The following is a 57,671-nucleotide window of genomic DNA, read 5'->3' as shown; positions in this document are numbered from 1 at the left end:
TTCGTTAATAAACTGATGTTCTTTAGCAAGAGTTATGGCTCGGTCATAACACTCAATAGCAGCAATTTTGTCACCTAAAACTCGATAACGTTCTGCCTCCACGAGATACCATTTATGCAAATGGTTTATTGGGGCATTTTGCGCCCATTGGTGCAGAATCGTTTGATGGCTTGTGGCTTGGGCAAACAGTCGTTCTGGCGTTGATTCTGAGATCGAGTTCGACCGATCGCCTATAGTAAAAATTTCTTCGCGTCTGTCCCAAGTATGGGTATGCAAGTGGACGCGATCTGGCTGGGTGGGTAAAAGTGCTAGATGTGTTAGTGCAGCATAAAAATGAAATATAGGAATAAGAACTAATCCCGACAACACCATGAAATAGGGACTGGCTTGGGTAACGTAGTCGAGAGCAGCCAGATAGTTGCCAAAACAATAAGCAAGCAGCAGTTTGTAGATGTAGCAAACAGCAATTGCCATGAAATCATTATCCTGCTGATGTTTCAACAGCATCACTATTTCATCGTAGGCATTACCTATTAAGCAATCGGGCTGGCTCACCGTTTCTCTCAAATGCTGCACCGTTTGCCCTGCCATGCCCAAAAAAATCTGCGCCGAATCTTGTTTCACCTGAGTCAGGACAGCGCTGTAAACAACTGATTCGGTTTCTAACGTATCTAAGTCTACACCCGCAAAAATCCCATTACAGGTATAAGACACTATGTTGTAGCCAGCGTTGAGAAAATCGCCAGTTTCCATGCCAGTCATGTAACCCTCTTTCAGGGTCACTAGCGTTTTCCTCAGTAATTCCTGATGGTGTTGAATGTAAGACCCAAACAAGCTCAGAATAATAGGTTTCATTGCCCGCTCGTTCAACCGTTCCAGCAAGTTTAACGCTAAGGAGCCAAATTCATAGCCTGTTTTGACTTCACCTAAAAAGGCACATAGCACCATGCCATGAGTCACATATCCGACCGTCGAGGTGGGGGCATTACCAAACTTGAGGGACAAATTCATCATTCTATCGCTCAACGCGGGTAGTAACTTTGGCATTCTTAGCGATACTGGTGGAAATAACGCTCCTAACACTTGCATAGCGGCTTGAGCGGTGGCATCGTTCATCATCGGTAGGTCAATCAGCCCTGCAATCTCTCTGTCTTGGAGTTGCTGGTTCCGGTCTTGTAAAACCTTGCTAATTCCAACTTCATCTACTTCCAGAGGAAAGTCTACTCCCAATTGAGCCAACGCCTCTCTTCCTAATGCGATCGCCTCTAATACTTGGCTGCTAACTGTTCGTGCTGCGATTTGAATTTTATAGATTTTTACTTTGTCGAAAATTGTCTGTGCTTGCTGTAACACGAGGGTAGCGATCTGCTCCATTTCCTGAAAATCACCATTCAAATAACTGGCTTCAGCTGCTGCAACGTATAACTTCAAAGCTAATTCGTACTGGTTTTGCCAGCAGTCGGGTTGGAGCAGAGCTATCCCAGTTTGGAAATAAACTTTGGCGGCGGCATAAGCAGTCGCAGTTTTGGCTTTAGCACCAGCTTTGAGGTTCAATTGCGCTAGGGTTTCGCGATCGCCGGGTTGTACGATTAACGCCTGTCCTTGGTTCAGATGTCCGACCATATCAAACAGCTTTTCTTCAAGCTCACTCTCCGAAAAATTTTGCTGGAGTAATTGTCCGATTTGCAGGTGGGTTGCTCGTTTTTGGTCGTCGGGAATCAGAGAATAGGCAGCTTGTTGGACGCGATCGTGCAAAAATTTGTAAGAAACTGTCAATGGTCTATTGTCATTAGTCATTTGTTTACTGTTTCCAAATGACGAATGACTATTGACTAATGACTCTTGTTGATAAAATTTATAAACTTCACTAATAGGTAAAATCAACCCTTCTTGTAAAGCTTTCCATAAATTAGCCGCCGTTTCTACCTCTGACTGTTCTGCAACGATTGCTAAAGTTGCCAAATCAAATGAGTTACCAATGCAAGCAGCTAGCTGCAATATATATTGAGTTGATGGCAGTAGTTTTCGCAATTGAACTGCCATAAAAGCAACAACATCATCTGTTAGTGCAAGCTGAGTCACTTGTGCAATGTCACATTGCCACCCACTTGGAAAGGTGAATTGAATTAGTTTATCTTGATACAAAGCTTTGAGAAATTGCGTGACAAAAAACGGATTACCTTGAGTTTTTTGAAAGACTAATTGAGAAAGTAGTGAGGCTAATTTTTTTGTACATTTTAGCGTGTCAGCAACTAATTCATTGACTTGTAGTTGACTCAAGGGTGCTAAAGTCATCGTGTTAATCGCTGCTTGTGCTTGTTGAATTTCCCTCAAAGTCAATAATAATGGATGTCCGGAGTTGACTTCGTTATCGCGATAGGCACCAATTACGAAAAGATTTCCTGTATCACTTATAAGTAATTATATTAACTTTAGTGATGCTGAATCTGCCCATTGTAAATCATCTAAAAATATGACTAATGGATGCGCGTTATTAGCAAAGACTTTGATAAACTTCTGAAATAATAAATTAAATCGATTTTGTGCTGATGTTCCTGATAGTTCGGGAACTGGTGGTTGAAGACCAATAATTTTTTCTAATTCGGGAAGAACTTCTACGAGCGCCTGTCCGTTTTCCCCTAAAGCTTCTAAAATTTTATTTTTCCATTGCAGAATTTGAGCATCACTTTCAGCGAGCAATTGCTTTATTAAATCCTGAAAGGCTTGCACAAATGCACTCAAAGGAATGTTGCGTTGCAATTGGTCATATTTGCCCTTAATAAAATAACCCTGTTGTCTTACAATCGGTTTGTGAACTTCATTGACAACTACTGTTTTGCCAATTCCCGAAAAACCAGCAACTAGCATCATTTCAGTAGCGCCCAAGCAAACTCTTTCAAATGCTTGGAGTAGAGTTTTTACTTCGTTTTCTCGTCCATAAAGTTTGTCGGGAATAATAAAGCGATCGCACGTATCTTTTTGTGCTATTGGGAAACTCTCAATTTTGCCTTGCACTTTGATAGCGGTCTTCAGCATTTTTTGCCATCAATTTCATCACAATATCTGATAAAACTTGCGGAATTTCTTGTTTCCCCCTTATTTCCTGTCCCCTATTCCCTATGAGACATGGCATTTTGGCAAGATGACAATGTACCAACTCCATCGCGTCTTGGGACTCAAAGGGTAGCTTTCCTGTCAGTAACTCATAGAAAGTAACACCCAGTGAATAAAAATCAGTCCGGTAGTCAATTGAGCGATTCATTCTTCCTGTTTGTTCGGGAGAATTAATTTAACTTGTTTTGTTTCGGGATTAATTAAAATATTGCTAGGTTTGATGTCTTTATGAATAATCCGTTCGTGGTAAAGAGTATCTAAGGTATTGCACAAAGCGAGCGCAATAGATAAAAATTCCTCTAAAGATGCAATTCGCTTCTGGTCAGTGGTGAAATAATCTTTTAGAGAAATCCCTCCAAAGTCTTCCATCACCAAGGCATAGCCATTTTGATACAATTCCAGGCTATAGACTTGGACAATGAGGGGTGAGTTGAGATTTTTGGCAATGGTGTATTGATTGCGAAACTGCACTAGTTCGCTGAAACTGGGATAGGGATTTTTCAGCAGTTTAATAACTACAGATCTGGAGTCAGTCTCTCGAAAAGCACGATAAACCAGGGTTCTTGAACCATTATAGAGTTGTTCGCTCAGTTGATATCCAGGAAGACTGATTTGGCTACTAATCATACTGCGTGCATTTTTGAGACTACCAAATTATAGTATTCCCAAGGATGGACAATTGTTTACTACAAAGAACCGAAATTATACCATTATTTGAAGAAAATCCAGATGTTCACACTTATGTAGAGGAGGAAGAGGATGCACCAGACGAATGATGCGATAAAAATCATTGACAAAATGACTCGTAGCGACTCTGAGCTTGAGGCGATGGTAGCGGAAGCTTCTATTAATGCAGAGGTAGCACAGTTGATTTATGAAGCCAGAACTAAAGCAAGGTTAACGCAGAAACCCGCACATTATTTTTACCCCTCTTAATCTCCCTTTACATCGTAAGTCACTCGTAAACGCAGTATCGGTTTTTACCAGTGTGTTTGGCTTGGTACAAGGCGCGATCGGCAGTAGCAATCAAGGTATACCAAGATGAATTTGGCTGAAGAATGAGACTGCTCGAGATTCCTACACTCAAGGTAATATGGGACGAGACCTGCGATCTGGCGTGAGGAATTTGCAGATGATTGGTTTCCAAAACAATCCTTTCAGCAACTTTCTTTGCTCCCAATACATCAGTATCGGGCAAAATAATGGCAAATTCTTCACCTCCATAACGAGCAACTAAATCTCTGGGTCGTTTAGTTACTTGATTTAAGAGTTGAGCGATTTGTTTTAAACATTCATCCCCAGCTTGATGACCGTAGTAGTCGTTATAGCATTTGAAATAGTCGATATCGCATAAAAGTAGTCCCAAGGAATTGTTAGTTAAGAGAAACTGTTGCCATTGTTCCTGCAAGTAAAAATCGAACTGACGGCGATTAGCAACAAGTGTTAAACCATCTAAAGTCGCTATTCGATGAAGTTCTTCATTTGCTTTCTTTAATTCGGCTGTACGTTCTAGCACTTTAAGTTCTAAGGAATGAGAATAATGTTTTAATTGCTCGTAAAGTCGGGCATTTTCTAAAGAGATAGCAGCTTGACAGCATAAAAGGTTAAGAATTTCCACACGTTCTTTTGTAAATGCACCTGTTGTCTGTTGATTTTCTAAATATAAAACACCAATAAGTTTACGCTGATTTATGATGGGCATACATAATAAACTTTGAGGTGGCTTCTGGATAATGTAGGAATCTGTAAATAATAAAGCTTCTTTAGTTACCTCATCAATAATAACAGTTTGTAAAGTACGTTTAACAGTGTAAATTAGGCGGATGGGAACATCACTGCTATCATCCACAAGAACTGTTTGTAAAACTTTAGGTTCTTGCCCTAACTCAATCACAGATGCCACTTGTAAAGTATCGTCCCATTGCAGTATCAACACACCTTTACTGGCTCCGGCATTCGCGATCGTTGTATCCAACAAGGTTATAATTAAGTTCTCTAAATGAATTTCACTCGACAGTGCTTGAGAAGCTTTTAAAATAGTGGCAAAATCTAAAGTTGATTGAGGTATATTATCTGCCATAAACATTATTGGGTTTAGGAACTCTCCTTAACTGGAAGTGTAATAACAAATTTAGAACCTTTACCTAAATTGGACTCAACTTCAATCGCTCCGCCATGTTTTTCTAACACAATTTGACGTGCGATACGGCTTTAGCCGTTAAGCCTCCGGCTTATCGCTAGTCCCAACCCCATTCCTTTACTGACTTCTTTAGTCGTAAACAAATGGTCGAAAATTTTTTGCTTTACCTCTTCTGTCATTCCGAGCCCATTATCCTGAATCTGAACAACAACCCTGTCATGAATCATCCCCAGAATATGCTCGCTGCTTGTTAATTCGGTGCGAATTGTAATCGTGGGAATTTTTCCACTTGCAGATGACCAATAACTCTTGAGAAATGAATCTTCTATTGCATCAATGGCATTTGCCAGAATATTCATAAACACTTGATTGAGTTGTCCGGGGAAACATTTAATGTCTGGGAGGTTGCAAGTTTCCAGCAATGAAACCAACAGGATTATTGATTTCATGCGCCACACCAGTGACTGAATTACCCAATGCTGACATCTTTTCACTTTGCACAATCTGGAGTTGGGCGTGTTGGAGTTCTTGTAAAGCGATTTCTAATTGTTGAGCATAAGCCTGGGATTTCTGATACAATCGAGCGTTTTCCAAAGAAATGGCGGCTTGAGCACAAATCGTGTTGAGTAGTTCGACACGAGCGAGGGTAAATGCGCCAGTGACCAAATTGTTTTCCAGATACAAAATACCCAACAACTTGCCTTGATACAAAATCGGGCTGCACAAGATGCTCTTAGGCTGCTGTTGCTGAATGTAGGAGTCGTGGATAAACTCAGGAGCCATTGTCGCATCAAAAACTGCTACTGGTTGTAAACTCCGTTTGACAGTGTTGACAAGACTGACTGGTACATCCTCAGTTTCTTCGATAAAATGTGGGTCGAAGAGAATTGGGGAAAAATTAAATTTAGCAACAGCTTGAACCAACAAGCGACCTTCCTGTGAAAGGAGTAGTACGCATTTATCTGCTCCAGCATTGGCAATAACGACTTGCAACAAGGTTGAGAAAAGTTTGTCTAATTCAATCTCCCTTGAAAGGGCTTGTCCGGCTTTGAGAATAGCAGCGAAATCGAGTGCATCCGTAATAGTGCTACTAGAAGTCGTCGAACCATTACTGCTCGAACTAATGACGGTTGTGTTAACCGAGAAGGCAGAACGGGGTTGCTGAAGAATGGGTGCAAGCAGTTGAGGATAACGGGTTTCTAGATCTACGATCTTAGCTTTGGCTCCCCAACGAGCGTAGCAGTAATAAGCTTCTTGCAAATAGCTACCCGCGACTTTTTCTTTGCCCCAGTCTAAGTAAAACTTAGCAGCGAGTTCGTTGGCAAGAGCTTCTTCTTGAATGAATTCATGCTCTTTGGCTCCGGTGATAGCGCGATCGTAATATTCAATTGCTTCCACTCGCTGACCCAAAACCCGATAACGTTCCGCTTCCACCAGATCGTATTTATGTTGAAAATTCATAGATGCACGAGTTGCCCAATCCTTGAGTTTTTCCTGATTGGCAGCAATGCATTCCTCAATTTCCTGTTGTTCTGGGGTTGAGCGTTGCGGTAATAGTGCCAGGTACGCCAATGATTCGTAGAAATGAAAGATGGGTACGTGCATATAACCAAGGATAGTATCCAAATACCGTCTCGCTTGTTTTCCTTGGTCTACTGCTTGTTCCCACTCAGAAAACAGATAAGATAAGACTAGTTTGTGAATCCATAGAAAAGCTAGTCCATTGCGATCGCCCGTTGCTTCATAAAATGGTACTTGCTCCTGTTCGTGGTAGGCTATACCGCTTAAGATCGCCGCATTATCTGCACGTCCTGTTAGATTGAGCAGAATTTGTCGAAGCAACTGACAGTAGGTTAAAGCTACAGTTTGCTTCAAGCGATCGAGTGCTTGGCAGTATTCGGCGATTTCCAACTCCAGTTGGGTTAAGTTTTCCCCAGCAAAATAGGAGTAAAATCCGTAGATGTGAGTAGAGTAGCCAGCGAAAGCTAGATCGCCCACATCTAAACCGCTAGAATAAGCCATTTGTAAGGGTTGTAATGTCTCGCGCAAATGCACCTTCCAATGCTGTGTAAATGCATTGACTAGGCATAACGTTTTCGCCTTAAGTTCTGAATTTTGAGTGCGCGATAGCAGAGTGAGGGCTAACTGTCCGAATTCATAACCCAATTCAAAATTTTTCTTTGCACCACACATCAATATGCCATAGCTAACATAACCAAAGGTTGAGGTTGGATCGTTACCATATACAACTGATAAATAAACCTTTTTTAAAACCACAAGTGTGTATAACATTGGGTCGAACAGATAAGCAGTGGGTGCTACAGATGTTAAAATTCTGGCTACCGCAAGCAAATTTTTATCGATATTTTCTGGTAGTGTTAGTAACTCTGAAGGTAACTGTTCTCCCATTGCATTTAAGACAGATTGAAAAGCAACTGCAACGTTTTCTTCAGTGGCAGGAGGCAATTCTACTCCCAATTGGCTTAAAATAACAAGCGCCACTGCGATCGCATCTGCAAATTGTCCTTTAGCGGTGATTGCATCAATTTTGACCTCATAAACGCTGACTCGATCTAAAGGAGTCTTTGCATAACTTAAAACATCATTGGCAAAAGTTTCCATCTGCTCTAGCTCCCCACTGAGATAAGCAGCTTCCGTTGCAACTTGATACAATGCCAGGGTCAACTCATACTGACTTTGCCAGCATTTGTCATCTAGTAAACAGATCCCTGTACGAGCATACTCAAGGGCGGCGGTATAAGCGGTAGCAGCTTTTGCCTTACAGCTTGCCATCCAATTAAATTCCGCTAGGGTTTGACGTTCTGTGAATTGGGTAATTAACTCAACTGCTCTATTGAGTTGACCTACAATTTCAAAAATGCGTTCTTCTTGCTTAGCAATCGGTGTATTCTTCAGAAGTAACTGTCCAATTTTCAGGTGGATGGGTTGTTTCTCATGACTAGGAATTAGGGAATAGGCAGCTTGTTGGACGCGATCGTGCAGAAATTTGTAAATTGTTCTTTGTCCTTTGTCAATAGTCATTTGTTCGCTTTTTTCTAATGACAAATGACCATTGACCAATGACGAAGTTTGATAAAATTTATACACTTGGCTTTGCGGAATCACCAACCCTTCCTCTAGTGCATACCATAGCACGGTTGCGACTTCGAGTTGAGTTTGTTCGGAAACAATTGCCAGAGTCACCAAATCAAATTGATTGCCAATACAAGCCGCAAGTCTCAAAAGATTTTGAGTCGCAAGTGGCAACTTCTGCAACTGCATTGCCATGAATTCTACTACATCGTCACTTAGCGAGAGAGATCTCACCTTCGCCAGATCGCACTGCCAATGTCCCATTTGAGTATCAAACTCAATCCACCCATCTTCGTGCAATACTTTAAGAAACTGCGTGCTGAAAAAAGGATTTCCTTTTGTCTTTTGATACACCAACTCGCTCAGAGGTTGAGCCACTGTTTCTCGACATTGCAAAGTATCCGCAACCAACGCATTCAAACTCCTTTGATTTAAAGCAGTCAATGTCATTATATTGACTGTGACACGAGCTTTCTTAAGTTCTTCGAGAGTCAACATCAACGGATGAACGGGTGACACTTCATTATCGCGATACGCGCCAATTAACAGTAGATATCCCCCTTGACTTTGGCTCATCAACACCTGCATGAGATTTAACGAAGCTGAATCTGCCCATTGCAAATCGTCTAAAAAGATAACCAACGGATGTGTTTGTGTAGCGAATACCTGAATGAACTTTTGAAAAACTAAATTAAAGCGGTTTTGGGCTGTACTCCCTGAGAGTGTCGGAACCGGAGGTTGTTCGCCAATAATTTGCTCTAACTCAGGAATTACCTCAATAACGATTTGGGCATTTTCCCCCAAGACTATTTTGAGGTGAGTTTGCCACCGCGCTAGTTGCTCATCATCTTCACACAGCAACTGTCTCATTAAATCCCGCAAAGCTTGTACAAAGGCAGAGAGTGGAATGTTACGGTTGAATTGGTCGTATTTGCCTTTAATGAAGTAACCTTGTTGCCGGACAATTGGTTTATGCACTTCATTAACAACGGCAGTTTTGCCAATCCCGGAGAATCCAGCCACCAGCATCAGTTCTGATTTGCCTTCACTGACGCGATTAAAAGCACTCAGTAGCTCAATCACCTCAACTTCTCTACCGTAAAGACGCTCAGGAATATTGAAGCGATCGCTTCTATCGCGCTGTGCTAGAGTAAACCAAGCCCTGTTGCCGTTTTTCTGCCATTGCGTCTGACACAGTTCCAAGTCATATTTTAGTCCCAACGCGCTCTGATAGCGATCTTCCGCGTTCTTTGCCATTAATTTGGCAAGAATTTCCGAGAGAATGGGTGGAATATCAGCGTTGAGGTCATGAGCCACGGGTGCTTGCACTGCAATATGACAGTGAAGCAACTCCATGGGATCGTTAATGACAAAGGGGAGTTGTCCCGTTAGGAGTTCGTAGAACGTCACGCCAAGAGAATAAAAATCGCTACGGTAATCAATCCCCCTGTTCATCCGCCCGGTCTGTTCGGGGGAGAGATAGGCTAAAGTCCCTTCCAGAATTTTAGGATTTTGAATTTCCTGTGTTTCTCTCGGTAATAAAGATGAAATACTAAAGTCAATGAGTTTGACTTCTTTTGTTTGGGGCTGAATCAAAATATTAGCTGGTTTGAGGTCTTTATGAATGACCTGACAGCGATGTAATTCTGCTAATGTCTGTGCCAGTTGTATGCCAATGGTGAAAAATTCGTCAACTTTTAGGACACAAGGGGTGTGGGAAATAGAGTCGCACTGCTTTTTATGGGGGTGGAATTGGGGGGAGCAATCGCTAAGTGCCTGTTGTTTGAGATAATTTGACAGGGAAATACCGCCGATATCTTCCATAATTAAGGCATAGCCCTGACGATATGGCAAAAGCGCCAACGGTTTCACTGTACCAGCAAGGGGGACTTTTCGAGCGATCGCGTACTGATTGCGAAATGATAAGAGTTCGCTAAAATTGGGATAGGGATTCTTCAGCAGTTTAATAACTACGGGTAAGCAGTCAGTCTCTCGACAAGCTCGATAAACAATGGTTCTCGAACCATTATAAATTTGTTCGAGCGCTTGATATCCAGGAATACTGATTTGGTTACTAACCATACTGCTAAATCTTCAAGAGTACCAGATTTAGTGTTCCCAGATACTTGTAGTTTTTTACTAACGAGAACCAAAATTTATCTCGAAATTTTCCAGTAGTTTTCAGATCGATAGATCGCTCTCTTATCTAGTACGGGCGGGACGCCCGTACCACAAGAAGTTTTTTGGAGACTTTTTTGTTTGGAAGTCCCTTACTTCAGGGTGACTTTTTCATTTTCACCAACTTTGGGTTTCTCACCTGTGGTTACTGCTTTCACCAAACCAATTGTATGTGCGATAAAACCCGATGGTGCATCCCAGTACTCTGCTTTTTCAACATTCACTTTGAGTAAAGCAATGTCGGGTTCTTCTAATTCTTTAGGAAACCAGGCTTTAAGCTGAGGTTTCCACAACTCTTGTATTTTATTGCGATCGCGTACCAACTGAGCTATACCTGACATAGAAACATAGGTTTGCGCTTTAGGGTCAGAAAAGCTAACGTTAACCTGCTGGTGCTGTTCGATCTCCAAAACTTTGTGAGAACTGGCGTAAGTAAAGAACCAGAGGTCTCCATCAAATTCCACTTCAGAGTTGGTTGACATGGGGCGACTATGCAACGTTCCGTCTTCATCGATTGTAGTCAGCATTCCAATGTCCATATCCTTTATAAGTTCGCGCAGCTTCTGAATTGTTTGATTGCGCTCTTGTGAATCTGTCATCTAAAAACCTCCGGGAGTAGGGAAACCTTGCGTCTTTAGACCAAGGAGAAACTAAGACACGGCCCATTTTAATGGGCGTCATACTCCATTACCGCCTTGGGGTTGCTTAACTTGTTGAGCCACACCGCTAAATAGAATTTAGCGGATTCAGGCTAGAAGTAGGCGTCAACTTTTCGTCCGAACCTATTTGCATAGGATGACTATCTGGTCAACGTTTTCTAGCTATGGGTCAAACCGCTCTGCCGCTCTACCAGGGACACGGGCTTTCGGACTAGCCTACTCAACTCGCAGTTTAGGTCATTGCTTTCATGCCGACCACGGGAGCGGCTCCGCCCCACAATACATGAAAACTTTCCTGATTTCTTGTCCAAACAACAAGTCCGGTGTACTTTCAACCATGGACGTTGGACAAATACAACGTAGTGAGTCCACCCTTGTAGAAAGGTTTCCTTTCGTAGAGGAGTGGCGAACCCGTAAGGGCGTAAGCATTTGCGTACCTTCACTTAATTAAGCCTATGTACTCAAAAGCTACTAATAAAAATATACCACACTACGCCCATTAAAATGGGACGTGTCGCGTTTCCACCCCGATATAAATAACATATAAGTCTCAATTCATTTAATGTCTTGAGACTTATCTTTCGGGGCTACCACGCTCCCGTGTATTTTAGGTGTTAACGTCTTTACACATTGGATGCTTGAGTCTAGAGATGGAGTTTTAGCTTATTTATTACCAGTGACATATGCAGTACTAAAACACCATCATCTATTACCTTATTAACAAGTATGAAATACTTAATCGACTATCGCTGTTCACTGATTACTGGTCACTGTTCACTGGTCATAGTGCATAAATACAACAGGAATTCTGATGAGCTTTTTCCCTAATTGTGATATACCAAACTTACGTTTAAGAGATGGTGGTAAATTCTCAAAAGCGACTGGAGTAAAGCCAAAGCGGCTGTAAAACTGAGCTAATTGCTGACCTAAGCATTCTAAATAAAGTGGCAAAGTTGCTTGATGAATCAGATGTTGTGTTAAGATTCTTCCCAAACCGCGACCTCTCCATGCAGGTAACACGACTAAACTTCCAAGTTCTTGTACTCTAGAAAAGTTGCGGAGTTGTCCGCATGCTACTATCTGACCCTTGCATTCTATAACCCAAAATTGCTGCCATCTGATTTGAGTAGGATCGAGTGCTGCTCTCAATACCAGTAGCCGGATAGACCAAATATCTTCAGATGTTGCTTTGCGAAGAACACATTCTGCTGGTAAAGAAATCATAATTATGTACCGTGCAATGGATTTAATACCATTTCACCAAATGATTGCTACACACGATCCCCCCTAGCCCCCTCACAGGGGTAGGTTTTTTACAATTCCTGAAGGTAAGACAAGGAAGACGGGAGGTATTGTAGACAAGGAAGATTTTCTACGCGAAATGGTAAGCGTCAGGGTCTGTTCTCGTTGCCAACGCGATTGGCTCTCGCCACGCCAAAGGCGATCGCACGCCGTAGATAGGCGAGTGTATCGCATCTACCCCACCTTGGTCATGGGAGAAAGTGAAAACCTGCATTTAACCCCTGTTGGCGCGATCGCTCTCAACTGCCCTTTCTCCAATATTTGTTCGACTGCCGTAATTCATCAAAAAAGTCGAAAGTCGAAGTAGGAAAAGTAGGTTGATTTTAAAAAAGAATAGCTTTATTTTTAAAACCTGATAAGGTTTGATATATTATGTCCAAATCACAGGAAAAATGTTAAGCCAACTCTTGCAAAAGAAACTCCCAAAGAGTAGAGTTTCTTCTACAGTGTCCAGAACTTCGCCAACATTCATTAGGGTTTTGTATAAAAAATTACGTTAGGAAAAAACTATGTCTTTAAATGTTGAACTATTAGAGCAAAGTTTCGCTCAAATAAAACCTCGCGCTGAGGACTTTGTAGCTAGTTTCTACGAAAACCTGTTTACAGCTCACCCAGAAGCAAAGCCGTTATTTGCCAAGACTAATATGGTCGAGCAACGCAAACATCTGTTAGCGGCTCTAGTCTTGGTAGTACAAAATCTTCGGAAGTCAGAGGTTTTAGAAGAAGCTCTCAAAACTCTAGGAGCCAAGCACGTCAGATATGGAACCGCTCCCGAACATTACCCCCTAGTTGGGCAAGCACTGCTAACAACGTTTGAGCAGTATCTTCAGCAAGATTGGACTCCTGAAGTCAAGCAAGCCTGGACAGATGCCTTCGGAGCAATTGCTCATGTAATGTTAAAAGGTGCAGACGAAGTATATTCTTAGTTCTAAGGAGACTTATCGACCTTTTTGAAGACAAATTACTCAAGCATATCAAAGACATATACAGCATGTCCGAAATATTAACTTGGTGTCAAAAAAATGGTAGAATGGAATTTTGACCCGTCTACCAAAATGAAAAATACACTTCATTATATTCAAAAATACCCGCAGCTTACAAAACAAATATTGGGAATAAATAACACTCGACCAGTTCCAAGACTTATTGAGCATTGCTGAAATGCATCATCATCTTCAAGCAGAGATAGAACATAACAACATCCAGTAACTTACCGAGAATGTAGCCGCAGTAAACCAAAGAGTAGACGCACTAACTACCAATGTTGCTGAAGTAACCAATCGTGTTGATATTCTAGCCATACAAGCAGAGCAGGATTGAGCGCAAGCAGCCCAAGACAGACAGCAAGCAGCCCTTGACCGCCAAGAATTCCGAACTGAAATTCGGCGGATTTGGGAATATTTGCGCGACAGAAACGGTGGTAGCAAACGATAAATTCTCATTTTTTTGTTTATGCATGAATTAAAATTTTTGTCAAGACAAATTTAGATACGTTTGCCCTGGTTGCTCCCCCTTTTGCACCCAGACTTAGACCGGGCTGGCGAAAATAAGTGACCCGTTCAAATTGGAAGTTGCTAGAGATGCCTATTGGGGAGAGCGATCTGCTGAAAGCCGCAGCGCATTGCGGCACAAATGTCTATTCTCCTCCTTCACTTCGACATTAGTGAGCAGATAATCCCGCACCCAATCGCAACCCACTGCAACTACCTTATCCAACTCTACAGACTGCTCTAAATTCCACAAAATTACCGTTTTGTCCTCAGAAGCCGAAGCCAGAGTTTTGCCGTCAGGAGCGAACGCTAATCCCTTAACTCCAGCACTATGTCCAATTAGATGAGTCAGGAATGTGCCATTACTCTTCCAGACCTGAACTCGAGCAGTTAATGAAGCTCACTGGTGGCTTTCCGTATTTAATCCGACCTGAGTTCGACGTAAGCCCCTAACGGGTGCGATTTGCCCCCGTTAAGCATGAAAGAAACACACTCAGTCACAGAGGGCGGTGCTACAAGTTCAAAGCCAAGAGATTGAGCCTTTTTCTTGAGTTGGTTCACCATACGTTCGTGATATTTTTGTTCGTAGTAGTCCACTCCGGGATCGGCATACTCGCCGCCAGTTGTCCACAGGTAGTAGAAAATTCTTGCCAGTTTATGAGCTGTAGCTGTAATAGCTTTGGGAGTACCGCAACGCGCTCGTAACCGTCGATAGAAAGCGCCCAAGGCAGTGCGACTGTTGCGTAAAGATTGAGCCGCCATCCGGAATGCGCGAGCTGCTCGATTAATCACAGGGCGAGTTTGAGAACTTTTCACCTTACCGCCAGTAATCCGAGACCCAGGACACAGACCAAGCCAAGAAGTAAAATGCTTGACTGTTGGAAAGCGACTTGGATCTAACCCTACCTCAGATAAGATAGCTTGCACCGTTAATACTCCAAAACCATCAATGCGGGTAAAATCGACACCACTAATGCGATAGAGATGGGTACGCAAGTCAAAAGCAGGAGAATTGCCACGGGGCTTTATGCCTCGTTGCTTAGGTTTTGATAGGGGTTTTGCGGACACATCCACTTTAGAATCAAATGCAGCCAGACACTGCTCAATTTTTTCATCACAGCTAGCTATCTGAGACTGATAGACTTCCCACAGGTGCAACTCTTGTTGGAGAATGAACAGTTGTTCGGCACGATAGTCTCCAGTCAAGGCAGCAGCAATCTGCTCAGTACTGCTTTTGATACGACAGTCTTTAAGGCTTGCTAACTTTTGTGGATTATGCTCACCAGCAATAATAGCGCGGATAATTGTTAAACCTGTAGTGCCTGTAATGTCAGTGATGACTCGATGCAACTGTATATTCATTTCCGTCAAAGCTTTCTGCATACGAAGCACATGAGTTGTACTACTACGAATCAAGTTATCTCGTTGGCGGATATAGCTACGCAACACACAAATTTGGTCGTCAGGACGAAATGACCCAGATAATAGACCATAGGTATGCAACTGCTGTAGCCATTGACAATCAAGAACATCACTTTTGCGACCAGGTACAGTTTTGACGTAATGAGCATTTACCAGTTTGACTTCAAAACCTCGTGCCTCCAAAATTTGAAACACTGGTATCCAGTAAACTCCCGTTGATTCCATAGCCACGGTGTTCACGCCACATTTAGCCAGCCAATCAGCTAAAGCATAAAGTTCTGCAGTGAAACATCCAAAACGACGCACACACTGTGTATCACGGTCAGCCGGAACGCTCACCCAGTGATTATCGGCACCTATATCGATTCCTGCTGCATTCAGGTTGATTTGCTTTAAGCTTTGCAAACTTTCCGTCTGGAGTTGGGGCTTAGTTGGTAGCATCTCTTTTCCCCCTTACACTCGCATTTAATAATTAAGAAAAATATGTGCCCCGATCTAGGTGGATACAATCATTCAATCTCCGCGCACGGGATAGCGACTCACGCCACTTCACCAATGTCTTAATCGCAGCACCTAGAACCAGGCTTACGTTCGGGCGCTTTTAGCACCACTGAAAATTACGGTTTTCTTTTCGGGACACAATATATAGTATAACCCTACTACTTCCACCTCTGTGGCTCTCGTGTGTTTCTTTCATGCTTAACGGGGGCAAATCGCACCCGTTAGGGGCTTACATCGTACTCAGGTCCATAAGCAATTTCCCAATCAAAATCCTACCTCTTTCTCCAGCACAAGCAATGGCTCAAGAAGATGTGAGTGAGTTCTATCAAAAGTTGGAGGTTGAGCCTGTGGAAGATAGATTGTCCGAGCGCAAACTGTGCTCAACAATTAAGAAAAATAATTGTGGAAGTACTCTCGATATAGCTCACAGCTAACAGTTGCTTGATTTTCGATTATATGCACTAACCCTAAACTTTTTAACTTAAACGCCACCTCAATCTCTTAGGAATAAGGAGCAATGGGGATTAACGGGTTTTGGATTGGAGATTAACTCTCTTTTGTCACTTTGGGAGAATCCAAATCGCCCAAACGGTTACGGGGCTTTATTTTCCACTTTTTGTATAGAAATTTTAGTTTCTATTAGAAAATAAAGCCTTAAACCTGGATTAAATCAAAGTCTCAGAATTTGGCTTCGATTATTATTTTCCGATAATGACAGCAGTAAAAAGTATATCTGTCTGTGCTTAAGACAATTAACTCCGAGATGACAACACTAAGAATTGCGAGAAGTTCTGAATAAATTCCTCCATCGACAGGGTACTATCTTTGTTAACATCACTCATGTTCCAGAACATCTTGATGTCTTCATCTTCATAGCCCAAGGCTTTAAATTTCGCCTCAATTTCAGAGACTTCATCATCAACAATTAACATTCGATAATGTGGTTGATTGGGCGCTAAACCAATAATGCGAACGGTTTGAGATTGATTTTCAACTTGAGCGCTATCAATAACTTTGGGTCTAATGTCAAATATGAATGTCGTGTTAAAGGTAGGTAAAGCGGTTCTCTCATAATTGAATTGCTCTTGGGAAGCGATCGCCAATTTTTCTAAATCTGGTGTAAAAGATTTACTACCACTGATTACAGTTATTTTACCACCCATTAAATTAATGAACTGATGGCTGATAGTTAATCCCAATCCTGTTCCTTCTTGGACTTGTTGGCTTGAGGAAGTTTGTCCAAAAGGTTTGAATAATTTTGCTAGTTCGTGAGGAGCAATACCAAGACCTGTATCTGAAACTTCAAAGAGAATTTGGCACTGGGAACCTGGAGATGTTGTAGACCCTATCTCTAACGCATTCAATTTTACATTGACAGATACAGTTCCTTTCTGAGTAAATTTAATGGCATTATTCAGTAAATTAATTAGCACTTGCCTCAATTTCAGTTGATCTGTACAAATATATTGAGGAACATCTTCAGCATACTTAAATAATAGCTGTAACCCTTGCTTTTTAGCTTTAAAATCAAAGATATTTTCTACATCAGATAGTAAGTAGTAAAGGTCAAAATTACTTTCATTAAGCGTCATTTTTCCCGATTCAATTTTGGAGAGATCGAGCACTTGGTTAATTAGATTCAACAAATGTTCTCCATTGCGATTAATAATACTAAGATTGTCTTGTTCTTCTGCCGATAAGCTGGTATTACTTCTCATTAAGTTAGAAAACCCTAAGATTACGTTCAGAGGCGTTCTTAATTCGTGGCTCATGTTAGCAATAAAAGAGCTTTTCGCATGGTTAGCTGCTTCAGATTCTTGTTTAGCTATCTCTAATTCGGCAGTACGTTCTTTAACTTTTTGCTCTAATTTATTGTAAATTCGGGCATTTTCAATCGAAATTGCAACTTGAGATGATAGTAAATTTAATATTTCCACTCTGTTGGGCATAAAAGCTTTTACTGTTAGATTATTTTCTAGATAAAGGATGCCAATGAGTTTGCCTTGATTCAGGATAGGAATACATAAAACTGATTTTGGCTGCTGTTGAATGATATACGCATCATTAGTAAAATTTGTTTCAGTTGTCAGATCGTCAACTAATAGAATTTCTTGGGTATGTGCTACATAGTTAATGATGCTAGTGGGTATTTCTTCTGGGGTAATCGCTACTGATGGCAGCAAATTTACTATAATTTTTTGTGTCTGCTTCCCTGGTTCTAAAAGAGCGATCGCCTCTAAAGTTAAATGACCCTGCTCGTACAAGACAAGTGCGCCTTTAGAAGCTCCGGCATTTTCGATAGCGACTTGCATTAAAGTAGAAAGCAAGTTTTCTAAATTGATTTCTTTTGAGATAGCTTGAGAAGCTGTAATCACCGCTGCTAAGTCTAAAGCTTCTGAACCTTCTGTTGAATTAGAAATAGCATTACCTGTATTTATTTTACTAACTTTGCCATTGGCATCAGATTTAGTCTGTTCACCAAGTTGAATGTGAGCCAGTAAATCTGGATAACGACTTTCTAAATCTTTTACTTTGGCTAATGCACTCCAGTGAAAGTAAGCATAATAAGCTTCAGTCAGGTAAACTTTGGCAATTTTTTCTTTTCCCCATGCTAGATAAAATTTAGCAGCTAGTTCGTTAGCAAGAGCTTCTTCATTTAAGAACTCCCGATCTTTAGCTTCGGCAATAGCTTTGTCATAATATTCCATCGCCAGAACATTTTCACCAATAACTCGATAGTACTCTGCTTGCACTAGATTAAATTTATGCAAATAATTCATAGGAGCATGATGTGCCCACGTCTGCATTTTTTTCAGATTAGCTTCTACCTTTTCCAGATGACTTTTTTGTTCGTCTTCTGAACTATCAAAATACACCGCCAGCCTAGTTAGAGAATCGTAAAAATAAAAAATCGGAACAATTATTGTAGATGTTACACCAGCTAAATATTTTTCAGCATTTTCCGCCTTTTCAAGGGCTTTAGCATAATTATTAAACAAATAATTTAACATAAGCTGACTGCAATAGACTTGGCAAGATGCAGTTTTATGATTAATTTAGATTTGGCGATCGCCCGTCAATTTTTTTCGCTCGTCTTGTTCATTTATCTCAGTTAATGCGATCGCAGTATACTCATATATTTGCAGCTTCTCTAAAGTTGCTTTTTGTTTCATCTGAGTGAGAACTTCACTGTATTTAGCTATCTCCCGCCGAACTTGTGATAGTTCCTTACCACTAAAAAACAAGGTGTTGCAGTATAAGTAAGCAGAAAGAGCAGTAAATTGTAAATCTCCAGTTTCTAACCCATGAGTGTAAGCATCTAAAAAATTATTTAAGGTCTCTTTAAGATGCTCTTTCCAATGTTTTATCCACGCATTTGCATAAAAAATAACTTTTGTTTTGAGTGTTTGATTTTTTAACCTATCTAACAGATTTAAAGCAAGTTGACCAAATCGATAACCAGTATCAATTTCTTCTAAGCTGCCGCAGAGTATTAATCCATAATTAATATAGGCGATCGCAGACTCTAAACCATTCCCATATTGAATTGATAAATGGACTTGTTTGAAGACAATCAGTGATAATAGTTCAATATTGGTACTAAACAGAGAAGAGGTAATAATTGAAAATATCCGCATAGCAGCTAGCTTTTCAATATCTGTCATTTCGGGTAAATCAATTAATTCCTCAACTTTCTGAAGAGCCAAGTTTGACCTCATTTCCTCCAATCCATACTGAATATCTAACTGACTTGGTTGTTCGGGAAGATTTATTCCCAAAAGTTCTAATGCACTTAAGGCAATTTTAATCGCTACTAGTGGTTTATTCTGACTTTGATAATTTTTAATCTTAACTTCATAGACTTTCATTTTGTCCAGCACCGTCTTAGCGTTTTCCAGCACTATCTCTACCAAATCAGATGTTTCTGCAAAGTCACCAGAGAGGTATGCTGCTTCTGCTGCTGACTCATACAATGCCAAAGTTAAGTCATATAAATGAAGCCAACTGTCTGCTGCCAAAAGTTTCTTGCCAATCTGAAAATATTTCAAAGCAGCAGTATAAGCAGTAGAAGCTAAAGCTTTACGTCCAGCAATTAAATTTAATTGAGCTAGTTCATCTCGAGCGGTTTGATTTTTCAGGAATTCCCACCCATAATTTAACTGATTGACAACATCAAAAATTCTTTTTTCTCGTTCCTCTTGTGGAATGTTAGTTAAAAGTAATTGACCAATTTTTAAGTGCATTGACTGCTTTTGAGCTTCTGGAATTAAAAGATATGCAGCTTGTTGCACTCGGTCGTGACCAAATTTATAATGTATTTGTTGTAATTTTTTACTTTTTAAGTGTAAGATTTCATCATCCTTGAAAAAGTAATTTTTGCTTTGAGAAATGACCAAGCTTTCTTGTAATGCACTCATCAATGCAGCAGCTATTTCATCTGGCGATCGCTCAGAGGCAATTGCTAAAGTATTCAAATCAAAAGAGTTACCAATGCAAGCTGCTATTTTTAAAATTTCCAGGGTATTCACTGGTAGCTTCTGCAACTGAGTTGCCATAAACTCGAGAACATTATCACTGGTATAAAGCGTTTTAATTTCGGTAAGATTATATTGCCAGATTCCCTTATTTCTTTTATAGATCAAGTAAATTAAGGCTTGTTCGTGAAGAGATTTGAGTAATTGAGTTGTAAAGTAAGGATTACCATGAGTTTTATTAAATACCACTGTTGTTAAAGGCTCTACTACTTTCTTGGAACAATTTAACGTATCAGCGATTAAAGAATTCAAAGAGGATTTCTTTAGAGGATTCAGGCTAATTTTGTTAACTCTAGCATTATTTTTTTTAAGTTCATCCATAGTCAGCATTAAAGGATGGGTTGCAGAAACTTCGTTATCCCGATATGCACAAATTAGTAATAAATAGCTGGTATTTTTTTCACTCATTAACAATTCCATTAACTTCAGAGAAGCTGTATCTGCCCACTGCAAGTCATCTAAAAAAATCACTAAGGGATGCTCTTTTGTAGCAAACACCTGAAGAAATTTGTGAAAGAGCAAATAGAAGCGATTTTGTCCCACGTTTTCTGGCAATTCTGATGCATCAGGTTGCCGACCAATTAAAAGTTCTAATTCAGGAATAACATCAATCAAAACTTTAGCTTGTGTACCCAAAGCTGTTAATATTTTGGCTTTCCAAGTCTCGACTTGAAGAGAGTCTTCAGCAAATAATTGACGCATTAAATTCTGTAATGCTTGTAACCAAGCTGAAAAGGGGAGAACGCGCTGAAATTGGTCAAATTTTCCTTTAATGAAATAACCCCTTTGACGAACTATTGCTTTGTGGATTTCATTAACGACTGCAGTTTTTCCAATGCCTGAAAATCCTGCCACTAACATCAACTTGATTTGAGATTTGGGATTTTGAAGAGTGCTACAAGTCACTAAGCTAGAAGATTGATGAGTTGCTTCTATCTCCGCGTCTTCTCTCGCTGATACTCGAGCAAAAGCAGCTAACAGGGTGGCTACTTCAGTTTCTCTACCGTAAAGTTTTTCTGGAATGATAAAGCGCGAGTTAATATCATTTTGAGCTAATTTGAAGTGAGCGATCTTACCTTTCTCTAAAAGCTTTTCTCGACATTTTTCTAAATCTATCCGCAGTACAAAATCAGTTTGATAGCGTTCTTCAGGTGTTTTTGCCATCAATTTCATGACGATATCATTTAAAACATTTCCTATGGCTGGATTAATGACTATTGGAGAAATTGGCATTCTAGCAATGTGACAATGAACTAACTCCATTGCCTCATGACTTTGGAAGGGTAGTTGTCCGGTTAGTAATTCGTAAAAAGTAACACCTAGAGAATAAAAATCAGTACGATAGTCAATTAAGCGATTCATGCGTCCTGTTGGTTCTGGGGACATATAAGGAGTAGTTCCTTGAAACACATTAGGGTTGATAATTTCTGGTTTTTCTCTAGGTAAAAGGGATGAAATACAAAAATCAGTAATTTTTATTTCTTGAGTTTCTGGGTTAATTAAAATATTCTGGGGTTTAATATCTTTATGAATAACGCCATTTTGGTGTATGGCTTCTAGAACCCGAACAATCTGAATGGCAATGTGTAGAAATTCATTTAAGTTGAAAGTGTAGGGAATAGAAGCGTTTTCTATCCGATTGTTAGTCCGGATATAATCGGATAGGGAAATACCTCCAAAATCTTCTAAAACTAATAGATAAATATTCCGGTAATTTTCCCAGCTTAGATGTTTGATTATTCCAGAGAAGTTGAGATTTTTAGCAATAGTATACTGATGACGAAATTGTGCCAGATGCTCTAGGGTGGGATACTCAGAACAGGGGAGTTTAAGAATTACGCTTTGTTCGTTGGACGCAGATATAGCTCGATACACCTGGCTGCGGGAACCAGCGTAAAGTTGTTGAATAATTCGATAATTGGGGATTGTAAGCATAATGGTAAATTTAGCAATTAAACCATCTAAAATAATTTTAGAACCCCAAACCAAACTCGATCCTCCGCCATGCTAGAGTCCAAATTGCCGCAATATATACCTTCGGCAGAAGAACTGCCCGACTCGGACGAAACACCTATGAAGGCTGAGTTGAATTGGCTAATTCAAGTTTTATTCCCCTGTGCAAGCTCCATAAAATCATGAGTAAATACTCGCTAGTTTCAAGAGCAACCCTATGACACGCTCCAGTCCCATGATACCTCTGTTGAGCATTTTGCCCCTCGAAAGCGGTGACAAAGTGACCCGCGCTGAATTTGAGCAACGCTATGAGGCAATGCCCCAGGTTAAAAAAGCCGAGTTGATTGAAGGAATCGTTTACATGGCATCCCCTGTACGAATCGTGCAACATGGAGACCCCCATGCTCGCATCATGACATGGTTAGGAGCTTATTGGGCAGCAACCCCAGGCGTACAGCTGGGGGATAACCCAACCGTCCGCTTAGATGCTGACAACGAACCCCAACCCGATGCCTTGCTGCGAATCGCCGTGGCCGGACAGTCAACTATTAGTGTAGACGGTTATGTGGAAGGAGCACCGGAATTAATTGTGGAAATCGCTGCCAGTAGTGCCTCTATTGATGTACATGAAAAACTCAAAGTCTATCGCCGCAACCAAGTACGGGAATATTTGATTTGGCGAGTGTATGATGCCGCCTTCGACTGGTTTTGCCTGCACGAAGGTAAATATATTCCTTTAGACGCTAACTCTGAGGGAATTTTCTGTTCCGAAATTTTTCCGGGCTTGTGGCTAGCGAAAGATGCTCTGCTATCTGGGGACTTAGCACGGGTGTTGACAGTGTTGCAGCAGGGACTAGCTACGGTGGAGCATCAAAATTTTGTTGGGCAATTGTTGAAGATAGAACCTAAATCAACTCATTAATATATCCCAGTAAAGCTATGCAGTTAACAATAACAAACAAAGAAAAAACTCTTATGGACAAGAAAAACTTGATGCCCTAAACAACTGAATAATACAGAAAGATTGTGCCTGAAGCGTCGGCGAAGTATGTTGCTAGGTTTGGCGATCGCACATCGCTTTAGTTGACCAATTAATTATTACAGAAATTCACAGGGAATTTTCAGGAGACACTTTTTTCCCAGAAATCGATAAAGCTCACTGGCAAGAAGTAAGCCGCATCACTCATACAAAAGATACCCTCAATCCTTATGATTATTCCTTTGTGGTTTATGAACCAGCGACAGGTAGGCAACGCTCTAAGTACTTAGCGTAACTTGTCTGCTAAATTTCCCCTTCCAATTGTTTTTGATAGAATAACCCTAAACTTTTTGAATTAGTCTAGGATAAGAATTGCTAATGATAATCAATCAATGTTATAGGCATAAATTTTACAAAATTTTGGCAACTTCTTGTTTCGTATTATTTGCTGTTATCACCATCTTTGTGGGAAATATAAGTTGGGCAATAGCCCAGGAACTTTCTCCGGCGAGCAGTATAACGGGAAAAATTAACCAAAAATTATCCGAAGACCGTAGCCAAGCAGTCGAAGAAAAACAATTTACATTTGAGCCGAAAAGTGGGGTATTGGCAGAGGTCAACCAAAAATTTCACCAAGACCATGACAGACTAGTTGCTGAAATCACCTCTACATTCGGAAAACCAGGAGGTTCAACGGTACTAGTCTTTACAATGAAAAAGCTAATCCTATACCACAACGGTAAGAGGGAAGAACAACAATTTATCCCTACTATTTATCACCAACTCAAGGCTATTGAGCATCACCCCCTGACTCTTTATGGGACTTTACAATCCTTTGAAGGTCAGAAAATCACAGATTCTCTTAGGGATTTTTTGGTGGAACGCTCCAACTTATTACAAGAAACATTAAGAAGTCTGAATGAAGAAAATTGGTCTCAAAATATCGTTGAAAATCAGAAAGTACTTCTTACAGATTCAATAAAATACATCAATCAAGTTTTAGCCGAAAAATATATCAATAGCGATCGGCTAAACAACTATGTCCGCTTGGTGAGTCCCAAAATTATAGGATGGGTGAATTCAGCAGCAGTAGCAGAACTAGAACTGATAAATGAGAAGATAAAAAAATTACTATCTCAGGAGAAATGGCAATCTCCCTATGTAGTGATTTGTAGCGCTCATCAAGCACGACACGGTGAGGTTGTCACTCAATATTTTGAGCATGTGTTCAACGAATTTCAGGGCGATGCAGCAGAACGAGAAGATCGGATCGTCTATGCTGAGTCGATTTTTGACGACGAACCCCAAGCACTCAGATTACTGGCAACCCACATTTTAGATCAAAAACTTGGTTCGGCTTTCTTCAGAGATTCAAGGCGAGCGCAAAGCGATGTTATGATTGACCCCGCTAGCTTCTGGCTGTAGGAGCATACAATGGACATACCCAAATGGCCATAATATAACTAGACAACGTGAGATGAATTCATGACTTTTAAAACATTCTCTGAAGACCAGTTTTGTAAATTGGCAAAGAATTATGAACTTTCACCAGGAGGCGGACAATAAAGCTAGATGCGGGCAAATCTTGGGGAAATGAGAGAGTTAATATGGAATGGCAATTAAACCATCTAAAATAATTTTAGAACCTCAAACCAAACTTGCTCCTCCGCCATGCTAGATTACAAATTGCCGCGATACCTACCTTCGGCAGAAGAACTGCCCGACTCGGACGAAACACCTGTGGATAACGAACTGCAAGAATTATTACCAGGACTGTTAAAAGCCACCCTGCTGATGCTTTGGTCAGAGCGGATGGACTGGTTTTTCGGCATTGACATGGGGATTTACAGTCACCCAGATGAACCGCCAATCGTACCAGATGGATTTCTCAGTTTGGGTGTCGAAAGATTTTATGATGAAGAATTACGTCCGAGTTATGCACTTTGGGATGAAAATGTCGTCCCAATTCTAGCTTTAGAAGTCGTATCCCAAACTTACCGTAAAGAATACAGTGCCAAAAAAGATGAGTATGCAACCCTAGGCGTACTCTACTATGTCATTTACTCATCGCGCCGCCGTCGCAAACCTCGCTTAGAAGTACATAAACTAGTCAACGGTGAGTACGTATTACAGCAGGGAAACCCAGTTTGGATGCCAGAAATAGGGTTAGGAATTGGCTGTGCTCGTGGAAGTTATGGCGGAATTACCCGTGAGTGGCTCTATTGGTACGACGAACACCAACAGCGCTATCCAACACCTCATGAACAGGTCAAAATAGCTCAACAGCAAGCACAAGCCGAAGCACAACGGGCTGAAAAACTAGCTGCCAAATTACGCGAGTTGAATATTGACCCCGATCGGATTTAGTTTTCGAGCAACAATTGAACCAATAAGTCAGTCGGCGCGAAAAAACCCAACTATGTAAAGATCGCTAAATATATAATTATATCAGCTATAACTTTACAACTAAAAATAATTGCGGAAACACTCTCGATATAGCTCACAGCTAACAATTGCTTGATTTTCGATGACATCCACTAAACCTAAACTTTTTAGTTTAAACGCTACCTCAATCTCTAACTGAGTTGGAGCCGTTAACACCTGTTGAAAGGCATCAGTTAATTTAGGATGCTGTTGAAGGTTCCACAACTGCGACTGAAGATGTTGTTGATAGATTCCACTATTCCTCGTAGCATCTTGTAGTAGCGTTTGCACGGAAAATTTTAATTGAGTCATTTGATATAGGGAAAGCCGAATTAAATACGGAAATCCACCAGTCAGCTTCATTAACTGCTCGAGTTCAGACGTCGTGAGTTGAAGTCCGTGACGAAGGGCTAAATCTTGCACCTGTTCTTGGTTAAAAGTCGGTAGGGAGATCGCCAATCCCACATTAAACGGAGAGCGATGGGTGGGTAAGGGAATGTAAACTTCAACGGTATGAGCCATTACAAGTCGTAACTTCTGCCATACTGAAATGTCTTTTGTTTCCTCATACCAAGAACGCAACAGGACAAAAAAATCACTAGCGACTTCTGGGTACTCAAATAATTGGTCGATACCATCTACTGCTAAAATAATAGGGTAAGAAAGTTCTTTGAGGAGATAGCCCTGAAAATAAATCGTGCTGTTAATCAAAGCTCCCATATCCTCGTCCCAGTAGTCATTTAATCTCGATTCCAAACCCAATTGCCCAGTAACATTTGTACAGAACCAGCGCAAGAAGCGATCGCTTGAAGCAAACACCTGTGTTCCGGCATGATATAAGCTGAGTCTGACAATGTGGTAATTCTGAGTGCTGCCATAATCGAGAATTCGTGCGATGAGGGAAGTCTTCCCCATCTTCCGAGGTGCTTTGATGCGAATGAAGGCACGAGGTTGGAGAATTTCTTGATAACAGGTTTGTTCGATAGGCGAGCGCTCAATGTACAAAGAGGAAGCAAGGGGAACCTGTCCTTCTGGAGATTCTAAAACGTAGCGCGAGCAATTCTTGCCTGCTGTCGGTATTGCTGTTGTCTGTGCCGTTTGAAAATTATCCCCCAAGGCGTTGTTTTCTAAGCGCTGTTCTAGCAGTGTCGGGAGATTCGTCTTATTAACTTTTTCACCGAGCGCAACTGAAAGCAACTGCCATAGTCTGGGCGCAACTGTAAACTTAATATAGCTTTCTGAGTACTTATTTTCTTCAGCAAGTTTAGCATAAGTTTTCTTGTTCTCAAGTAGAGATTCTCGCAGGATTACCTTTTGAATATAGCTAAGCGAAAACCCTGTTTCTGTAGCAACTAGTTGGAGTGCAAATTCAACAAGTTTTTCAATGTTTTTCATTCAAGCAGCAACTTGCTAGATAGATTCTCTTGTCGTTAATAATACCATGAACAGACAAAAGAATCAATATTTTTTACCAAATTACTTCTCAACTCCTGCTGCTAAATGTTCAAAGACAAGGCGGCAGTATTCATTGTACGCTGAGGACATCCGAAACCCTTCATTACGGGGATACGGTGCATCAATCTTGACATCAGCGACTATACGTCCCGGGCTTGTCCCCATCACAAGTACTCGATTGGATAAGTACACTGCTTCGTAAATGTTATGTGTGACAAAAACTACTGTCCAACGGTGCTGGTACCACAAATCTAGTAAATCGCTGTTAAGTTTGCTGCGAGTGATTTCATCTAATGCCCCAAATGGCTCATCCATTAATAAAATATTAGGCTGAGTAACTAATGCCCTAGCAATTGATACCCGCATTTTCATTCCACCCGATAATTCGCGAGGATAGCTTGTTTCACAACCCTCTAAATCCACCAACGCCAGTGCTTGTTGCGCCAGTATCATTGCATGTTTCTTAGGCATTCGGGCCAACTTCAGCGGTAAACTTACATTTTCTCTAACATTCGCCCAAGGCATAAGTGCTGAGTCTTGAAAGACAAATGCAAGTTTTCGTCCTGGCTGGCTAGTACTCCAGTCAATACTTCCAGAACTCACCCGTCCCAGTCCGGCAATCAGACGCAACACTGTGCTTTTCCCACACCCAGACGGGCCAACTATACTCACAAACTGAGACTTTGATATCTTGAGATTTAAATCTTGTAAGGCAACGGTACCGTTGACATAGACCTTGCTCACATGATTCAGTGTAATTATATTAGAGCTACTTGTATTCGTCATATATCTTAGGATTTTCAGCAATAGCTCAATAGCTGCATACAACAACGCGTGCTTTATATGCAACTATTAGTAATAGTTGGAAAGGAAATCAAATGAAAGACGTCACCATTTATTTCTGAACTTGTGAACCGTTACCAATAAATTTTAGAGTATATGCTTTTTGATAGGGGGTACCGTTCTTAACTAAGCCGTCCTTCACCATACTATCAAAAAACTTTTTCCAACTTTTATCGGTCATGACACCAATGCCTTTTGTTTCAGCATCACCAGATATGATAATGCCATACTCCTTGAGCTTTTTCAAGCCATAAGCAAGTAGCTCGTCAGTCATATCTGGATTATCTTTTTTAATCAATTCGTTGGCAGGAGTAGGATTTTTCAGATAGTCATACCAACCTTTAATTGAAGCATCTACAAACCGTTGAACCAAGCTAGGGTTTGTTTCTACAAGTTTTTGGGTTGTTTCGATGGTAGTGTCATAAGGAGAATAACCAGCGTCAGCTAGTAAGAAGATCGTAGGCTTAAATCCGCCTTTAGTCTCAATCGTGTACGGTTCAGAGGTTAAGTAACCCTGTTGAGCCGAATTTTGGTCAACTAAAAACGGTGCTGGATTGAAGTTATAGGGACGCTTTTGCTCATCAGTAAAGCCATAGTTTGTTTTCAGGAAATTCCAGTATGTTGTGTTAGCAGCAGCAGAAACAAAGATAGGTTTTCCCTTCAACTTCTCCAGTGAGTCATTTCCAACATTTGGGTGAGCAATCAAGACTACGGGAGATTTTTGAAAGATGGCGGCTACGGCGACTGCGGGAATTTCCTGTTCAACGGCTTTAATAGCCTCCATTGAGTTACTCATTAAAAAATCGATCGCACCTCCCACCAACAATTGAGTTCCGTTGACTTGCGGTCCTCCCATTTTGATGGTGACATCCAACCCATAGCTATTGTATATGCCAGTCGCTACTGCCTGGTAAAACCCACCATGCTCAGCTTGAGCATACCAGTTTGTACCAAAAGTCACTTTATCGAGCTTACGGTTAGGCTCCAAAACAGCTTTTGAGTTGGGACTACTCTTTGGAGAAGAGTTGTCCAAAAAAGCAGTTGTATCTTTATTAGAGCAAGTCGCAAGAATACCTGTACTCGTAAGTATAATGCTGTATTTGAGCAATCTGCGCCGATTAATAGTCATAAGTAAAGATTCTCTGGTTCATTCATCAAAGTTTAAAGCTTTAAATTTGTGCGATGTTTCTCTCATTTGTACCAAATAAATTCAATTATGGAGTAAACTTGCACTTAATGCTTGTTCTTTTACTCTTGGCGTTCTTAGCGACGCCAGTCGCCTCAAATCGGTTGGGCAAACTCAAGAGTAAACACGAACAAGTGTTAGCTTTGATTAAAAGTCCACCATCTTATCATACGGTGCATTGCAAGTCAACGAAGTACCATGCTGAAGTCTAAAAACCACACCTAATGCACCAGAACAAAATTCTGAAGATGTTTGGTTACAAACCAAGAGCTTTGTGCGATCGTTTGGAATATTTACTTTGTGAAGGGTCTTTTAGAATGCCGTCTATCCGTCGCCTCCAACTACAAAAAATTCCCCAGAAATTAATTAATGCTGAGGTTTTAGCACCAGTCGTAGTTGGTATTTTAGCCATCGTTCTATGGGAAATTTTAGTGCAGGTAACGCATTTACCTCCTTATATACTTCCCAGTCCAATATTAGTGTTCAAAACCTTAATAACTGACGGTCATGAGCTTTTTGCTTCACTATTGATTACACTGCAAATCACAGTTGTGGCGTTTATAGCGTCTATCATTTCTGGATTACTCATTGCAATTTTGTTTACCCAAAGCAAATGGATTGAGAAAAGTTTATTTCCTTATGCAGTCATTTTACAGACGACTCCAATAGTAGCGATCGCACCCCTAATCATCCTCTGGTTCAAAAATAACACCTTTGTTGCCTTAATCGTCTGTGCTTGGATAGTCGCTTTTTTCCCCATAGTCTCCAACACTACCTTAGGACTGAACAGTATTGACAGTAACTTGCTCAATCTATTTCAACTGTACAAAGCTTCCCGTTGGCAAACACTGCTGTATCTTCGCTTACCCAGTGCCATGCCCTACTTCTTAGGAGGTTTAAAAATCAGCGGTGGTTTAGCACTCATTGGAGCAGTTGTTGCCGAATTTGTCGCTGGTACTGGTGGAGCCAAGTCTGGGATAGCTTACCGCATTCTCATATCCAGCTACAACTTACAGATTCCCCGGATGTTTGCCGCATTATTTTTGACGACTGGGTTGGGTGTACTCATTTTTGTCAGCTTGAGTGCCATATCTGACGTTATATTAAGTAAGTGGCATGAAAGCGCCGTTAAAGATGAGAACTGAAATTTTTTCAGACACACATAATTCTGTTTTTGTCAATTGTGCTATGCATGTGATTTCATGGGTGTCACTTTGCCTACTTCTCTTATTGCTGAACCAAATTTTCAACAGAGTCTTCTAGCTCAGCCTGTATATCAAAGTCGTGGATAGACTCCATACTCTCGGAAGAAGCTCGAATATAGCTTTGCTGAAAATCATCTTTAATGACCTGACTAACTCTAAAGGCAACTTCCCTGACAACATCCTCAATAAATTGAGGTTTTTTGTGAGCTTGATATACCATCAGCAACTCATATTCTCTAAGGAGGGTGTTTTGTACTCTGACAATGCTCAGATCTAGAGCTTCAAGTAAAGACTTAATTGGAAGTGTCTTACCAACAGGTAAATTAAGAATATTAATAGTAGTTCGACACCGTTGAGAATGAGTGATTAACGGTGAGAATACGCTGTCAACAGAGAGTTTGTCTGCTGCTTGTAGCGTATGCTTATAGGTGCTTTGGTGCGGATAAAGCATCCTGGTTGACTAATTTGAGTGTAGGTGAGTTTTTCAATCGGGGGGCGGTTGGTGTAGGCTAGATTCTCTAGCGGCGGGCGAGCGCTAGGAATTGTGAGTTGGCTCTGTGTGGCTGAGGCTTTTAAATTATTTTCTGCTTTTACATTATTACAAGAAGTTTGGTACTCCTGCAGCGCTCTCTCTGACCAATCATCTTCTTCAGTAACTAGCTCTACTCGATGGCTCTTGCGTTGTAATTGCTCGCTATCTTCTGAGTCTCTTGGCTCTACTAAATCAGTAGCAACTGGTAAGCGATCGGTGGTAGGTGTGAGTGGTGCATCTATGACTTCTACTAACTCTAAGGTTACTGATAACTGCACCCAACCGAGAAGCGCTATAGGTTCGTTATTTTATGAGTTTCCAATCGGAGGCAAACGTGGGAAAGTAGCGATCGCATCTGTTGCTGACTTTCCCACTCGCATTTTTCCTGCCCTTAATCCTGTTTCTTCTATTTCCAATTTTGGTGCTGAAAGTCCTATCTACTCATTTGCTTTTGGCACGGGTGCAGTAATTTACTATAACTTCACCGATAAAATTGCCACTGGTGTTAGTTATTTAACCACGAGTGGTAGCAATCCACTTGAAGGACTCTTTGGTGGTCAATATACTGCCTTAGCTCAGGTCACTTATACTCCATCTGATAAGTTAGCGATCGCTTTTACTTATGGTCACTACTACGCTGACGACCCGGATGTTAATGTAACTGGAAGTAAAGGTAGCAGATTTGCTCGGTATTTAAACACCCAACGTTTGTTTGAGCCATTCTGTTGCCTTACTTGCTGCTTTTTCCACAACCTCTGGTCGATCGTAAAATGCAATGTGATTTTCTGTAGTCATCCAGTGTAGATTTTTCTGCTTGGTTGGGATGCTATTAAAGAAGCGACGCGCACCATCTGGAACTAAAGCTGTATCTGAGTGAATGACTAAAGTAGGAGCTTTAATATCTCGACCTGCGTTAATGGCATTAAATTGTAAGAAAGGCTCAAAGAACATCACTGCTGAACGATTGACCCAACCAGACTGAGAACCACGCGATGTGCCGTAATAATCATAAGCTTCCTGACCGGGCATTGCCACGTTTTGGTTTTTTGGGTCAACATTTGTCATGTAATCAACTTGACCAGTTTTTTCATACTTAATACGTGCTTCTCTTCCCATTTTGACACGTGCTTCATAGTTGTCGCCGAGCCATTGACGCATCACTTGGGGATCGTGATAAAAACCTGCCACAGTCACAAGGGCATTAATCGATTTATCCATTGCAGCTGCTTTGGCGGAGTATCCACCACCCGAACAAACACCCAGTAAACCCACGGAGTTTTGCTTAACTTCAGGTAATGTTCGCAAAAATGTGACTGCGTTGAGAATGTCCTGAACTTTCATTTCTGGGTTTTCAAACTGGCGCGGTACACCTGAACTTTCACCAAAGGTACGATGGTCGAAAGTTAAGGCAATAAATCCTTCCGAGGCTAATCGAAGAGCATAGACTGCAGGCACTTGTTCTTTTACGCTTGACTGAGGACCAACCACAACAACGGCAGGCTTTGCTCCTTGAGTAATAGTTGTAGGAAGATAGAGATTACCTACCACTTTTGTACCCTGGCTGAGAAACTGGACTTTCCGGACAGTAATATTATTTGTTGTAGCAGTTTCGGTAACAGTGGGCATGAGAGATTCTCCAATTTTTTGCCGTGAGGCATTGCTAATTTGGGGCAGAGTCAACAAACTAACAGAAGCCAGTGTGAGTGTTGTTAAGGCAAATTTTTTAACTGAAAGCATGGCTGTTTTTCCTAAGATTTTCTGGTTTTTGATTTTTGGATTTATGGCTCAAGTCGGCTTTGTTGTTTGCCGATAGCTAAATAATTGCAGGAGGGAGCCGAGAAAAAATTGGAAAATCTTGCTCAGTTTTTAAAGCCCTTTAGCAAAAGCTCGTGGAGTCATGCCGAAAGCACGTTTAAAGACATTTGTAAAGTGTGCTTGGTCGAAAAATCCGACGGCAACCGCAACTTCTGACAGGGGTATTTGACCCGTTTTGATGAGTGCTTGTGCTCGTTCGAGTCGCAGGCGCAGGACAAACTGATGGGGTGCCATGCCTGTGGTTTTCTTGAACAAGCGGGAAAAATGAAATTCAGAAACTTGGGCTGCATCTGCTAGTGTATTTAGGGTTAGCTCTGCACCTAGTTGGGTTCGGGCTATTGCGATCGCATCACATAGTTGTGTTGCAGACAATTTACCTTTCGGGCTTAAGGGTTTTTTGGCTTTGCGGCTATGACTGTTTAATAAATGTAGCGTAAAAGCCAGTGATAGTGTTTCTGCGTAGAGAGGTTCTCCTGGTGTGGCAAGTTCGGAAGCTAGCGCTCTAGCATAGTTGTAAGCCAGTTCATCTCCGATACACCGTCGTTCTGCAAAGGTATCAATAGCATCCGGCGTCCGATCTTCAAGGATAGTTTCAATAAACGCAGGCTTGATAGCAATTGCAGCTACCGTCATTTCATCCTGCCAAAAGGGAGCATTCGTTTCACCATTAGATTGCAAGCAAAATCCTCCAGGAGGGAGGATAGCTTCATGGGTTTGTCCACCTGTTCGCCAGCCAAAACGCACCGAGTTTCCCAAATTAATAATCAATCGATGACCTTCGATATAATGTTCTGGTAGTTCCATAGGATTCAATCGCTGGACTTCGAGAGTCAAATGAGTGCGCCATCCTGCTTGAACGCTTGACAGAACCACAGATTGGTCTGGTGCAGATGGAAAACGTTGACCAGTTTTTGGATCGATTAAATTAATATTGCTATGCAACTGCATAGTGCAGGTTTTATTTTAGGTGATTTTTATATTTTTATATCGTACATATAAGTAGATCGATTTTGTATTAGGTAGTATTAATATGTAAGCAACAATAGGTTTGCAAATACCGAATACAATACTTCTATAGTACCTATGTACTTGTTTAGAAGAGTTATCTGCAAAGGCTTTACTTAAGTATTTTGCTGTATAGTCTGGACTTTTCATTTATGGTTGACAAATCTGAAGTAATATCTATTAAGCTTACGCATAGGTCATCTAATGCTGCAACTTACCATGAATGAAAGCTAGCATCCCGATTTTTAATATGTTTATAGAGTCGAGTTGACTGTGCTTTAGTTAGTATAATTTTTTTTATATATAATATTGGTGTAAACTACACAATAAAGTTAATAGAGGCGTAACTTATATGAAAATGGAACCTGCATACACCTCTGTGGGAAAAATTTTTGAATACAGGCCGATGTTTTTTATTCCTAAGTATCAAAGAGCTTATGCATGGGAAGCTGAATCTGTTGATGATTTTATTAAAGATTTAAAAAACTGCTTTGAAAGAAGAAAGTCACATATACCTATTAATCATTTTTTTGGAGGAGTTCTCTGTGTTAGGTATCCTGTTGCAGGAGCCGTTAACCAACACGAATATGAAATTATTGATGGACAACAAAGGATGTCAACTTTCACATTATTAATGTCTTGTTTAATTAAGATATATAAGGAGTTGTTGGAAGAAGCTAAGAATTTAAGAGATTCAAATAATGAATTTATTCTGGAGGGACGGATTAAAGAGCTTTCTGAAAGATTTATAGAGTTTCGACAAGAAGTTCAACGAAAGGTAAACTCTGTCGAAGTTATGACACTATCAAGAGTAGATCATTCCTTTTATAGGGAACTTATTCGTGGAATAAATCCATCTCCTTCACGAGATTCTCATCAAAAGATTAATTACGCATATCTAACTTTGCTAAAAGCAGTAAGAAATATAATTAGTCCATCAAAGTTAGAAGAAAAAATGGACGATATTGAAATCATTCAAAATAAAGTTACTCTAAACTCTTTCAATAAAAACGGTTTCAATCTATCGATCGCATTCACGTATTCTGAAAAACATCATGTTGCTCTTTAAAAGTTCTCTGTGTAATGTTCAAGCTTACATCACTCGCTAAAAAGTCGATGCCATCAATAAGTTTTGGTATTTGAGAGTCATCAATACGCAAACCTGAAAAACATTTTTCTCTATAATCTGTCCTGTCTTGAAAACGCTGCACTGCTGCTTTCAAAGGACGCATGACCTCATATGCTTTTTCTGCTTTCTCAATAGCTGCTTTTGGAAGTGGAGATTGCAGCCGGAGAACAGCTAAATCTATTAGGTCTCTCGATTGAACGCTATCATCCATAAAGCGATCGCTATTTGCAAGTAATTTGGCAGTAAAGCAATCATTTAAGCTTAAACAAGCAACTGGTGACCAATCTGGATATCTAGGTAAATCCAGTTCAAAACGAGCTTCTGCAATAATCTCAGTTTTGATAGGCATACCTTCTACATTAATTACCATTCGGATACCGTATTGATCTGTTGTACTACGTCCGAGTTGAATTCGATTGAGGTCGCGAAATAAAGCACTGTAACCAGCTTCAAATATTATTGTACGAAGGTATCTATAGCCAGAAGAAGAAATCGAACAGATAAAATCAATATCTTTACTCCAACGATACTCTTCATTATCCAAAGTAATAACGGTTCCGCCACCAAAGTAAGCAAAACTTTTCTGAAGTACTTCAGCATTCAAGCTCTCAAGAATCGTTAAAATTTTGTTATGGTAATCGTACTTAAATTTCATAGCTCAACTAGTAGCCAAGAGTGATAACGTTCTGCAAGTTCCCTAAGAAAATTCAGTTCTTCACCCTCAAGGTTATTAAATATCTCTCGATATCTCCATCCGCGTTCGTAGCGGCTCAGCATTTCCTCTGGAGTGAACTGATAAACATTCTCTGTTTGCCAGCAAATTGCTTCCAAAAAAGGTAATTTTTTAGAAATAAATTTATCAGCGTCCATCAGCGTTCATCGGCGGTTAATTTTCTTTTCCTGTTCCTCACGAAAGTGGGAATTGCTATAATCAGTTTACATAATTTGGCAAAATTACTAACCCTCTCAAACTAGAAGATGGTTGAATGAGTTCAGTGGGAGGTAAAAAGCGTCCCCCTTCAATCGTTTGTAGACCAAAAGCATCTTTTACTTTGCCAATGGTTGTAAATTGACTGTACGGTATAGGAGTTAATCATCCTCCTTAGCGAACAGTTCTAACAATCCCACTGTACCAACGAAAAAAGTGTAAGTGCCATATTGTATTGGCAATTTTTTTCTGGAAGGTGCGTAAAAAGCTGCAATAACCCCTTCAACAAAATGGATCGTAACGGCAAAACGCTCAATCCAAAAAACAGGATTTAGCATATTTGGTAGCCGAGCGTTTGTGAGTCTTGCATAAAGATTCCACAATTCCAATCCCATTGCACTTCGGCAACGCGAAATTGGCTACAGTACCAACAATCAAAATGCAGAGATTCCCGTTATTTATACTATTGGCAGCTGGTGTGATATTGAGACGAGAGTTGAGTATGGTTCGTGTTGTCCATTAACTTGCCCGGTTCTTAAACACGGTGTTGTACCTGAAAACTTGAACTTAGCTTTGAAGACGACAAAAGATGTTGTCAAGTGGGACAGTGCCTCTGGTATTCAGATGAAAGTAACCACACAGCTACGCCATGAACTTGAGAATTTTGGTAATATCAACTCTGACGTTTTGCAACGCAATATAGCCAAACTTGACAGTGCTTTCAGTAACTTTTGGAAGAATGGACGTGGCTTCCCGAGTTATCTTCGGGTTTTGGACTGCTTTGAGTACAAACCAGGGCAAGTTAAATTAGTTTCAATTAGGTCTACCTACGCTGTTATTTATCTGCCAGGTATTGGCAACATCAAAATGCATAACAGCAGGGACTTAACTCTTATTAAACAAGTGAGAACTTGCACTGTCAAACGCTCTGGTGGTTATTGGTTTATCTCAATGTTGGTAGATATACCAGGTGAATTACCGAAGTTTATTTGTACTAATTGTCAGTACACCGAGCACGCAGACACCAAAGCGTCTCGGACGATCGCTCTTCGAGTGGGACTGGTCTTTCCCAAAAACGTTATTGTTGACCCTACCTACGGACTGTGGGGAAGTCATGCCTGTGAAGATATCGCTGCCGTTGGGCGGGGAGTCCAGGAACCATGCCTACGGGGTTATAGGTACTCAGTTGAGCCTTTTTGACTTAGCTGGGTATACTAAGCCTGACAATCGGAAATCTAAGAGATATGGCTGAAACTCTTAGAGAATCTCTGTCACTTTAGTGCAGAGAGCGTCAAAATATTATAGCAGTCAGAATTTTCACGGTATTCAAGATGGCTACCTGAATTGTATAGCAGCTATAACTTACGATCTTGTCACGGCATTTGCTTCACCACCTAATGAAATTTGGATTCGCAAGCAGTTAATAGCTGCAATTCAGTGTCAGCCAAAAAGAATTCTCGATCTCGGATGCGGTACGGGTTCTAGTACGTTGATGTTAAAGCAAAATTTTCCGCAAGCAGAAGTCATCCGATTGGATTTGTCACCATATATGCTAGTTGTAGCAGATTACAAAGCACGGCAAGCGGGATTAAACATACAATGGCTGCATGGACTAGCGGAAACTACCGATCTAGAAGAAGCTTCTTTTGATTTAGTGACAGCATCCTTTTTATTGCACGAAGCACCAACGCAAATTTCACAGTTAATTTTGCAAGAATGTTTCCGCTTAATTAAACCGGGCGGACAATTGATTATTCTGGATGGAAATCAAAAAAAGCTACGTCATGCAGATTGGTTAATCAAACTTTTCCAAGAACCTTATTCAAAAGTTTATGCAGCAGAGAGTGTGGATGATTGGATGAAGACAGCTAGATTTGAAAATGTACAAACAAAATATGTAGGTTGGATTAACCAGGTGACATATGGTATTAAGATTTCACCAAAATTGGAGATGCCAAGCTTCTAGGCAGCTTAGTTGTTCAAAAATCAAATAGGAGTCCTATAGTTCTTCTTGCTTTCCGGCGAGCATTCCAATTATTTGACTAATATAAAAAAACATAACACAGATCTGTACTGACCCATGCTTATCTCTACCGAAACATACATTCCCTTTCCACGTCCGCTGGTTTATGCCACATATCGCGACAAGCTTGTCGAACTTGTACCCTACTTGCCAAATGTGCGACACGTTGAAGTCAAATCGCGTACTGAGAAGGGCGATCGCATTTACTTTGTGAACGAGTGGCATGGCGGTGGTGAGATTCCAGCTGTAGCGCGTGCCGTACTTAGTGAAACAATGCTCTCGTGGACTGATATCGCTACCTGGAACGAGTCGGAGTTCACTGCTGAATGGCGTATCAAGACACACGCTTTCACAGAGGCAGTCCGATGTGCTGGCGTTCACCGCTTTAAAGAAGCCGATCGCGGCACTCTAATTGAAACCCGTGGCGAGATTGTTATCGACACCAAGCAGATTAAGGGAGTACCCCAGATGCTTACAGGCATAGTAGGGCATACAGTTGAAGATTTCCTCAGCAAGAATATCAGACCGAACATACTACAGATAAGCAAAGGTGTTCATCACTACCTAGAGCAAAGTCAAAAAGTTGATAATTAGTCTGACATCTTATCATCATTCAAAAGTCTATGCAGCAGAGAGTGTGGATGATTGGATGAAGGCAGCTAGATTTGAAAATGTACAAACAAAATATGTGGGTTGGATTAACCAGGTGACATATGGTGTTAAGAGATGTTCAGTGATTTTACCATAAGGAATTTTGTCAACAACGCAAAAAAAGAAAGAAAAATGCTCAACAAGTGGAAGCGATCGCGGCATAGATTTTCCCATGCCCAATGCCTTAAAACATAATTGTTCTACCTTGTTCTTGAGCATCTTTCTTTGTGTAAGAAACACCATCAACTTTAATTCCTTGTGAATTCAAAAGCGTGATAATGCCACCTTCATTGCCTAACTGAATATCTGTGCCTGAAAGCTTGACTATTATTGTGTTTCCAGGCTCAAGAACACCATCAAGTAGCAACTTTCGTTTTAAGCGATCCGCAATTGACCAGCCGTTCAAGTTGACTCTGCTAGAAGTTGTATTGAGTAAAGTCACAGTTTCTCTGCCAGAGTCAGCACCTAGGGGGTTTACCAATGCACCAACAATCCGAACCTCTGCTCTGGTGACTGGCTCTGTTGGTAGTGTAGGTTCAGTTCCAACTCTAACGTCTATTGGATTACCAGTGCGATCGTCTGTATGGAAGGACTGAGACTGAAATGCAAAAAATGCTGCTAACCACTGGTTCCTATCTTGAAAATGAATGAACAGCCCACCATCTTGAAAAACACCGTTATCTTGGCTGAACTGTCCACCGCTACCCTGATTCATATGAATGTTATGAACGCCTCGACCTGGTTTGAAACCAAAAATTTTGTCTGCTTTGTCTTCAGGTCCCCAAGGTTCTCCAAAAACGTACAAATCGGCATTTTGATTGTTTAGCGATCGCTTAATAAATAAGTCGATAATGTCGTGTAAATCATCTTCTTGTCCCGGAGCATCAGCTGGTAGAGCTTTCAGTTGATTGGCAGAGAAAAAGTTACCGCGAATGTAATCTAATGCAATACCTCCTGCTTTCCGCTCTGATTCCTTGATTTCGGTAAAGCCGAGTTCTAAGTTAAGCAGTTGGTTAGTAATTGGATGCTCAAAATTATCATTTACGAGATAGAGCAAATCGACGGGAGCCTGAACCGATTTCACATTAATGGCAAGACGGTATTCATCTCTACTGTCTTTGGCAAGAACTTGATAGTGCGGGCTTTTGTCATCTTCCCTTTCCAGTTTGCTGTCTACAGCCTTACATTTAAGAACTCCGTAGCGTTTTAGCGACATATACTCTCCATTGGTCAATTTCAATGAATACTCTCAAAAATTGGTACTTTGAGTCGTCAGGCGTTCTCAATTCAAAATTGTACTAAATCGGTAGATACACGGTTTCCGCTTCTCAGTAGACTCATGTTACTCTAAATACGAGTATGTTGAATCTAGTGCATTTATCTCTTAAACAGTCTGTTTCTGAGGGAACCCTTTTCTGTATTAATGTAACAGTAAATTTCAAAAAATGATAATTATTGTAAAAAATAACGTGCCACTAATCTAGGACGGGCGGAGACGCTCCGCAGTCGCCTCAACGGGGGGCTTTGGGGCCCCCTCTGGGGAACTCGGGGCCCCCACGGAGTGGGGATAAGGGGCAAGGGGGGAGACCCCCGCACGGTGAGCCAGCGCTGCAGGAGGGTTTCCCTCCGAAGGCGACTGGCGAACCCCGAAGGGGCGCTGCTCTCCGTCCCACAAAATAGCTAATTTATTGCTTGGATAACCCTAGACACATTTGTATAGTTATTTACTCCCTTCCCGCCAGAAAACTACCATTACAGGTAGGTAGGGCTATGCCCACCAACGGCGAATGGTGGGCACTGCCCACCCTACAAAGTTCGTTAATTTTAGAGCGGAAAGGGAGTAGTCCATCTCCTTGGGAGTCATTTTGGGTGCTCTGCCATGACGTTACCCTTACCCAAAAATGATTCATGGCTACTACTTCTTTGAATGTAACGGTTGATTGGAATGCTGTTGAAGGACAGACAAAAGATGCGCATTTTGGCATCAATGTCTATAGGGCTGTTGCAGATGCTGGTAACTCAAAATATCGCAACAACATGAACCACATGAGTCCGGGAATAATCCGCTTTCATAATATGGATTATATGAAGGACTCTAGCAAAGATCATGGCTTAATTGATACTAAAAATCAAACATGGGACGTTGAAAAAGTCGTTAATACTATTCAAGCTTCCATTGATATGTTTGGTACAGACCAGCAGCCCCAACGTATGTTCAATATTCCTTCATGGCCAAGTTGGATGGATACCAACAATGATGGTTATTTAGATAGCGATCGCTTTGACGACTATGCAAAATTATGTGCGGATTTAGTCAAGATTGTTAACAAAGATAATAACTTAGGAGTTCAATATTGGGAAATTACTAACGAAAAAGACATTGAGTACTTTAGTATTTTCCATACCAAAAGCGGTTGGGGTAAGCTAATCGATCCGAATCAACCAGATCGCTTGGATGAACTAATAACTATTTATAACAAAGTTGCCGAAGCAATGAAGGCAGTCGATCCAAGCATCAAGGTAGGTGGACCTAGTATTGCTCGTCCCGACTTAGTACCTTTTTATGAGCCATTTGTCAAAGGAACATTAGAGAATCTAGATTTCTTTACCTATCACTATTACCCTACGGGTAGCGCTTCGACTCCAGACGCTGAAGTCTTTAACGCTACTAATTCTATTGGAAAATACACAAAAACTATTGTTGATACGCTCAAGAAAATCAGCCCCAATCGAGATATTCCTGCCATGCTAGGCGAATATAACATCAGCTGGACTTGGGAAACTCACGATCCACGGATGACCAATAATAAAGGGGCAGTTTTTGATGCACTATCAATGATAGAAGCGATCGAGAATGGTGCAGCAGCAGCGCTTTCTTGGAATGAAAAAGACGGTAGTTACGGTAAAACAAGTTATAACGATACTTTACGTCCTGGTGGGGAACTCCTACACTTGTTTAATGAATATTTAGTTGGTAATCGTATCTCTACAACTAGCAATAACAGTAATATCACAACTTTTGCAATAGATCGTCCTAGTTCTCATAAAGCCTATGTTTTAATTAATTCATCCAATAGCCCTCAAGAAGTTGCTGTCACATTCAATAATTGGAACTCAACATCATCTAATGTCAGCAAACATATTATTTCTGACTCTGGTTATAGTCAAGAATTGACTGCTTGGGATACGGTCAATAACAGTACTATCTTGCTACCTGCAAACTCTGTTCTTCTCTTTGAAGATGGTAGTCCAGAGGTAAGTTTGCCTTCGACTCCCGAACCGATTCCCACGATTCCTGACGACACTCAAGGAAACACAAATGGTTCTGATGTCGGTTTGCCTTCGACTCCCGAACCGATTCCTACGATTCCTGACGACACTCAAGGAAACACAGGTGGTTCTGATGTCGGTTTGCCTTCGACTCCCGAACCGATTCCCACGATTCCCGACAATACTCAAGGAAACACAGGCGGTTCTGATGTCGGTTTGCCTTCGACTCCCGAACCGATTCCCACGATTCCCGACAATACTCAAGGAAACACAAATGGTTCTGATGTCGGTTTGCCTTCGACTCCCGAACCGATTCCCACAATTCCCGACAATACTCAAGGAAACACAGGCGCTTCTGATGTCGGTTTGCCTTCGACTCCCGAACCGATTCCCACAATTCCCGACAATACTCAAGGAAACACAGGCGGTTCTGATGTCGGTTTGCCTTCGACTCCCGAACCGATTCCTACGATTCCAAGCGACACTCAAGGAAACACAGGCGCTTCTGATGTCGGTTTGCCTTCGACTCCCGAACCGATTCCCACGATTCCTGACGATACTCAAGGGAATAGTGGCTTGAGTCAGGACATTTCTTCGCAAATAAATTCTGGCAGTCCTATATCTACCCCTGAAAATATTAGTGCAATTAGCACAGCCTCTAGTCCTACTTTAACAACTCTCCAACAGTCTTCTACTCCAGCTAATTTAAGCTCGTACAACCAGCCAGATCGCTTGGATAATATCGAGTTTTCATCAAAAACTAAAGATTCAAGCACAAACATTGCTTCTTTATTACTTAGTAGTGGTAAGAACGTGAGTCAGAGTCTTAAGTCAGCGATCGATACTCCGCGTAATAATATTTTCGGAAACCAAGTCACAAATAAGACTACTATCGGCGAGCCAGAGATTGCAGCTGTATTAAATCCTTCAAAAGACTCTCAAGCTCCACTACTTGACTTGCGTCAGACCGACCTTAATAAAGATGGTCAGGTTGATAATAAAGTTTTTGTCAATTTTTATGACGTTAAGAGTCATGCAGTCTATAACAATACTGTAGGATTCTACAAAATTGCCAATATAGATGGAGCAGTTTTTGACTCTTTAACAGGCAAATTAATTCCTCCAGGTGAAAAAGGTTACGTTCAACTAGCGCTAGAACAACGGGTCATGGAGGTAGAGCTAAATCGAAATACAGGTCAACTCATAACTCAACTTGAGGGTGGAGCATTATATGCTCCTTACCTAATTGCAAGTGGTACTGTTCAAGAGTACCTCGGTAACATATCTGGCAATCCAACTAGCAACCAAACACCTCAAGCATTCTTTGGTTATGGAGTAGGGAATCCTGACAACATCAATCACGTTAAGTTACTTGGGAAAAATCAATTGGGATTTGAGGATACACTTGGTGGGGGAGACAAAGACTTTAACGATCTCATGTTCAAAGTAAAAGTGCAAAGCAGTTAATTCTGCTAATGAAGACCCATACGGCAATTCCTACGGGCAATGTTGATAATTCTTGACTCTAAACAACCGCATCCCGTTAGCGGTTACGAGTAAGGACGTTCCCATATCTGCCAAAACAGCAACTGCTAACCCCACAAAACCAAAAGTACCTAACAGCAAAAACAGTCCCTTAGTCACGAGCGAAAAGACAAGATTCTGCTGAATCACTAACACGGTGTGACGGCTCAAATCTACTGCATAAGCAAGTTTTCTCAGGTCACTGCCTACCAGCACGACATCTGCTGTTTCCAGAGCAATATCGATTCCACCTACGGCAAAGCTAACATCCGCAGCAGCTAAGGCAGGTGCATCGTTGATGCCATCGCCAACCATGCCGACCACTCCAGAACGGCGGAGCTGATAAATCTCTTGAAGCTTATCTTCCGGTAGTAACTCCGCTTGATACTCGGAAACGCCAATCTCTTTGGCAATCTGCTGAGCAACCGCAGTGCGATCGCCCGTCAACATGACAAAGTGTTTCAGTCCAACTTGTTTGAGGAGCCGCACAGCTTCAGAAGCTTCTAACCGTACCCCGTCTGCTAAAGCGATCGCTCCTTGCACTCCTGAGCGCGTTCCTACAAGAACAGGGGTTTGTCCTTGAGCCTCAATAGCAGCCAACAACTCTTCTACTTTCTCTGACAGTGAAATCTCAAGTTCTGTAAACAGACGGCGATTGCCGACAAAGTATACTTGTTCCTTTAATTGCCCCCAAATCCCTCTTCCTGGTAGAGCATTAAAGTTGTGAGGCGACTGTAACTCTAATCCTTGAGCCAATGCCTCAGTCACAATCGCTTGTGCTAAAGGGTGTTCGGACTGCTGCTCTAAGCTAGCAGCAATCATCAGTAAGTGTTTTGCCACTCTGTTGTCCAAGTCATAAACCTCTTGAACGACTGGCTTTCCTTGGGTGAGGGTTCCTGTTTTATCAAAGGCGAGGGTATTCATGCGCCCCGCTGTCTCTAAAGCATTTCCTCCTTTGAACAGAATTTTAGAACGGGTTGCAGCACCAATAGCGCTGACAATGGAAACCGGGGTAGAAATAACCAAAGCACAAGGGCAAGCGATCGTCAGCATCACCAGCGCTCGATAAATCCAAACGTTGAACTCTTGAGCGAAAACTAATGGGGGAATGAGAGCAATGCCAACAGCTACTAGAAGTACAACAGGTGTGTAGATAGCAGCAAAGCGATCTACCCATTGCTGCGTGGGTGCGCGGCTTCCTTGTGCTGTCTCAACTAGGTGAATAATGCGTGCAACGGTAGTGTCGCTTGACCGATGAGTGACTTGGACTTCTAGAAAACCTGTTTGATTTAGGGTTCCGGCAAAGACACGCTCTCCAGGGGCTTTGTCTTCTGGAATAGATTCTCCGGTGATGGGGGATTGGTCAATTGCTGAATTACCAGAAATAACAATTCCATCTAATGCCACGCGCTGCCCTGGTCGAATGGTCAACACCTCACCAATCTCAATTTCCTCCACTCGAACAGATAGCTCTTGGTTGCCTCGTTTGACAGTGGCAGTGGGTGGGGTCAAATTCATTAATTTACGAATGGCATTGCGGGTACGACCAAAAGTGAAACTCTGTAGCGTTGTGCCTAGTGCAAACAGAAAAACGACTAGCGCCCCTTCAAACCAGTCCCCTAAGATTACTGCCCCAATTGCTGAAATGGTCATTAGCAAGTTCATATCAGCTTGACGTGATAATAACGCAAACCAACCCGCCCGTGCTATTGGATAGCCAGCTACTACCATCCCTATGCCATAAAAAGCCCGTGCTAGCCAGATGGGTAGCGCTAACTGCTGCGCGATCGCCCCCAACAACAACCCTACCCCGGAGAAGATAATGCTTTGTCCTTGACGACTAGATATCCAAAACCGCCACTCGATCAAATCTTGTTTCTGCGTTTTTTCCTTTGCACGTGAAGCACTGGTTGTTACAGGTGTGCTTTCTTCAATGGCTTCAACGGTATATCCCAACTCTTGTATACGCGCTTTTATCAACTTTTCCTCAACTTGTCCTGGGTCATAGGAGACAATGAGCTTGCTACTAGCGAAGTTGACAGACGCATCAGCAATCCCAGGCATTTGCATGAGATTCGCTTGAATAGTCTTGGCGCAACTTGGACAATCCATCCCGCTTAAGAGCGCTTGTAGGGTTTTGAATTGAGGTGGTTCAGCCACATCAACGGTGTAACCCAAAGCAGTAACACGCTCGGCAATTGCCGTTTCGTTTAAGAGTTTCGGGTCATAGTACACACTCAAACGTCCTGTTGCAAACTTCACTTCGGCTTCAGTAACACCTGGTAACTGCTTTAAGCTAGCTTCAATGGTTTTGGCACAACCACCGCAGTCCATACCACCAACTAGTGCCTGTAGGGTTTTGACAGAGGGAGCCTCATTCATTGGGAAAACCTGCTAATACTAGATTGCTCTCAATCCAGGCAACATCCTGGACTATCATGCAGTTAGAGATATCCGGGTAAAATTACACGGTTCTCTATCCCGAACAACATATCAGTGAGAACTGATATTTATTAATAATAGCGCCCTCTGGACACTAATGCTTTCTAAAACTCAAATTGCTAAAGATAAAATAACCGATCTGAAGGTCAAACTATTTCGGGGGTTTTCTGACCACTCGCGTATGTCTATCCTCAATGCCTTGCGTTCAAGACCGTTAACTGTCAATGAGATTGTAGAAGCGACAGGACTCAACCAGTCTAATGTTTCTAACCATCTTGGGTGTTTGCGTTGTTGTGATTTGGTTGTCCGTCAACAGCAGGGGCGTTTTGTGTACTATCAACTCAGTGATGAACGAATAGCCCAACTTCTCGATCTAGCAGATGAATTATTGGCTAATGTGGCTAAGGGTGTAAACTCTTGCGATCGCTATGATTAAAGACGGTTGGTAGGTGAGTAGCAAACATCAAACTACTTAAAAAGTATGCGACAACTTTGGTGTCTTGTAGTAACTACCCAAAAAAGTAAACGGATAAATGCTCAGTGTTAACGCCTTTTATCCTTTTCGGCAGTAGCAGTAGATGAACTTCTGCTCCGTTCCAAATGGCGTTTGGTGAGACTCCCTTGTGCTGTCCACCAATTCAAAATCATCCCCAAACTCGTCATGTAGGTTGTCTGGATTATATCTCACAACTTCCAAACCACTGCAACGTTTGGGACCATCTTGAGTAAAAGTAGCGACAATAACATGACCGCCTGGTTTGACCGAGTATTGGACGGTCTCCACATAACGCTGGCGGTCTTTGAGATGAGTCAGAAAGTGGAACACAGCACGGTCATGCCAAATATCGTAGAAATGATGAGGCAACTGTGCTCGTGTGATGTCAGCTTTCAACCAAGTGACAGAACCCGCACGTGAGCCTAGCCGTTTTTGTGCCACCTGGAGCGCCGCCGCCGAGATGTCCAAAACCGTAATGTGCAGAAAACCATCGGTCATCAAGTCATCTACTAAAGTTGAGGCTCCGCCACCCACATCAATGATATGTCGTGCTTTATCTACTCCAGTGAGCTTGATGAACTCAACTGACAACTCTGAGTGTTCTTGATACCAACTGACCTGAGTGACGTCCTTTGTCTCGTAAACTTCTTCCCAATGTATTTTGGTTTCCATATTTAAATTACTTATTTTGGTTTGTAACTCTGTAACGTTTGGAAAAAGTATTAAATTTTCATTATTACATAATGCTGATATTTACGATACAGTTGCTTTCAAATTTAATTCATGTGGATATAGCGCAAAGTTGTTTAAGTACTTAACTCCCAGTTTATCGCACGTCCACCGCATCCACATAACTAAGATTCTCCAGTATACTTCTCCACGAAACTTAAACATTTTAACCAATTACTAACTGAGGTATTGCTTTACTACTTATTACGATATTACGATAATGCAATAGCCAATAGCAGGCGATCGCAACTGGTATGTTGGTAAGTGAGTAGCAAACAGCAAACTACCGAAAAAGTATGCACTTTGATGTATTGTAAAAATCCCGGTTGGAAACCACTATCAATAGTTCTCAATCCGGTCAAAATTATCGGGTTAGAAATTATGTTATATCAAGTGTCTGCTGAATACTAAATTGAAGGAACTTCAAAAAACCCTCAATCTCCTGATTTATCTTATCATTTCCATTTTTTCCCAACTTAGTTGTTACCAATTTTACTCTAGTTTTACTAATTAAGTAGGTAAAGTATGTTTCAATTTTAAAAGACTTGATAAACAGCAAAAATACTTTCAAGATAGTTATTGATAGTAATAAATGTCTCCTATCTTATGAGTGTTTCATCAATAATTATTCTAGCGGTAATTTTTTTGGGAGCTAGCATTATTAGCGTGATTGCTGGAAGCACTTCCCTGATTACCGTTCCAGTCATGCTTGAGTTTGGAGTAGAGCCGCGCATCGCCATTGCTACTAATATGCTGGCATTAACATTAATGAGCGTTGGTGGTACACTACCTTTTTTTGGGAAAAAGGTGATTAATACTAGAAGGTTACCATTACTAGTATTCTTAACACTTATGGGTTCAATTTTGGGTGCATTACTTGTTCTCGTTGTCCCATCGAAATCAATGCCACTTATTATTTCTATCTCTATGATTGCCGTCGCTATATTTTCAATTATCAACCGCAATGCAGGACTAGTTCCAGTAGAAGGAATACCTTCACCAATAGCTGAAATTGCTGGCTATCTAGCCACTTTTCTACTTGGTATTTATGGTGGTTTTTTCAGTGGTGGTTATGTAACTTTACTGATAGCTATCTATGTAATGCTATTTCGTATGACTTTTGTTGAAGCAATAGCAACGACTAAACTGATTAATATTTTTTCCTCATTTATAGCTACTCTTATTTTCATAAACCAAGGATTAATAGATTATCAACTTGGAATAATCCTTGGTGCTGTCATGTTTATAGGTGGTGTAATTGGTGGACGTATGACTCTGAAATTAAGCAATATCTGGTTGCAACGTATTTACCTAACAGTAGTTACTATCTTGGCATTCATAACGTTGCGAAAATCTCAGCAACAACATCAGTAATTTATTTGTTTGTACATAAGAGGATAATTTCACCTCTTTAGGCTTGCTTCCGCTACCATCAATCCTCACACAATGCCAAAACGAATTCTGGTTGTACGACAAACCCTTTCACCAAAAGCAAATGAAAATGAACAGGTCCACGAAAGTTTTTGGCATGACCACGAACACGTTCATGATGACCATCATTAGCACGACCATCATATAGGAATACCAACAGAGGAACCTCATACCTATTCTCATCAACACACTCGTATCCGTCACTCACATCCTTATATTGTTGATAGTCACCATTGTGCTAAGTAGGGATTAAGAGGTTACGTAAAGTGGTGATGCTATTAATTTGCTCTAACTTGTGGCTTGAGCTTCGACTGTATCAGCAATCCGCTCGCCATACCGATCCCCACAAAAGCCGTCAAGTAGAATAAACCAAGCAACCGGACAAACATCGGTGGTGCAATCCCCTCCACTTCAACTAGCTGTGCCACTTTCACGGGTGTAAATTGACGCTTAGAACCTGGTAGAGGAGTTGCTTCCACCTCGACTTTATGAGGTGAACCATCAAAAAATTGTTCCTGCCATGCTAATTTGCCCTGAGAGTTGGAAATACCTTTGTAGGCAAAGACTGTTAAATTATCTTCTAAGGCGATCGCCCTCACCTGAAGCCCCACATCCTTCAGAGGTTGTCCTGTTGCAGTATCCTTCACCTGTACCGCTAAATTAGCAAGTTTTCCTACAGTCGCATTTTTACTTCCCTCAAAGCGAACTTCCAACCCTTGAGATTTCTGAACTGATGGTGCGATTGCTTCAGTACTGCTATTGTGTCCACTGCCATGAGCTTCTGCGATTTCTGCACTAATGTTGATAAACAATAGGGTTACTATAGCGACCACTGTCAACGCACTTAACAACAGACGCACTGAGTGCGGCGCAATTTCTCCGGATCGCAGTTTTTCTTGTCCACCGATAACCCAACCACCCAACAATCCTACTGATAGTAAAATAGCTGCGACGACCGCAAAATATTTATATTTGACTGGATTTTCCCGGACATTCAGATTCAAGACTTGCTCATAAGGGGCAAAAGTATTTGCTACTAAGGGTGACACATTCACCCGCAGTTGGTAATTCCCACGGATAGGTAACATTTGCTGAATTTCTAGCTTACCATCAGGTGCAGCAGCATTCATTTGCAGCAATTTTGTTCCCTCAACAATGGGAAAATCTGTTGTTAACCAAGGATTAGGCGGCGGCGTCAGAATTTGTAAGCCAATTAGGGCATTTTCTAAGGGTTTACCTGCAGCATTAACAGCTTGTAGTGTCAGGGTAACAGGAGATTGTTCTTTTTCTGTTCCTGCTTCAAAGGGGTAAATACGTTCTAGGGATGGGTTAGTGGAGAGTTGCACTCTAGGTGTAGGAGTTTTGGTTTGCCCTACAAAGGAATAAAGAATTGACAACGCGATGCAAACAGCACTGAGTGCCCCTAACAGTTGATATTTTTTCATAAAACCTGATTATTCTAAGGAAAAACATTGGCGCGGATTCCGCGCCATTTTAGCGCCATTATTTTGTTGAGTGTCTTAGTAAAGCTAAGAAGCACCTAAAAAATATTGGAATTCTGATAATTTAGTGACATGCAACGCCTAAGGTATGGTGACGCGCTGAGTGTGTTGTGTTGTGAGCTGCAGGATAAGTAGAAAAGAAAAAAGTCCAGATAACAAGAGTTGATAGTAGCATATAAAGTGTTACCTGCACAGGCTTGGACAACGTAATACTTGCGGTCTTCTGTAACACTGAGGGACGAGAAAAAGCAGTCATTTTTGACCTCTTATAATTAATTTAAGTAGTCCATTATAGTTTAAATTTGAAATAAGAATTTTCTTATTTTTAGAGATTTCATGAGAATTTTCTTATTTTTTAGGCTGATATTTAATACAAATAGGTGGAGATAGAAACTTTCTGATGATGAGTCTTGTCAAACTAGTTATTCTAGGAAAAAATTCACTTGACCTTTGGATAGTGAATCAAATAACCTGAGCGGTCATACACCTTTTCAAGAAAACCCATGAACAGAAAACTTGTACTGAATTTGCTTTCTAGTTCTACAATTTTTATGTCGCTAATGTCAACGCTGGCAATCATCAATCCTGCCCATGCTGCTACTACGACCCAGCGATTAATGCACACTAAAGATGGTCGTACCTGCATCACTCATCCCCACGGTAACTACACTTTGGTTTGCATTAAAGATTCAGAAAGAAAGCCGGGTGCTTCCCCTGTAAGTTCAACAACCATTACCACAGGAAAATCAGACCAGAATGTTGCCATGCTCAACTTTACTGAGGAGGAAAGCAACGCTGCCATTCAATTATTTAGTTGTGACTGTCCGTATTGTATAAATTCTTTACGTCAGCTGCGCGGTACTGGAAACTTAGTGTACTAGTATTTTTGTAGCTGGCTGAAAATCAGGGGCAATTGAACGATGAAGGTGCTACCTTTTCCAAGTTCGCTTTGGACATGGAGGCTACCCCTGTGAGTCTGAACAATTGCGTGAGCGATCGCCAGTCCCAATCCCGAACCACCTGTGCGGCGCGAGCGATCGCTATTAACGCGGTAAAAACGATGAAAAATTCGCTTCTGCTCGTGAGGTACGATGCCAATGCCCGTATCTCGCACTTCAATCACAGCATGACTATTGCTGCGCTTAAGAACAATATTTACATAACCGCCACCGGGAGTGTATTGAATAGCATTAGCAATTAAATTAGAAAGCAAGCGTAAAAGTTGGTCTTCATCCCCCATCACATATATTGGTTGATGATAAAGAATAGAAGATGTGAGTGTCAAAGAAGCTATACTTGCTAATGCAGAAAACTCTTCTGTCAGGTCATTAATTAAAACGTTAAGACAGCAAGGGAGCAATTCTGTCGTCAGCGTTTGCCGATCCAATCGAGAGAGTAGCAGTAGATCCTGAACTAGTTCAGCAAGTCGGTAACTCTGACGCTTAATAGATGTGAGGGTATCTCGTGCTTCTGGCTCGGATAGATACTCCAGATCGAGTACTGTTTCCACTGTTGCATTAATCGCTGCTAGAGGAGTACGCAACTCATGGGAAGCATCAGAAGTGAACTGTTGCATTTGTTTATATGAAGAGTCAATTGGTCGCATCGCCAACAGAGCTAGCCACCAACTAGAACCGCCAACTAGGAGTACCGTAATTGGCAATCCCAGTACTAAAACCAATTTCAAAGCAGCGAGACGACTATCAAGTTCTTTGAGAGAGCGTCCCACTTGTATATAGCCCCAAAGCTGATTATCTTGAGTGTGCAAGGGTAGAGACATTTGGTTGTAACGATTGCTTTGTGAGTCTTTAACGGTTTGCCACACTTGTGTGACTGGCATAATCTTAGGCAATTCGTTAGGCTGAAAACCTGCCACAGCAATCAACCGTCCCGAAGTATCAACAAAACGGATATAATATTGTTCATCTTTGTAAAGAACATCAACAATGCCGTGTTCAAAGTGGGCAAGTTGATTGTGAGTAAAGATTTTTTGGGTGGGACAGCTCGACTCGGCTTGACAAAGATTTGGTAAAACTAACTGAAAAATTTGCTCCGTGCGACCAGGCTTTTTCAGATTTGCTTCAATCACATTATGCAGCGTGACTGTTACAGACTCCACTTCCCGATTGATAGAAACCAGGTAAGCTTGAATGATTACCTCATACACGGCGAAACTGCAGAGGGACATAATCAAACCCATAACCCCTGCATACCAAAGAGCAAGCGTTACGCGAGTCTTACGAAACAGTCTCATCTGCATTGCTAGGATTCAAACGATAACCCATATTAGGGACGGTTTCAATTAAACCATCACAACTATATTCCGACAGTTTGCGTCGTAAAAGTCGAATTTGAGCAGCTACCACATTACTAATACGTTCTGCGCTGAAGGTATAAAGATGACTCAAAATTTGGTCGCGGGTAACAATTATGTTGGGACGTTTCATGAAGTATTCCAGCAGATGGAATTCCTTCTTTGTTAAAGTAATGACCTGCGTGTCACCATTAGGGCGCTGACGAGAAACTGTACAACTACCGTAGTCTAGGATAAGACAACCAACTTGAAGTTGCTGAGGTTGGAAGGAGGGCGATCGCCTTTGCAAAGCCCGCAACCGCGCTAGTAGTTCCGCCATGCCAAACGGCTTCACCAGATAGTCATCCGCCCCTGCATCGAGTCCCGCTACCTTATCTGCCATGCTGTCTTTTGCTGTTAGCATTAGCACAGGCAAAGAGTTGCTACGAACCCGTAAACGCTTACACAATTCTAAACCTGATATTCCAGGCAGCAACCAATCAAAGATTGCCAGTGTATATTGCGTCCACTGGTTTTCTATACAACTCCAAGCTTCAGTGCCATCTAAAACCCAATCAACAATATATTTTTCCTGGCTCAATTTGCGCTTAATTGACGCGCCCAAGTCTGGCTCATCTTCAACTAGCAGAATTTTCATACAAGCAGCTGCGCTTCTTTAAGTTAGGATCGAGAATTATGCAGTCAAGCTACATCAATTAGTAGCTCTGCATTAATACCAATGAGTATAACATAAAGTTTGTAGAAATTTTTACAATAGCTTCCTGATATTTTTTACGTGACTTATACCAACTTTGTAAAGTGGTTCAATTAGCTCTCTATTTATTACTTAAAAATTCATTGATTAAATCATAATAATCAGTATTTTCAATCTACACTTGTGGATTAGTAATGACGAAACCGAGCTACACCTATAGGAATTTCTGCATCACTGCCAACTACTTTAGCCAAAAAGTGGTAGACAAGACCATTACCACCAGTTCGTCGTTGTACACTGTTGAGGTCAATATGAAACTTAGTGTTAGGAGTCACTGGTTCAGGGAAAGCTAGTATTATTGTTTTACCGTTAACAGAAGCATTAGTGTTAATTTTCTGCTCATTTTCATCCTCAACATCGATCTTCTTGATGTCATTACTTACAGTTACAGTGGATGGAACCTTAATAATGAGTTGCTGAAGAGCCTTGCTATTCTGGGGAACGTGTAACTGGAAAGTATACCTAACGGTACGCCAGCAAGTAGGAGGAAATTGGACGTTTCCATGAACATGGGTAACTGTACTATCATCTAAATTGGCACTTGCAAAATCAGTAGGAATTAAGACTGCGGTAGCTAGAGCAAATGCAGCAGCATAAATTAAGATTTTTTTCATTTGACGCCTCTAAATAATGAAGTAAAACGAGCGTGAGAATCTTATACGGACAAATGGCCCCGTTACTCAATAGCTTGACATAGTAAAATGAAATTAGGATGAAATTTTATTCTGTTAAAGGTCATTTATTAAAAATCAAGTAGAATTACTTAAATATCAGCAATTACCATGAAAATTTATCAATTAAAATTTGGGAAATTGAGCTATACCTACCGGAATTTCTTTGTCACTGCCAACAATTTTAGCTGAAATACTGTAAATAGAAGCAGGACCTTGAGTTGGTTGTTTAACTTTATTAAGTTTAATTAACAGCTTATTACTATCAATCACTTTTTGAGGGAAAACTATTATAATTTTTCTCCCAGATACAGAAATATTAATATTGATTTTTTGACCATTTTCATCCAAGACATCAATATCACTACTTACAGCTACAGTGGATGGAACATCAATAATTAACTCGGAAAGAGCGTTGTTATCTTGAGGGACGTGTACTTGAAAAATGTGTTGAACAAGCCGCCAACTATTAGAAGGAAATTCTACATTCTTATCAACATTGGGAACTTTACTATTATCTGTTGCGGCAGTTGCAGAGCGAGCCAAAATTGAAGCTGCGATAACTAAAGCGAATGCAACCGTGTATATCAGAATTTTCTTCATCTTAACTGTTAATCCGATAAAGGATGACAACCATATTGCAGATTCACCCTTGATGCATAAACCTTTCCTTAACTAGGATGACAGAGCGCTATGAAATCAGGATGAAATTTTGACGGTTTAAGAAAAATTATTAAATGAGTTACACTGAATAGCTAGTACTACAACAAGGCTTTAATGAAGCAATGAATGTTTTATATCATGTCCGCTTGTATACCCTAAATAAAACTCACGCAAAGACGAGGCAGCGCGTTGCGGGGGTTCCCCCCGTTGTAGCGCCTGCCGTTAAAGGCGCTAAGAAATTAAGAAACTTTTCCGCATGGTTATGCTACCGGACATGATATTAGACCCTGGTTCAAGAAAAAGGCGAACGCTCAAAAACTGATAGAACCATTAAGAGTATAGAAATCGTTATTTTTGGCTCTTTCTCACCTTTAAACAACATTCTCTCGAGCAAGAGGACATGGAGAACTCGGATCGCCAGTCTCTATCTGGAGTGTAGTGTGTTCAATGCGGAAATGGTCGTGCAGCTCTCGATTGACCTGCAAAAAGCATCACCAGGAAATCCTGTAGGCATAACCAAATGAGCTGTGAGCGCTGTCTCGGTCAACTGCTAAGATTATTGATTAACAGTAAAACGACCATCTACCTTTTCACCACCAACATCGGCAGTAACTTTTACCGGATATTGACCGGGTGCGTTTCCAGGAAGCGCCGCCGTATAGACTTTATTCTGAGCATCATATTTAAAATCTAAGGTTTTTTGAGTTCCATCGGGGAGTTGAACTTGAGCTGTGACTTTGGCGTTGGGTACTTCTTCGTGTTTTTCTCCTTTTTCTATAATGAAATCTAAATGAGAGTTGTTGCCTTCTTTCTCAGAAACTAACTCTAAATGATATTGACCTGACTCGACAACTTGACCACCATGAGAATGCTCTTTGTCACTATGCTCAATTTTGCCGTGTGATTTAGTAGTCTCAGTTTTTGAGGTATTTGCTGCGGTAGAAGATTCTGTGTTACTTGCCGAGTTATTTTCTTGGGTTGCATTACTACAAGCACCTAAGAAAAGCAGCACAAAACTTCCCAGAACAATCAAGCCAGATTTGAGAGATTTCATGAATTTATACTCCTTTTCAATCATTAAGAATTGAGACAAAATTGAGTCAATTTACATTTTCACACAACTGACTATTGAACAATGTAAATATTTGGTATTTGCACGATCTTTTTATGAATCAAAAAGCTGTCAAATATGGTATCAACTATCGCTCAAAGACTGCTTGAACTGCCTTGCCATTTCCCCCAAATGAAGGGGTTCGCTTGGGCATTAAGAAAGAACCAAATTTGGCATACAAAGCTGGTAATACCATTAGCGTTAACGCTGTAGAAGTAAACAACCCACCTAACACAACTATCGACAGAGGCTGTAGAATTTCCTTTCCAGGACCACCTTCAACCACCAAGGGTGCTAATCCTAAAGCTGAAGTAAAAGCTGTCATCAAGATAGCGTTAAGACGTTCCATCGAACCTTTCATCAAAACTTCTTTGAAAGTCATTCCCTCAGCAAATTTAGTATTGTAATTATCTACTAGTAGCAAACCGTTACGAGTAGCGACACCAAATAAAGTGACAAAACCAACAAGAGAGGCTATGGAAATCACGCCTCCAGTCAAAGCCACTGAAAATACTCCCCCTACTAACGCCAAAGGCAAGTTAATCATAATCATGATTGTAGAGGGAATAGATTTGACAGAAAGATACATGATGACTGAAATTACGGCAAAGGCAATGGCACTAAAAAGTAAAATATTCTGAGTGGCTCGTTCTTGTGCTTCAAATTGCCCTGCATACTGAATATAATAACCCGAAGGTACCTGCACTTGTTGCTGAACTTTGTCACGAGTTTCATTGACAACAGAACGCAAATCTCTACCACTAGCATTAGCAGAAACAACAATCAAACGAGAAACATTTTCCCGGTTAATAGTGTTTGGACCAGTCCCAATGTCAATTGTGGCAACTTGTGCCAAAGGAATCTTTTGACCTTTCGGAGTATCAACTAACAAGTTGCGAATGGTATCTAAGTTTTGACGGGCATTCGGCTTTAACCACACAATTAAATCAAAGGTTTGTTGTTTCTCCAAAACTTGGGACACCACTCTTCCATTGAAGGCAGTTTCAATAATTTCCGAAAGTTTTCCGACTGTTAAACCATATTGAGAAGCGGATATTCGGTTAAATTTAATTTGTATCTGTTCTACTGGAACTTGGGGTTCAAGTTGCAAATCAACAATTCCCTCAACCGTTTTCATCACCTCATTTACTTGACTCCCAATAGTACGGAGTTGTTCTAAGTCAGAGCCGAAAATTTTCACTGCGATCGCACTCCTAACCCCAGACAACACTTCATCCATCCTATGAGAAATAAAACCACCAATATTTGGCGCAACCCCTGGTATTTTGGCAAATTCAGACCGCAGCTTTTCTATAGTTGCCTCCCTGTCTTCCATCCCTTGGTCGCTCAACTCAATATCAATGTGTCCTAAGTTCACTCCGGCTGCTTCTTCATCTCTTGGCGCACGTCCAGAACGCAACTGTACATATGGAAATCTCTTGTCATCTTTAAGCGCTGCTTGAAGTGCTTCGCCAGCTGCATTGGTAGCTTCTAAAGAAACCCCCGGATAGAGAGTCATAGTATTCACCAAAGTTTGCTCCTGAAACTTTGGTAAAAACACGCTTCCAAAGGAAGGAACAATTACCATTGCGGCTATGAGCAAAGCAGCAGCGACAACTAATATAATTGCAGAATATCGTAAAGTAAATTGTAACAGGGGACGATAAAGTCGCTTAAAAAATCTTGCAACCCAAGGCTCGGTTTCTGGCAAATGTCCGTGAGGCAAAAGAATTGCACATAAAGCTGGAGTTACAGTTAATGCTGTCACACTAGAAGCAATGACTGCTGCTAAATATCCCAATCCCATTGGAATAAAAATGCTTCCTTCTACACCAGTCAACGCAAAAATTGGAGAAAAGACAACTATTGTAATAATGGTGGCTCCAAAGACTGAATCGCGCACTTCCTGACAGCCATCAAATACCACATCTAAAACGGGACGTGGATTGAGAGAGTGTTTATTTTCTCGCAAACAACGGTAGACATTTTCTGCATCCACAATTGCATCGTCAACCGCCGAACCAATTGCGACTGCTAAACCTCCCAAAGTCATTGTATTTAAACCTTGCCCCAACCAATTAAGCAACATTACCCCAACCAGCAAAGATAGCGGAAGCGCTGTTAAACAAACAGCGAGGTTGCGCCAATTCATTAAAAATGGTATGAGGATAAGGGCAACAATAATACTGCCTTCAACTAAAG

General features: G+C 41.1%; 53 protein-coding genes and 4 pseudogenes (1 of these 57 running past the window's edge). 18 read left to right on the top strand and 39 right to left on the bottom strand.

Going from position 1 to position 57,671, the window contains the following annotated elements:
• From ACKTT2_RS24390 to ACKTT2_RS24375, 4 genes are all read right to left on the bottom strand, one after another.
• Nucleotides 1-2,334, bottom strand: partial view of a GAF domain-containing protein gene (locus tag ACKTT2_RS24390; protein WP_407891347.1) — the 5' portion only. Its footprint begins 2,082 nt before the window's first position; only the first 2,334 of its 4,416 coding nucleotides appear in the window; it begins with the start codon at nt 2,332-2,334; its stop codon lies beyond the left edge, outside the window.
• Between the two features lie 87 nt (nt 2,335-2,421).
• Nucleotides 2,422-3,036 carry an ATP-binding protein gene (locus ACKTT2_RS24385; protein WP_407891344.1) on the bottom strand — a complete coding sequence of 205 codons (615 nt, stop codon included), beginning with the start codon at nt 3,034-3,036 and terminating at the stop codon, nt 2,422-2,424.
• Nucleotides 2,999-3,262: a protein kinase domain-containing protein gene (locus ACKTT2_RS24380; RefSeq protein ID WP_407891342.1), complete on the bottom strand. Its 264-nt coding sequence runs from the start codon at nt 3,260-3,262 to the stop codon at nt 2,999-3,001. The genes ACKTT2_RS24385 and ACKTT2_RS24380 overlap by 38 nt, the downstream gene beginning before the upstream one ends.
• Nucleotides 3,259-3,741 carry a serine/threonine protein kinase gene (locus tag ACKTT2_RS24375; RefSeq protein WP_407891340.1) on the bottom strand — a complete coding sequence of 161 codons (483 nt, stop codon included), beginning with the start codon at nt 3,739-3,741 and terminating at the stop codon, nt 3,259-3,261. The genes ACKTT2_RS24380 and ACKTT2_RS24375 overlap by 4 nt, the downstream gene beginning before the upstream one ends.
• A gap of 132 nt (nt 3,742-3,873) precedes the next feature.
• Between ACKTT2_RS24375 and ACKTT2_RS24370 the strand changes: the two genes are divergently transcribed.
• The gene (locus ACKTT2_RS24370; protein WP_407891338.1) at nt 3,874-4,050 is read left to right on the top strand and encodes a hypothetical protein; all 177 of its coding nucleotides are present in this window, start codon (nt 3,874-3,876) and stop codon (nt 4,048-4,050) included.
• Nucleotides 4,051-4,069: 19 nt separating this feature from the next.
• Here ACKTT2_RS24370 and ACKTT2_RS24365 read toward each other — a convergent pair whose 3' ends face one another.
• The 5 genes from ACKTT2_RS24365 to ACKTT2_RS24345 form a co-directional block, all read right to left on the bottom strand.
• The gene (locus ACKTT2_RS24365; protein WP_407891336.1) at nt 4,070-5,194 is read right to left on the bottom strand and encodes a diguanylate cyclase domain-containing protein; all 1,125 of its coding nucleotides are present in this window, start codon (nt 5,192-5,194) and stop codon (nt 4,070-4,072) included.
• A 131-nt stretch (nt 5,195-5,325) separates the two neighbouring features.
• On the bottom strand, nt 5,326-5,613 hold the full coding sequence (locus tag ACKTT2_RS24360; protein WP_407891334.1) for an ATP-binding protein: 288 nt from the start codon (nt 5,611-5,613) through the stop codon (nt 5,326-5,328).
• A 31-nt stretch (nt 5,614-5,644) separates the two neighbouring features.
• Nucleotides 5,645-10,429 carry an ATP-binding protein gene (locus ACKTT2_RS24355; RefSeq protein ID WP_407891332.1) on the bottom strand — a complete coding sequence of 1,595 codons (4,785 nt, stop codon included), beginning with the start codon at nt 10,427-10,429 and terminating at the stop codon, nt 5,645-5,647.
• A gap of 188 nt (nt 10,430-10,617) precedes the next feature.
• The gene (locus tag ACKTT2_RS24350; protein WP_407891330.1) at nt 10,618-11,124 is read right to left on the bottom strand and encodes a pyridoxamine 5'-phosphate oxidase family protein; all 507 of its coding nucleotides are present in this window, start codon (nt 11,122-11,124) and stop codon (nt 10,618-10,620) included.
• Between the two features lie 834 nt (nt 11,125-11,958).
• The gene (locus ACKTT2_RS24345) at nt 11,959-12,408 is read right to left on the bottom strand and encodes a GNAT family N-acetyltransferase (protein ID WP_407891328.1); all 450 of its coding nucleotides are present in this window, start codon (nt 12,406-12,408) and stop codon (nt 11,959-11,961) included.
• 157 nt (nt 12,409-12,565) lie between these two features.
• Here ACKTT2_RS24345 and ACKTT2_RS24340 point away from each other — a divergent pair, with 157 nt between their 5' ends.
• A complete protein-coding gene (locus ACKTT2_RS24340) occupies nt 12,566-12,793 on the top strand; it encodes a hypothetical protein (RefSeq protein WP_407891326.1) in 228 nt (75 codons plus the stop codon).
• Nucleotides 12,794-12,995: 202 nt separating this feature from the next.
• Nucleotides 12,996-13,412, top strand: a complete 417-nt coding sequence (locus ACKTT2_RS24335) for a globin family protein (protein ID WP_407891323.1) — start codon at nt 12,996-12,998, stop codon at nt 13,410-13,412.
• Between the two features lie 249 nt (nt 13,413-13,661).
• On the opposite strand, the gene ACKTT2_RS24330 is transcribed toward ACKTT2_RS24335, so the two are convergent.
• The 4 genes and pseudogenes from ACKTT2_RS24330 to ACKTT2_RS24315 all read right to left on the bottom strand — a co-directional run.
• Nucleotides 13,662-13,928 (bottom strand): hypothetical protein, encoded by a 267-nt coding sequence (locus tag ACKTT2_RS24330; RefSeq protein ID WP_407891321.1) that lies wholly within the window; start codon nt 13,926-13,928, stop codon nt 13,662-13,664.
• 142 nt (nt 13,929-14,070) lie between these two features.
• Nucleotides 14,071-14,229 (bottom strand): hypothetical protein, encoded by a 159-nt coding sequence (locus ACKTT2_RS24325; RefSeq protein ID WP_407891319.1) that lies wholly within the window; start codon nt 14,227-14,229, stop codon nt 14,071-14,073.
• Between the two features lie 3 nt (nt 14,230-14,232).
• A pseudogene (locus tag ACKTT2_RS24320) lies at nt 14,233-14,328 on the bottom strand (hypothetical protein); the annotation flags it as partial.
• A gap of 164 nt (nt 14,329-14,492) precedes the next feature.
• Nucleotides 14,493-15,839: pseudogene (locus tag ACKTT2_RS24315) on the bottom strand (IS110 family RNA-guided transposase); the annotation flags it as partial.
• Between the two features lie 356 nt (nt 15,840-16,195).
• On the opposite strand from ACKTT2_RS24315, the gene ACKTT2_RS24310 reads away from it, so the two are divergent.
• A complete protein-coding gene (locus tag ACKTT2_RS24310) occupies nt 16,196-16,333 on the top strand; it encodes a hypothetical protein (RefSeq protein ID WP_407891381.1) in 138 nt (45 codons plus the stop codon).
• On the opposite strand, the gene ACKTT2_RS24305 is transcribed toward ACKTT2_RS24310, so the two are convergent.
• From ACKTT2_RS24305 to ACKTT2_RS24295, 3 genes are all read right to left on the bottom strand, one after another.
• Complete coding sequence (locus ACKTT2_RS24305; protein WP_407891317.1) at nt 16,287-16,391, bottom strand: AAA-like domain-containing protein; 105 nt, start codon at nt 16,389-16,391, stop codon at nt 16,287-16,289. The two genes, ACKTT2_RS24310 and ACKTT2_RS24305, sit on opposite strands and share 47 nt — an antisense overlap.
• Nucleotides 16,392-16,651: 260 nt before the next feature.
• Entirely contained in the window at nt 16,652-18,910 is a 2,259-nt protein-coding gene (locus ACKTT2_RS24300; RefSeq protein WP_407891315.1) for a GAF domain-containing sensor histidine kinase, read from the bottom strand.
• A gap of 45 nt (nt 18,911-18,955) precedes the next feature.
• A complete protein-coding gene (locus tag ACKTT2_RS24295) occupies nt 18,956-22,423 on the bottom strand; it encodes an ATP-binding protein (protein ID WP_407891313.1) in 3,468 nt (1,155 codons plus the stop codon).
• A gap of 181 nt (nt 22,424-22,604) precedes the next feature.
• Here ACKTT2_RS24295 and ACKTT2_RS24290 point away from each other — a divergent pair, with 181 nt between their 5' ends.
• The 4 genes from ACKTT2_RS24290 to ACKTT2_RS24275 all read left to right on the top strand — a co-directional run bounded on the left by ACKTT2_RS24290 (nt 22,605) and on the right by ACKTT2_RS24275 (nt 25,733).
• Nucleotides 22,605-23,309, top strand: a complete 705-nt coding sequence (locus tag ACKTT2_RS24290; RefSeq protein ID WP_407891311.1) for a Uma2 family endonuclease — start codon at nt 22,605-22,607, stop codon at nt 23,307-23,309.
• Nucleotides 23,310-23,460: 151 nt separating this feature from the next.
• Nucleotides 23,461-23,661, top strand: coding sequence for a dihydrofolate reductase (locus ACKTT2_RS24285; protein ID WP_407891373.1), 201 nt, complete (start codon nt 23,461-23,463; stop codon nt 23,659-23,661).
• Between the two features lie 125 nt (nt 23,662-23,786).
• A complete protein-coding gene (locus ACKTT2_RS24280; RefSeq protein ID WP_407891309.1) occupies nt 23,787-24,791 on the top strand; it encodes a hypothetical protein in 1,005 nt (334 codons plus the stop codon).
• A 246-nt stretch (nt 24,792-25,037) separates the two neighbouring features.
• Complete coding sequence (locus ACKTT2_RS24275; RefSeq protein ID WP_407891307.1) at nt 25,038-25,733, top strand: Uma2 family endonuclease; 696 nt, start codon at nt 25,038-25,040, stop codon at nt 25,731-25,733.
• Nucleotides 25,734-25,832: 99 nt separating this feature from the next.
• On the opposite strand, the gene ACKTT2_RS24270 is transcribed toward ACKTT2_RS24275, so the two are convergent.
• The 3 genes from ACKTT2_RS24270 to ACKTT2_RS24260 form a co-directional block, all read right to left on the bottom strand.
• Entirely contained in the window at nt 25,833-27,185 is a 1,353-nt protein-coding gene (locus ACKTT2_RS24270) for an AAA-like domain-containing protein (RefSeq protein WP_407891305.1), read from the bottom strand.
• An 81-nt stretch (nt 27,186-27,266) separates the two neighbouring features.
• A complete protein-coding gene (locus ACKTT2_RS24265; RefSeq protein WP_407891302.1) occupies nt 27,267-27,989 on the bottom strand; it encodes an ABC transporter ATP-binding protein in 723 nt (240 codons plus the stop codon).
• Between the two features lie 151 nt (nt 27,990-28,140).
• Nucleotides 28,141-29,217, bottom strand: coding sequence for an ABC transporter substrate-binding protein (locus tag ACKTT2_RS24260; protein WP_407891300.1), 1,077 nt, complete (start codon nt 29,215-29,217; stop codon nt 28,141-28,143).
• Nucleotides 29,218-29,498: 281 nt separating this feature from the next.
• On the opposite strand from ACKTT2_RS24260, the gene ACKTT2_RS24255 reads away from it, so the two are divergent.
• Nucleotides 29,499-30,419, top strand: coding sequence for an ABC transporter permease (locus ACKTT2_RS24255; RefSeq protein ID WP_407891298.1), 921 nt, complete (start codon nt 29,499-29,501; stop codon nt 30,417-30,419).
• An 82-nt stretch (nt 30,420-30,501) separates the two neighbouring features.
• Here the strand turns inward: ACKTT2_RS24255 and ACKTT2_RS24250 are convergent, their stop codons facing one another.
• Both ACKTT2_RS24250 and ACKTT2_RS24245 read right to left on the bottom strand, forming a co-directional pair.
• Entirely contained in the window at nt 30,502-30,930 is a 429-nt protein-coding gene (locus ACKTT2_RS24250; RefSeq protein WP_407891296.1) for a GTP cyclohydrolase, FolE2/MptA family, read from the bottom strand.
• Nucleotides 30,846-31,289 (bottom strand): hypothetical protein, encoded by a 444-nt coding sequence (locus ACKTT2_RS24245; protein ID WP_407891379.1) that lies wholly within the window; start codon nt 31,287-31,289, stop codon nt 30,846-30,848. Before ACKTT2_RS24245 ends, ACKTT2_RS24250 begins: the two co-directional genes overlap by 85 nt.
• Here ACKTT2_RS24245 and ACKTT2_RS24240 point away from each other — a divergent pair.
• Nucleotides 31,252-31,815: a porin gene (locus ACKTT2_RS24240; RefSeq protein WP_407891377.1), complete on the top strand. Its 564-nt coding sequence runs from the start codon at nt 31,252-31,254 to the stop codon at nt 31,813-31,815. The two genes, ACKTT2_RS24245 and ACKTT2_RS24240, sit on opposite strands and share 38 nt — an antisense overlap.
• Here ACKTT2_RS24240 and ACKTT2_RS24235 read toward each other — a convergent pair.
• Nucleotides 31,705-32,748: an alpha/beta hydrolase gene (locus tag ACKTT2_RS24235; RefSeq protein ID WP_407891294.1), complete on the bottom strand. Its 1,044-nt coding sequence runs from the start codon at nt 32,746-32,748 to the stop codon at nt 31,705-31,707. The genes ACKTT2_RS24240 and ACKTT2_RS24235 overlap by 111 nt on opposite strands.
• A 129-nt stretch (nt 32,749-32,877) precedes the next feature.
• A complete protein-coding gene (locus ACKTT2_RS24230) occupies nt 32,878-33,774 on the bottom strand; it encodes a helix-turn-helix transcriptional regulator (RefSeq protein WP_407891292.1) in 897 nt (298 codons plus the stop codon).
• Between the two features lie 409 nt (nt 33,775-34,183).
• Here ACKTT2_RS24230 and ACKTT2_RS24225 point away from each other — a divergent pair, with 409 nt between their 5' ends.
• On the top strand, nt 34,184-34,900 hold the full coding sequence (locus ACKTT2_RS24225) for a DUF262 domain-containing protein (RefSeq protein WP_407891290.1): 717 nt from the start codon (nt 34,184-34,186) through the stop codon (nt 34,898-34,900).
• On the opposite strand, the gene ACKTT2_RS24220 is transcribed toward ACKTT2_RS24225, so the two are convergent.
• The 3 genes from ACKTT2_RS24220 to ACKTT2_RS24210 all read right to left on the bottom strand — a co-directional run bounded on the left by ACKTT2_RS24220 (nt 34,866) and on the right by ACKTT2_RS24210 (nt 36,226).
• Complete coding sequence (locus tag ACKTT2_RS24220; protein WP_407891288.1) at nt 34,866-35,615, bottom strand: nucleotidyl transferase AbiEii/AbiGii toxin family protein; 750 nt, start codon at nt 35,613-35,615, stop codon at nt 34,866-34,868. The two genes, ACKTT2_RS24225 and ACKTT2_RS24220, sit on opposite strands and share 35 nt — an antisense overlap.
• Nucleotides 35,612-35,830 carry a hypothetical protein gene (locus tag ACKTT2_RS24215; RefSeq protein ID WP_407891286.1) on the bottom strand — a complete coding sequence of 73 codons (219 nt, stop codon included), beginning with the start codon at nt 35,828-35,830 and terminating at the stop codon, nt 35,612-35,614. Before ACKTT2_RS24215 ends, ACKTT2_RS24220 begins: the two co-directional genes overlap by 4 nt.
• Before the next feature lie 219 nt (nt 35,831-36,049).
• Entirely contained in the window at nt 36,050-36,226 is a 177-nt protein-coding gene (locus tag ACKTT2_RS24210) for a hypothetical protein (protein ID WP_407891284.1), read from the bottom strand.
• 235 nt (nt 36,227-36,461) lie between these two features.
• Between ACKTT2_RS24210 and ACKTT2_RS24205 the strand changes: the two genes are divergently transcribed.
• From ACKTT2_RS24205 to ACKTT2_RS24195, 3 genes and pseudogenes are all read left to right on the top strand, one after another.
• Entirely contained in the window at nt 36,462-37,088 is a 627-nt protein-coding gene (locus ACKTT2_RS24205) for a hypothetical protein (RefSeq protein WP_407891282.1), read from the top strand.
• A gap of 97 nt (nt 37,089-37,185) precedes the next feature.
• Nucleotides 37,186-37,854: pseudogene (locus tag ACKTT2_RS24200) on the top strand (class I SAM-dependent methyltransferase); the annotation flags it as partial.
• A 114-nt stretch (nt 37,855-37,968) separates the two neighbouring features.
• Entirely contained in the window at nt 37,969-38,505 is a 537-nt protein-coding gene (locus ACKTT2_RS24195) for a hypothetical protein (protein ID WP_407891280.1), read from the top strand.
• Nucleotides 38,506-38,746: 241 nt separating this feature from the next.
• Here ACKTT2_RS24195 and ACKTT2_RS24190 read toward each other — a convergent pair whose 3' ends face one another.
• On the bottom strand, nt 38,747-39,778 hold the full coding sequence (locus ACKTT2_RS24190; protein ID WP_407891371.1) for a DUF2278 family protein: 1,032 nt from the start codon (nt 39,776-39,778) through the stop codon (nt 38,747-38,749).
• Nucleotides 39,779-40,470: 692 nt separating this feature from the next.
• Here ACKTT2_RS24190 and ACKTT2_RS24185 point away from each other — a divergent pair.
• Nucleotides 40,471-43,299, top strand: a complete 2,829-nt coding sequence (locus ACKTT2_RS24185) for a DUF4114 domain-containing protein (RefSeq protein ID WP_407891278.1) — start codon at nt 40,471-40,473, stop codon at nt 43,297-43,299.
• Nucleotides 43,300-43,329: 30 nt separating this feature from the next.
• On the opposite strand, the gene ACKTT2_RS24180 is transcribed toward ACKTT2_RS24185, so the two are convergent.
• A complete protein-coding gene (locus ACKTT2_RS24180; protein WP_407891276.1) occupies nt 43,330-45,738 on the bottom strand; it encodes a heavy metal translocating P-type ATPase in 2,409 nt (802 codons plus the stop codon).
• Nucleotides 45,739-45,895: 157 nt separating this feature from the next.
• Between ACKTT2_RS24180 and ACKTT2_RS24175 the strand changes: the two genes are divergently transcribed.
• A complete protein-coding gene (locus tag ACKTT2_RS24175; protein WP_407891274.1) occupies nt 45,896-46,234 on the top strand; it encodes an ArsR/SmtB family transcription factor in 339 nt (112 codons plus the stop codon).
• A gap of 117 nt (nt 46,235-46,351) precedes the next feature.
• Here ACKTT2_RS24175 and ACKTT2_RS24170 read toward each other — a convergent pair whose 3' ends face one another.
• On the bottom strand, nt 46,352-46,966 hold the full coding sequence (locus ACKTT2_RS24170) for a class I SAM-dependent methyltransferase (protein ID WP_407891272.1): 615 nt from the start codon (nt 46,964-46,966) through the stop codon (nt 46,352-46,354).
• Between the two features lie 663 nt (nt 46,967-47,629).
• Here ACKTT2_RS24170 and ACKTT2_RS24165 point away from each other — a divergent pair.
• On the top strand, nt 47,630-48,397 hold the full coding sequence (locus ACKTT2_RS24165) for a sulfite exporter TauE/SafE family protein (RefSeq protein WP_407891270.1): 768 nt from the start codon (nt 47,630-47,632) through the stop codon (nt 48,395-48,397).
• Between the two features lie 58 nt (nt 48,398-48,455).
• Here ACKTT2_RS24165 and ACKTT2_RS24160 read toward each other — a convergent pair whose 3' ends face one another.
• From ACKTT2_RS24160 to ACKTT2_RS24150, 3 genes are all read right to left on the bottom strand, one after another.
• Nucleotides 48,456-48,662 carry a hypothetical protein gene (locus tag ACKTT2_RS24160; protein ID WP_407891268.1) on the bottom strand — a complete coding sequence of 69 codons (207 nt, stop codon included), beginning with the start codon at nt 48,660-48,662 and terminating at the stop codon, nt 48,456-48,458.
• A gap of 70 nt (nt 48,663-48,732) precedes the next feature.
• A complete protein-coding gene (locus tag ACKTT2_RS24155; RefSeq protein ID WP_407891266.1) occupies nt 48,733-49,899 on the bottom strand; it encodes a hypothetical protein in 1,167 nt (388 codons plus the stop codon).
• Nucleotides 49,900-50,020: 121 nt separating this feature from the next.
• The gene (locus tag ACKTT2_RS24150; protein ID WP_407891264.1) at nt 50,021-50,212 is read right to left on the bottom strand and encodes a CbtB domain-containing protein; all 192 of its coding nucleotides are present in this window, start codon (nt 50,210-50,212) and stop codon (nt 50,021-50,023) included.
• A 247-nt stretch (nt 50,213-50,459) separates the two neighbouring features.
• Between ACKTT2_RS24150 and ACKTT2_RS24145 the strand changes: the two genes are divergently transcribed.
• A complete protein-coding gene (locus ACKTT2_RS24145) occupies nt 50,460-50,837 on the top strand; it encodes a hypothetical protein (protein ID WP_407891262.1) in 378 nt (125 codons plus the stop codon).
• Here the strand turns inward: ACKTT2_RS24145 and rppB are convergent.
• The 7 genes and pseudogenes from rppB to ACKTT2_RS24110 form a co-directional block, all read right to left on the bottom strand.
• Nucleotides 50,834-52,216, bottom strand: a complete 1,383-nt coding sequence (rppB, locus tag ACKTT2_RS24140) for a two-component system sensor histidine kinase RppB (protein ID WP_407891260.1) — start codon at nt 52,214-52,216, stop codon at nt 50,834-50,836. The two genes, ACKTT2_RS24145 and rppB, sit on opposite strands and share 4 nt — an antisense overlap.
• The gene (gene rppA, locus ACKTT2_RS24135) at nt 52,194-52,907 is read right to left on the bottom strand and encodes a two-component system response regulator RppA (RefSeq protein WP_407891256.1); all 714 of its coding nucleotides are present in this window, start codon (nt 52,905-52,907) and stop codon (nt 52,194-52,196) included. The genes rppB and rppA overlap by 23 nt, the downstream gene beginning before the upstream one ends.
• A 245-nt stretch (nt 52,908-53,152) precedes the next feature.
• Nucleotides 53,153-53,638, bottom strand: coding sequence for a DUF2808 domain-containing protein (locus tag ACKTT2_RS24130; protein WP_407891254.1), 486 nt, complete (start codon nt 53,636-53,638; stop codon nt 53,153-53,155).
• A gap of 183 nt (nt 53,639-53,821) precedes the next feature.
• Nucleotides 53,822-54,298: a hypothetical protein gene (locus ACKTT2_RS24125; protein WP_407891252.1), complete on the bottom strand. Its 477-nt coding sequence runs from the start codon at nt 54,296-54,298 to the stop codon at nt 53,822-53,824.
• 431 nt (nt 54,299-54,729) lie between these two features.
• Nucleotides 54,730-54,902, bottom strand: a pseudogene (locus ACKTT2_RS24120) (cation diffusion facilitator family transporter); the annotation flags it as partial.
• A 12-nt stretch (nt 54,903-54,914) separates the two neighbouring features.
• The gene (locus tag ACKTT2_RS24115) at nt 54,915-55,412 is read right to left on the bottom strand and encodes a hypothetical protein (RefSeq protein WP_407891250.1); all 498 of its coding nucleotides are present in this window, start codon (nt 55,410-55,412) and stop codon (nt 54,915-54,917) included.
• A gap of 145 nt (nt 55,413-55,557) precedes the next feature.
• Nucleotides 55,558-57,671, bottom strand: a 2,114-nt coding sequence (locus ACKTT2_RS24110; RefSeq protein WP_407891248.1) for an efflux RND transporter permease subunit, incomplete at its 5' end; no start/stop codon positions are given.

The organism is Scytonema hankhaensis NUACC26 (assembly GCF_045865695.1).
In the GTDB taxonomy this organism is placed as follows: domain Bacteria; phylum Cyanobacteriota; class Cyanobacteriia; order Cyanobacteriales; family Nostocaceae; genus Scytonema.
The sequence above is the reverse complement of the archived record's forward strand: the minus strand, read 5'-3'. Positions and strand labels throughout refer to the sequence as shown.

What these genes read in the sequence shown, in the direction of transcription:
- ACKTT2_RS24385 (WP_407891344.1), bottom strand. Translation starts at nt 3,036, where the DNA reads ATGCTGAAGACCGCTATCAAAGTGCAAGGCAAAATTGAGAGTTTCCCA.
- ACKTT2_RS24380 (WP_407891342.1), bottom strand. Translation starts at nt 3,262, where the DNA reads ATGAATCGCTCAATTGACTACCGGACTGATTTTTATTCACTGGGTGTT.
- ACKTT2_RS24375 (WP_407891340.1), bottom strand. Translation starts at nt 3,741, where the DNA reads ATGATTAGTAGCCAAATCAGTCTTCCTGGATATCAACTGAGCGAACAA.
- ACKTT2_RS24370 (WP_407891338.1), top strand. Translation starts at nt 3,874, where the DNA reads ATGCACCAGACGAATGATGCGATAAAAATCATTGACAAAATGACTCGT.
- ACKTT2_RS24365 (WP_407891336.1), bottom strand. Translation starts at nt 5,194, where the DNA reads ATGGCAGATAATATACCTCAATCAACTTTAGATTTTGCCACTATTTTA.
- ACKTT2_RS24360 (WP_407891334.1), bottom strand. Translation starts at nt 5,613, where the DNA reads ATGAATATTCTGGCAAATGCCATTGATGCAATAGAAGATTCATTTCTC.
- ACKTT2_RS24355 (WP_407891332.1), bottom strand. Translation starts at nt 10,429, where the DNA reads ATGGTTAGTAACCAAATCAGTATTCCTGGATATCAAGCGCTCGAACAA.
- ACKTT2_RS24350 (WP_407891330.1), bottom strand. Translation starts at nt 11,124, where the DNA reads ATGACAGATTCACAAGAGCGCAATCAAACAATTCAGAAGCTGCGCGAA.
- ACKTT2_RS24345 (WP_407891328.1), bottom strand. Translation starts at nt 12,408, where the DNA reads ATGATTTCTTTACCAGCAGAATGTGTTCTTCGCAAAGCAACATCTGAA.
- ACKTT2_RS24340 (WP_407891326.1), top strand. Translation starts at nt 12,566, where the DNA reads ATGGTAAGCGTCAGGGTCTGTTCTCGTTGCCAACGCGATTGGCTCTCG.
- ACKTT2_RS24335 (WP_407891323.1), top strand. Translation starts at nt 12,996, where the DNA reads ATGTCTTTAAATGTTGAACTATTAGAGCAAAGTTTCGCTCAAATAAAA.
- ACKTT2_RS24330 (WP_407891321.1), bottom strand. Translation starts at nt 13,928, where the DNA reads ATGAGAATTTATCGTTTGCTACCACCGTTTCTGTCGCGCAAATATTCC.
- ACKTT2_RS24310 (WP_407891381.1), top strand. Translation starts at nt 16,196, where the DNA reads ATGGCTCAAGAAGATGTGAGTGAGTTCTATCAAAAGTTGGAGGTTGAG.
- ACKTT2_RS24300 (WP_407891315.1), bottom strand. Translation starts at nt 18,910, where the DNA reads ATGTTAAATTATTTGTTTAATAATTATGCTAAAGCCCTTGAAAAGGCG.
- ACKTT2_RS24290 (WP_407891311.1), top strand. Translation starts at nt 22,605, where the DNA reads ATGACACGCTCCAGTCCCATGATACCTCTGTTGAGCATTTTGCCCCTC.
- ACKTT2_RS24275 (WP_407891307.1), top strand. Translation starts at nt 25,038, where the DNA reads ATGCTAGATTACAAATTGCCGCGATACCTACCTTCGGCAGAAGAACTG.
- ACKTT2_RS24270 (WP_407891305.1), bottom strand. Translation starts at nt 27,185, where the DNA reads ATGAAAAACATTGAAAAACTTGTTGAATTTGCACTCCAACTAGTTGCT.
- ACKTT2_RS24260 (WP_407891300.1), bottom strand. Translation starts at nt 29,217, where the DNA reads ATGACTATTAATCGGCGCAGATTGCTCAAATACAGCATTATACTTACG.
- ACKTT2_RS24255 (WP_407891298.1), top strand. Translation starts at nt 29,499, where the DNA reads ATGCACCAGAACAAAATTCTGAAGATGTTTGGTTACAAACCAAGAGCT.
- ACKTT2_RS24250 (WP_407891296.1), bottom strand. Translation starts at nt 30,930, where the DNA reads ATGCTTTATCCGCACCAAAGCACCTATAAGCATACGCTACAAGCAGCA.
- ACKTT2_RS24240 (WP_407891377.1), top strand. Translation starts at nt 31,252, where the DNA reads ATGACTTCTACTAACTCTAAGGTTACTGATAACTGCACCCAACCGAGA.
- ACKTT2_RS24235 (WP_407891294.1), bottom strand. Translation starts at nt 32,748, where the DNA reads ATGCTTTCAGTTAAAAAATTTGCCTTAACAACACTCACACTGGCTTCT.
- ACKTT2_RS24230 (WP_407891292.1), bottom strand. Translation starts at nt 33,774, where the DNA reads ATGCAGTTGCATAGCAATATTAATTTAATCGATCCAAAAACTGGTCAA.
- ACKTT2_RS24225 (WP_407891290.1), top strand. Translation starts at nt 34,184, where the DNA reads ATGAAAATGGAACCTGCATACACCTCTGTGGGAAAAATTTTTGAATAC.
- ACKTT2_RS24220 (WP_407891288.1), bottom strand. Translation starts at nt 35,615, where the DNA reads ATGAAATTTAAGTACGATTACCATAACAAAATTTTAACGATTCTTGAG.
- ACKTT2_RS24215 (WP_407891286.1), bottom strand. Translation starts at nt 35,830, where the DNA reads ATGGACGCTGATAAATTTATTTCTAAAAAATTACCTTTTTTGGAAGCA.
- ACKTT2_RS24210 (WP_407891284.1), bottom strand. Translation starts at nt 36,226, where the DNA reads ATGCTAAATCCTGTTTTTTGGATTGAGCGTTTTGCCGTTACGATCCAT.
- ACKTT2_RS24195 (WP_407891280.1), top strand. Translation starts at nt 37,969, where the DNA reads ATGCTTATCTCTACCGAAACATACATTCCCTTTCCACGTCCGCTGGTT.
- ACKTT2_RS24190 (WP_407891371.1), bottom strand. Translation starts at nt 39,778, where the DNA reads ATGTCGCTAAAACGCTACGGAGTTCTTAAATGTAAGGCTGTAGACAGC.
- ACKTT2_RS24185 (WP_407891278.1), top strand. Translation starts at nt 40,471, where the DNA reads ATGGCTACTACTTCTTTGAATGTAACGGTTGATTGGAATGCTGTTGAA.
- ACKTT2_RS24180 (WP_407891276.1), bottom strand. Translation starts at nt 45,738, where the DNA reads ATGAATGAGGCTCCCTCTGTCAAAACCCTACAGGCACTAGTTGGTGGT.
- ACKTT2_RS24175 (WP_407891274.1), top strand. Translation starts at nt 45,896, where the DNA reads ATGCTTTCTAAAACTCAAATTGCTAAAGATAAAATAACCGATCTGAAG.
- ACKTT2_RS24170 (WP_407891272.1), bottom strand. Translation starts at nt 46,966, where the DNA reads ATGGAAACCAAAATACATTGGGAAGAAGTTTACGAGACAAAGGACGTC.
- ACKTT2_RS24165 (WP_407891270.1), top strand. Translation starts at nt 47,630, where the DNA reads ATGAGTGTTTCATCAATAATTATTCTAGCGGTAATTTTTTTGGGAGCT.
- ACKTT2_RS24155 (WP_407891266.1), bottom strand. Translation starts at nt 49,899, where the DNA reads ATGAAAAAATATCAACTGTTAGGGGCACTCAGTGCTGTTTGCATCGCG.
- ACKTT2_RS24150 (WP_407891264.1), bottom strand. Translation starts at nt 50,212, where the DNA reads ATGACTGCTTTTTCTCGTCCCTCAGTGTTACAGAAGACCGCAAGTATT.
- ACKTT2_RS24145 (WP_407891262.1), top strand. Translation starts at nt 50,460, where the DNA reads ATGAACAGAAAACTTGTACTGAATTTGCTTTCTAGTTCTACAATTTTT.
- rppB (WP_407891260.1), bottom strand. Translation starts at nt 52,216, where the DNA reads ATGCAGATGAGACTGTTTCGTAAGACTCGCGTAACGCTTGCTCTTTGG.
- rppA (WP_407891256.1), bottom strand. Translation starts at nt 52,907, where the DNA reads ATGAAAATTCTGCTAGTTGAAGATGAGCCAGACTTGGGCGCGTCAATT.
- ACKTT2_RS24130 (WP_407891254.1), bottom strand. Translation starts at nt 53,638, where the DNA reads ATGAAAAAAATCTTAATTTATGCTGCTGCATTTGCTCTAGCTACCGCA.
- ACKTT2_RS24125 (WP_407891252.1), bottom strand. Translation starts at nt 54,298, where the DNA reads ATGAAGAAAATTCTGATATACACGGTTGCATTCGCTTTAGTTATCGCA.
- ACKTT2_RS24115 (WP_407891250.1), bottom strand. Translation starts at nt 55,412, where the DNA reads ATGAAATCTCTCAAATCTGGCTTGATTGTTCTGGGAAGTTTTGTGCTG.